At 70.9% G+C, this 54,067-nt stretch carries 61 protein-coding genes (1 of these 61 cut by a window edge); 35 read left to right on the top strand and 26 right to left on the bottom strand.

The window, feature by feature from the left end; genetic code table 11:
* Both E1288_RS28125 and E1288_RS28120 read right to left on the bottom strand, forming a co-directional pair.
* Positions 1-22, bottom strand: the 5' portion of a protein-coding gene (locus tag E1288_RS28125) for a response regulator (protein ID WP_132490194.1). It extends 611 nt beyond the left edge of the window; only the first 22 of its 633 coding nucleotides appear in the window; the start codon lies at positions 20-22; its stop codon lies beyond the left edge, outside the window.
* Positions 22-1,239, bottom strand: a complete 1,218-nt coding sequence (locus tag E1288_RS28120; protein WP_207954590.1) for a sensor histidine kinase — start codon at positions 1,237-1,239, stop codon at positions 22-24. The genes E1288_RS28125 and E1288_RS28120 overlap by 1 nt, the downstream gene beginning before the upstream one ends.
* Before the next feature lie 176 nt (positions 1,240-1,415).
* On the opposite strand from E1288_RS28120, the gene E1288_RS28115 reads away from it, so the two are divergent.
* Together E1288_RS28115 and E1288_RS28110 are read left to right on the top strand one after the other, a co-directional pair.
* Positions 1,416-2,522, top strand: coding sequence for an ABC transporter permease (locus tag E1288_RS28115; protein WP_328592493.1), 1,107 nt, complete (start codon positions 1,416-1,418; stop codon positions 2,520-2,522).
* Entirely contained in the window at positions 2,519-3,208 is a 690-nt protein-coding gene (locus E1288_RS28110; RefSeq protein ID WP_132490192.1) for an ABC transporter ATP-binding protein, read from the top strand. Before E1288_RS28115 ends, E1288_RS28110 begins: the two co-directional genes overlap by 4 nt.
* On the opposite strand, the gene trpS is transcribed toward E1288_RS28110, so the two are convergent.
* The 3 genes from trpS to E1288_RS28095 form a co-directional block, all read right to left on the bottom strand.
* Entirely contained in the window at positions 3,185-4,237 is a 1,053-nt protein-coding gene (trpS, locus tag E1288_RS28105; protein WP_132490190.1) for a tryptophan--tRNA ligase, read from the bottom strand. The two genes, E1288_RS28110 and trpS, sit on opposite strands and share 24 nt — an antisense overlap.
* 236 nt (positions 4,238-4,473) lie before the next feature.
* On the bottom strand, positions 4,474-5,214 hold the full coding sequence (locus E1288_RS28100) for a GNAT family N-acetyltransferase (RefSeq protein WP_132490188.1): 741 nt from the start codon (positions 5,212-5,214) through the stop codon (positions 4,474-4,476).
* Between the two features lie 134 nt (positions 5,215-5,348).
* Complete coding sequence (locus E1288_RS28095; protein WP_132490186.1) at positions 5,349-5,585, bottom strand: hypothetical protein; 237 nt, start codon at positions 5,583-5,585, stop codon at positions 5,349-5,351.
* A gap of 302 nt (positions 5,586-5,887) precedes the next feature.
* On the opposite strand from E1288_RS28095, the gene E1288_RS28090 reads away from it, so the two are divergent.
* From E1288_RS28090 to E1288_RS28070, 5 genes are all read left to right on the top strand, one after another.
* Positions 5,888-7,582 carry an ABC-F family ATP-binding cassette domain-containing protein gene (locus tag E1288_RS28090; RefSeq protein ID WP_132490184.1) on the top strand — a complete coding sequence of 565 codons (1,695 nt, stop codon included), beginning with the start codon at positions 5,888-5,890 and terminating at the stop codon, positions 7,580-7,582.
* Positions 7,528-8,193, top strand: a complete 666-nt coding sequence (locus tag E1288_RS28085; RefSeq protein WP_132490183.1) for a CatB-related O-acetyltransferase — start codon at positions 7,528-7,530, stop codon at positions 8,191-8,193. Before E1288_RS28090 ends, E1288_RS28085 begins: the two co-directional genes overlap by 55 nt.
* Entirely contained in the window at positions 8,186-9,082 is an 897-nt protein-coding gene (locus E1288_RS28080; RefSeq protein ID WP_132490181.1) for an alpha/beta fold hydrolase, read from the top strand. The genes E1288_RS28085 and E1288_RS28080 overlap by 8 nt, the downstream gene beginning before the upstream one ends.
* Positions 9,079-9,912, top strand: coding sequence for an SDR family NAD(P)-dependent oxidoreductase (locus tag E1288_RS28075; protein WP_132490179.1), 834 nt, complete (start codon positions 9,079-9,081; stop codon positions 9,910-9,912). The genes E1288_RS28080 and E1288_RS28075 overlap by 4 nt, the downstream gene beginning before the upstream one ends.
* A gap of 93 nt (positions 9,913-10,005) precedes the next feature.
* Entirely contained in the window at positions 10,006-11,265 is a 1,260-nt protein-coding gene (locus E1288_RS28070) for an MFS transporter (RefSeq protein WP_207954589.1), read from the top strand.
* 38 nt (positions 11,266-11,303) lie between these two features.
* Here the strand turns inward: E1288_RS28070 and E1288_RS28065 are convergent, their stop codons facing one another.
* Positions 11,304-12,668 carry an MFS transporter gene (locus tag E1288_RS28065; RefSeq protein WP_235883855.1) on the bottom strand — a complete coding sequence of 455 codons (1,365 nt, stop codon included), beginning with the start codon at positions 12,666-12,668 and terminating at the stop codon, positions 11,304-11,306.
* A gap of 64 nt (positions 12,669-12,732) precedes the next feature.
* Here E1288_RS28065 and E1288_RS28060 point away from each other — a divergent pair, with 64 nt between their 5' ends.
* Positions 12,733-13,542, top strand: a complete 810-nt coding sequence (locus E1288_RS28060) for an ArsR/SmtB family transcription factor (RefSeq protein ID WP_132490177.1) — start codon at positions 12,733-12,735, stop codon at positions 13,540-13,542.
* On the opposite strand, the gene E1288_RS28055 is transcribed toward E1288_RS28060, so the two are convergent.
* From E1288_RS28055 to E1288_RS28040, 4 genes are all read right to left on the bottom strand, one after another.
* Positions 13,478-14,116 carry a LysE family translocator gene (locus E1288_RS28055; RefSeq protein ID WP_132490175.1) on the bottom strand — a complete coding sequence of 213 codons (639 nt, stop codon included), beginning with the start codon at positions 14,114-14,116 and terminating at the stop codon, positions 13,478-13,480. The genes E1288_RS28060 and E1288_RS28055 overlap by 65 nt on opposite strands.
* A 104-nt stretch (positions 14,117-14,220) precedes the next feature.
* On the bottom strand, positions 14,221-14,979 hold the full coding sequence (locus E1288_RS28050) for a DUF899 domain-containing protein (RefSeq protein ID WP_132490173.1): 759 nt from the start codon (positions 14,977-14,979) through the stop codon (positions 14,221-14,223).
* Between the two features lie 64 nt (positions 14,980-15,043).
* Complete coding sequence (locus E1288_RS28045; RefSeq protein ID WP_132490171.1) at positions 15,044-16,264, bottom strand: RNA polymerase sigma factor; 1,221 nt, start codon at positions 16,262-16,264, stop codon at positions 15,044-15,046.
* Positions 16,246-16,617, bottom strand: a complete 372-nt coding sequence (locus E1288_RS28040) for a YciI family protein (RefSeq protein ID WP_132490169.1) — start codon at positions 16,615-16,617, stop codon at positions 16,246-16,248. Before E1288_RS28040 ends, E1288_RS28045 begins: the two co-directional genes overlap by 19 nt.
* A gap of 291 nt (positions 16,618-16,908) precedes the next feature.
* Between E1288_RS28040 and E1288_RS28035 the strand changes: the two genes are divergently transcribed.
* The 3 genes from E1288_RS28035 to E1288_RS28025 all read left to right on the top strand — a co-directional run bounded on the left by E1288_RS28035 (position 16,909) and on the right by E1288_RS28025 (position 19,952).
* Positions 16,909-17,895, top strand: coding sequence for a malate dehydrogenase (locus E1288_RS28035; protein ID WP_132490167.1), 987 nt, complete (start codon positions 16,909-16,911; stop codon positions 17,893-17,895).
* 114 nt (positions 17,896-18,009) lie between these two features.
* Complete coding sequence (locus tag E1288_RS48175; RefSeq protein ID WP_132490165.1) at positions 18,010-18,561, top strand: GNAT family N-acetyltransferase; 552 nt, start codon at positions 18,010-18,012, stop codon at positions 18,559-18,561.
* On the top strand, positions 18,558-19,952 hold the full coding sequence (locus E1288_RS28025; RefSeq protein ID WP_132490164.1) for a carboxylesterase/lipase family protein: 1,395 nt from the start codon (positions 18,558-18,560) through the stop codon (positions 19,950-19,952). The genes E1288_RS48175 and E1288_RS28025 overlap by 4 nt, the downstream gene beginning before the upstream one ends.
* A gap of 6 nt (positions 19,953-19,958) precedes the next feature.
* Here E1288_RS28025 and E1288_RS28020 read toward each other — a convergent pair whose 3' ends face one another.
* The 3 genes from E1288_RS28020 to E1288_RS28010 form a co-directional block, all read right to left on the bottom strand.
* Complete coding sequence (locus E1288_RS28020; protein ID WP_132490162.1) at positions 19,959-20,345, bottom strand: VOC family protein; 387 nt, start codon at positions 20,343-20,345, stop codon at positions 19,959-19,961.
* A gap of 20 nt (positions 20,346-20,365) precedes the next feature.
* Entirely contained in the window at positions 20,366-20,824 is a 459-nt protein-coding gene (locus E1288_RS28015; RefSeq protein ID WP_132490160.1) for a GNAT family N-acetyltransferase, read from the bottom strand.
* Between the two features lie 61 nt (positions 20,825-20,885).
* Entirely contained in the window at positions 20,886-21,968 is a 1,083-nt protein-coding gene (locus E1288_RS28010; protein WP_132490158.1) for a serine hydrolase domain-containing protein, read from the bottom strand.
* A 151-nt stretch (positions 21,969-22,119) separates the two neighbouring features.
* Between E1288_RS28010 and E1288_RS28005 the strand changes: the two genes are divergently transcribed.
* Together E1288_RS28005 and E1288_RS28000 are read left to right on the top strand one after the other, a co-directional pair.
* Positions 22,120-22,527: a RidA family protein gene (locus tag E1288_RS28005; RefSeq protein WP_132490156.1), complete on the top strand. Its 408-nt coding sequence runs from the start codon at positions 22,120-22,122 to the stop codon at positions 22,525-22,527.
* Between the two features lie 103 nt (positions 22,528-22,630).
* On the top strand, positions 22,631-23,800 hold the full coding sequence (locus E1288_RS28000; RefSeq protein ID WP_132490239.1) for a GDSL-type esterase/lipase family protein: 1,170 nt from the start codon (positions 22,631-22,633) through the stop codon (positions 23,798-23,800).
* Positions 23,801-23,869: 69 nt separating this feature from the next.
* Here the strand turns inward: E1288_RS28000 and E1288_RS27995 are convergent, their stop codons facing one another.
* Complete coding sequence (locus E1288_RS27995; RefSeq protein WP_207954588.1) at positions 23,870-24,994, bottom strand: coiled-coil domain-containing protein; 1,125 nt, start codon at positions 24,992-24,994, stop codon at positions 23,870-23,872.
* A gap of 162 nt (positions 24,995-25,156) precedes the next feature.
* On the opposite strand from E1288_RS27995, the gene E1288_RS27990 reads away from it, so the two are divergent.
* Positions 25,157-25,981, top strand: a complete 825-nt coding sequence (locus E1288_RS27990; protein WP_132490154.1) for a pentapeptide repeat-containing protein — start codon at positions 25,157-25,159, stop codon at positions 25,979-25,981.
* Positions 25,982-25,997: 16 nt separating this feature from the next.
* Here the strand turns inward: E1288_RS27990 and E1288_RS27985 are convergent, their stop codons facing one another.
* Positions 25,998-26,339 (bottom strand): anthrone oxygenase family protein, encoded by a 342-nt coding sequence (locus E1288_RS27985; RefSeq protein WP_235883854.1) that lies wholly within the window; start codon positions 26,337-26,339, stop codon positions 25,998-26,000.
* A gap of 328 nt (positions 26,340-26,667) precedes the next feature.
* Here E1288_RS27985 and E1288_RS27980 point away from each other — a divergent pair, with 328 nt between their 5' ends.
* The gene (locus E1288_RS27980) at positions 26,668-27,243 is read left to right on the top strand and encodes a TetR/AcrR family transcriptional regulator (RefSeq protein WP_132490145.1); all 576 of its coding nucleotides are present in this window, start codon (positions 26,668-26,670) and stop codon (positions 27,241-27,243) included.
* A gap of 1,482 nt (positions 27,244-28,725) precedes the next feature.
* On the top strand, positions 28,726-30,444 hold the full coding sequence (locus E1288_RS50470) for an ATP-dependent helicase (RefSeq protein ID WP_408013986.1): 1,719 nt from the start codon (positions 28,726-28,728) through the stop codon (positions 30,442-30,444).
* A gap of 19 nt (positions 30,445-30,463) precedes the next feature.
* On the opposite strand, the gene E1288_RS27970 is transcribed toward E1288_RS50470, so the two are convergent.
* A complete protein-coding gene (locus E1288_RS27970) occupies positions 30,464-31,027 on the bottom strand; it encodes an NADAR family protein (RefSeq protein ID WP_132490141.1) in 564 nt (187 codons plus the stop codon).
* A gap of 94 nt (positions 31,028-31,121) precedes the next feature.
* Between E1288_RS27970 and E1288_RS27965 the strand changes: the two genes are divergently transcribed.
* The 3 genes from E1288_RS27965 to E1288_RS27955 all read left to right on the top strand — a co-directional run bounded on the left by E1288_RS27965 (position 31,122) and on the right by E1288_RS27955 (position 33,881).
* Positions 31,122-31,871 carry an SDR family oxidoreductase gene (locus E1288_RS27965; RefSeq protein WP_132490139.1) on the top strand — a complete coding sequence of 250 codons (750 nt, stop codon included), beginning with the start codon at positions 31,122-31,124 and terminating at the stop codon, positions 31,869-31,871.
* Positions 31,872-31,910: 39 nt separating this feature from the next.
* A complete protein-coding gene (locus E1288_RS27960) occupies positions 31,911-33,044 on the top strand; it encodes a glycosyltransferase family 9 protein (protein WP_132490137.1) in 1,134 nt (377 codons plus the stop codon).
* Between the two features lie 276 nt (positions 33,045-33,320).
* On the top strand, positions 33,321-33,881 hold the full coding sequence (locus E1288_RS27955) for an AAA family ATPase (RefSeq protein WP_132490135.1): 561 nt from the start codon (positions 33,321-33,323) through the stop codon (positions 33,879-33,881).
* A gap of 70 nt (positions 33,882-33,951) precedes the next feature.
* Here E1288_RS27955 and E1288_RS27950 read toward each other — a convergent pair whose 3' ends face one another.
* Both E1288_RS27950 and E1288_RS27945 read right to left on the bottom strand, forming a co-directional pair.
* Positions 33,952-34,551: an MBL fold metallo-hydrolase gene (locus tag E1288_RS27950; RefSeq protein ID WP_165968289.1), complete on the bottom strand. Its 600-nt coding sequence runs from the start codon at positions 34,549-34,551 to the stop codon at positions 33,952-33,954.
* Between the two features lie 55 nt (positions 34,552-34,606).
* Positions 34,607-35,458 carry a LysR family transcriptional regulator gene (locus E1288_RS27945; protein ID WP_132490133.1) on the bottom strand — a complete coding sequence of 284 codons (852 nt, stop codon included), beginning with the start codon at positions 35,456-35,458 and terminating at the stop codon, positions 34,607-34,609.
* Positions 35,459-35,527: 69 nt separating this feature from the next.
* Between E1288_RS27945 and E1288_RS27940 the strand changes: the two genes are divergently transcribed.
* On the top strand, positions 35,528-36,418 hold the full coding sequence (locus E1288_RS27940; protein WP_235883853.1) for an EamA family transporter: 891 nt from the start codon (positions 35,528-35,530) through the stop codon (positions 36,416-36,418).
* On the opposite strand, the gene E1288_RS48170 is transcribed toward E1288_RS27940, so the two are convergent.
* The gene (locus tag E1288_RS48170; protein WP_207954586.1) at positions 36,334-36,705 is read right to left on the bottom strand and encodes an NAD(P)-binding domain-containing protein; all 372 of its coding nucleotides are present in this window, start codon (positions 36,703-36,705) and stop codon (positions 36,334-36,336) included. The two genes, E1288_RS27940 and E1288_RS48170, sit on opposite strands and share 85 nt — an antisense overlap.
* A gap of 111 nt (positions 36,706-36,816) precedes the next feature.
* Here E1288_RS48170 and E1288_RS27930 point away from each other — a divergent pair, with 111 nt between their 5' ends.
* The 6 genes from E1288_RS27930 (at position 36,817) to E1288_RS27910 (ending at position 39,500) form a co-directional block, all read left to right on the top strand.
* Positions 36,817-37,161 carry an AfsR/SARP family transcriptional regulator gene (locus E1288_RS27930; protein ID WP_207954585.1) on the top strand — a complete coding sequence of 115 codons (345 nt, stop codon included), beginning with the start codon at positions 36,817-36,819 and terminating at the stop codon, positions 37,159-37,161.
* Entirely contained in the window at positions 37,133-37,339 is a 207-nt protein-coding gene (locus E1288_RS48165; RefSeq protein ID WP_207954584.1) for a BTAD domain-containing putative transcriptional regulator, read from the top strand. The genes E1288_RS27930 and E1288_RS48165 overlap by 29 nt, the downstream gene beginning before the upstream one ends.
* A gap of 83 nt (positions 37,340-37,422) precedes the next feature.
* Positions 37,423-37,971, top strand: a complete 549-nt coding sequence (locus E1288_RS27925; RefSeq protein ID WP_207954583.1) for a helix-turn-helix domain-containing protein — start codon at positions 37,423-37,425, stop codon at positions 37,969-37,971.
* 20 nt (positions 37,972-37,991) lie between these two features.
* Positions 37,992-38,510: a GNAT family N-acetyltransferase gene (locus tag E1288_RS27920; protein WP_132490129.1), complete on the top strand. Its 519-nt coding sequence runs from the start codon at positions 37,992-37,994 to the stop codon at positions 38,508-38,510.
* Positions 38,511-38,559: 49 nt separating this feature from the next.
* Complete coding sequence (locus tag E1288_RS27915) at positions 38,560-39,213, top strand: TetR/AcrR family transcriptional regulator (protein WP_132490127.1); 654 nt, start codon at positions 38,560-38,562, stop codon at positions 39,211-39,213.
* Positions 39,210-39,500 carry a DUF6204 family protein gene (locus E1288_RS27910; protein WP_207954582.1) on the top strand — a complete coding sequence of 97 codons (291 nt, stop codon included), beginning with the start codon at positions 39,210-39,212 and terminating at the stop codon, positions 39,498-39,500. The genes E1288_RS27915 and E1288_RS27910 overlap by 4 nt, the downstream gene beginning before the upstream one ends.
* 118 nt (positions 39,501-39,618) lie before the next feature.
* Here E1288_RS27910 and E1288_RS27905 read toward each other — a convergent pair whose 3' ends face one another.
* Positions 39,619-40,020, bottom strand: coding sequence for a DUF4291 family protein (locus tag E1288_RS27905; RefSeq protein ID WP_235883852.1), 402 nt, complete (start codon positions 40,018-40,020; stop codon positions 39,619-39,621).
* An 85-nt stretch (positions 40,021-40,105) separates the two neighbouring features.
* Between E1288_RS27905 and E1288_RS27900 the strand changes: the two genes are divergently transcribed.
* Complete coding sequence (locus E1288_RS27900; RefSeq protein WP_132490123.1) at positions 40,106-40,870, top strand: class I SAM-dependent methyltransferase; 765 nt, start codon at positions 40,106-40,108, stop codon at positions 40,868-40,870.
* 127 nt (positions 40,871-40,997) lie between these two features.
* Complete coding sequence (locus E1288_RS27895; protein ID WP_132490121.1) at positions 40,998-41,552, top strand: dihydrofolate reductase family protein; 555 nt, start codon at positions 40,998-41,000, stop codon at positions 41,550-41,552.
* 72 nt (positions 41,553-41,624) lie between these two features.
* On the opposite strand, the gene E1288_RS27890 is transcribed toward E1288_RS27895, so the two are convergent.
* Positions 41,625-42,656, bottom strand: coding sequence for a tyrosine-type recombinase/integrase (locus E1288_RS27890; RefSeq protein ID WP_132490119.1), 1,032 nt, complete (start codon positions 42,654-42,656; stop codon positions 41,625-41,627).
* A 214-nt stretch (positions 42,657-42,870) separates the two neighbouring features.
* On the opposite strand from E1288_RS27890, the gene mug reads away from it, so the two are divergent.
* Complete coding sequence (mug, locus tag E1288_RS27885; protein WP_132490117.1) at positions 42,871-43,461, top strand: G/U mismatch-specific DNA glycosylase; 591 nt, start codon at positions 42,871-42,873, stop codon at positions 43,459-43,461.
* 346 nt (positions 43,462-43,807) lie between these two features.
* Entirely contained in the window at positions 43,808-44,158 is a 351-nt protein-coding gene (locus E1288_RS27880) for a hypothetical protein (RefSeq protein ID WP_235883851.1), read from the top strand.
* A 448-nt stretch (positions 44,159-44,606) separates the two neighbouring features.
* Here E1288_RS27880 and E1288_RS27870 read toward each other — a convergent pair whose 3' ends face one another.
* Both E1288_RS27870 and E1288_RS27865 read right to left on the bottom strand, forming a co-directional pair.
* Complete coding sequence (locus E1288_RS27870; RefSeq protein ID WP_207954581.1) at positions 44,607-45,560, bottom strand: recombinase family protein; 954 nt, start codon at positions 45,558-45,560, stop codon at positions 44,607-44,609.
* Positions 45,561-45,764: 204 nt separating this feature from the next.
* The gene (locus E1288_RS27865; protein WP_207954591.1) at positions 45,765-46,349 is read right to left on the bottom strand and encodes a dihydrofolate reductase family protein; all 585 of its coding nucleotides are present in this window, start codon (positions 46,347-46,349) and stop codon (positions 45,765-45,767) included.
* Between the two features lie 77 nt (positions 46,350-46,426).
* Between E1288_RS27865 and E1288_RS27860 the strand changes: the two genes are divergently transcribed.
* Positions 46,427-46,885 (top strand): winged helix-turn-helix transcriptional regulator, encoded by a 459-nt coding sequence (locus E1288_RS27860; protein WP_328592494.1) that lies wholly within the window; start codon positions 46,427-46,429, stop codon positions 46,883-46,885.
* A 24-nt stretch (positions 46,886-46,909) separates the two neighbouring features.
* Here E1288_RS27860 and E1288_RS27855 read toward each other — a convergent pair whose 3' ends face one another.
* Positions 46,910-48,202, bottom strand: a complete 1,293-nt coding sequence (locus E1288_RS27855) for a DUF4158 domain-containing protein (RefSeq protein WP_408013968.1) — start codon at positions 48,200-48,202, stop codon at positions 46,910-46,912.
* Here E1288_RS27855 and E1288_RS27850 point away from each other — a divergent pair.
* Positions 48,146-48,433 carry a hypothetical protein gene (locus E1288_RS27850; protein WP_132490112.1) on the top strand — a complete coding sequence of 96 codons (288 nt, stop codon included), beginning with the start codon at positions 48,146-48,148 and terminating at the stop codon, positions 48,431-48,433. The genes E1288_RS27855 and E1288_RS27850 overlap by 57 nt on opposite strands.
* Before the next feature lie 80 nt (positions 48,434-48,513).
* Here the strand turns inward: E1288_RS27850 and E1288_RS27845 are convergent, their stop codons facing one another.
* Positions 48,514-48,975, bottom strand: a complete 462-nt coding sequence (locus E1288_RS27845; protein WP_132490110.1) for a winged helix-turn-helix transcriptional regulator — start codon at positions 48,973-48,975, stop codon at positions 48,514-48,516.
* Between the two features lie 84 nt (positions 48,976-49,059).
* Between E1288_RS27845 and E1288_RS27840 the strand changes: the two genes are divergently transcribed.
* Both E1288_RS27840 and E1288_RS27835 read left to right on the top strand, forming a co-directional pair.
* Complete coding sequence (locus E1288_RS27840; protein ID WP_132490108.1) at positions 49,060-50,268, top strand: MFS transporter; 1,209 nt, start codon at positions 49,060-49,062, stop codon at positions 50,266-50,268.
* A gap of 240 nt (positions 50,269-50,508) precedes the next feature.
* Entirely contained in the window at positions 50,509-51,375 is an 867-nt protein-coding gene (locus E1288_RS27835; protein WP_132490106.1) for an MBL fold metallo-hydrolase, read from the top strand.
* 103 nt (positions 51,376-51,478) lie between these two features.
* Here the strand turns inward: E1288_RS27835 and E1288_RS27830 are convergent, their stop codons facing one another.
* Positions 51,479-52,987: a CocE/NonD family hydrolase gene (locus E1288_RS27830; RefSeq protein WP_132490104.1), complete on the bottom strand. Its 1,509-nt coding sequence runs from the start codon at positions 52,985-52,987 to the stop codon at positions 51,479-51,481.
* 128 nt (positions 52,988-53,115) lie between these two features.
* Between E1288_RS27830 and E1288_RS27825 the strand changes: the two genes are divergently transcribed.
* On the top strand, positions 53,116-53,757 hold the full coding sequence (locus E1288_RS27825; protein WP_235883849.1) for a TetR/AcrR family transcriptional regulator: 642 nt from the start codon (positions 53,116-53,118) through the stop codon (positions 53,755-53,757).
* Positions 53,758-54,067: the final 310 nt, after the last annotated feature.

Raw genomic sequence — 54,067 nt, 5'->3', positions numbered from 1 at the left:
GGATGCGCAACGCTTCGGCCATCACCGGATCTCCTCGTCGGTCAGGGGCAGCCGGATGGCCACCGCGGTGCCGTCGCCGGGCGCGGACTCCACCGCGAGCCGCCCGCCCAGCGCGCCGATGCGTTCCCGCAGCGCGATCAGCCCGTATCCGCTGCCATCCGGTGCGGGCCGGACCGCGGCCGGGTCGAAGCCGGCACCGTCGTCGTAGATGTCGAGGGTGACCTCCGTGTCGAGGAACCCGAGCGTGACCACCGCGGTGCGAGCGCGGGCGTGGCGGATGACGTTGCCGAGGCTGGCCTGCGCCGCGCGCAGCAGCGCCACCTCGTAGCCGGATGGCAGCTGAACGGGTGTGCCATCGGTCTGGAAGCGGCAGTGGATGCCCGATTCCCTCGCGGTGTCCTCGCACAGCCGCTGCAGCGCCTGCGGTAGTCCGGCGCCGGTCAGCGACGGTGGCCGCAGGTCGCGCACGAAGCGGCGGGCCTCGTCGAGGTTGTCCGCCGCCGTGCGCTGTGCCTCGGTGATGCGGGCGCGGGCCTTGTCCGCTTGCGGTGGCAGCGACGAGTCCGCCGCGCGCAGCAGCAGCACGATGCTCGACAGGCCCTGGGCGAGGGTGTCGTGGATTTCCCTGGCCAGCCGTTCGCGCTCGGCGGCCACCCCGGCCTGGTGCTGCGAGGACGCCAGCTCCGCGCGCGTGCGGGTCAGGTCGTCGATGAGGGCTTGCCTGCGCTGGCTCTCGGCGTAGATCGCCGAGTAGCCCCAGGTGATCACCACGGCCACGCCGGCCCCGACGACCGGGCCCAGCACCATGCCCACGCTCCAGGTCCCGGCGTGCCAGCCCTGGGCCGAGACGACCAGGGCGGTGACCACCACGACCGCGACCAGCGCGTGCCGCCCGCGCAGCAGGTGCAGGTGCAGGAAGAACAGCGGGAAAGCCAGCCACGAGAAGTCCGGGCTGATCACCAGCAGGCTCGCCCACACCGCGGTGACCGCCGCCAGCCATGTCATCGCCAGCCACCGCCGGTGCAGGGCGTGGCGCACTGCCGCGCCTGCGGCGTACACGGCGGTGAGCAGTACCGCGCCGGCCACCGCCAGCCAGCCGGTCGGGCCGGTGGGGTGGGTGAGGAACACCCGCGCGGTGGCGATGCCCAGCAGCAGCAGGAATCCCGCGTGGAACACCAGCCGCATCAACCGCAGGATCGCCACCGGGCCGGGACCGGCGGGCAACGACGTTTCGGACACTGTGGACACCTTAAGGCCTGCGGGTGGACGGGCGGACGCTGCTCGCCCGGGTCCTTTCTAGACATCGTCGCCGGGGCGCGGCATCGATCGTTCGGTTGAGATCGGGGTGCACCGCGCGGCAGGCGCGGAATCAATCCGCGCGGCGATGGCAGCGGGGCCGATCGCGGCGAGGCTGGATGCCGGAATCGACCACGACCGGAAAGCAGAGCACCGTGTTCCTCGCCATCCGCGACATCCGCTTCGCCAAGGGGCGGTTCGCGCTCATGGGCTCGGTGGTCGGGCTGATCACGCTGTTGATCGTGCTGCTGTCGGGACTGACCGCGGGACTGGCCCACCAGTCCACCTCGGCCATCTCGCAGCTGCCCGCCACCCACATCGCCTTCGGCACGACCAGCGCCGAAGCCCCCGAGCAGTCCTTCGCCGACTCCTCGGTCACCCAGGCCCAGCTCGACGCCTACCGCGCCGCGCCCGGCGTGCAGCGCGCCGCACCGCTGGGCATCACCCAGACCCGCCTGGAGACCGCCACCGGCGGCGCGGCGGCCACCATCTTCGGCGTGCGCTCCGCCGACGGACTCGCGCCCGAGGCGGTCACGCCCGGCACGCTGGTGATCAGCCGCGAGCTCGCCGAGGACAACGACCTGGCCGTCGGGCAGACCGTGCTGGCGGGCACGCAGCGGCTGACCATCAGCGGCATCGTCGGCAACGCCTACTACAGCCACACGCCGGTGGCGTGGACGGCGCTGGAGACCTGGTCGGCGCTGCGGCCCCCGCGCGTCGACGCGCCGTTGGCCACCGTCATCGCCGCCGAGGTGACCACCGACCCGGCGCAGGCCGACGCCGCAGCGGGCACCACCACGGCCACCGCCGGCGCCAGCCTGTCGGCCATCGGCTCCTACTCCTCGGAGAACGGGTCGCTGCTGATGATGCAGGGCTTCCTGTACGCGATCTCCGCGCTGGTCATCGGCGCGTTCATGACCGTGTGGACCATCCAGCGCAGCGGCGACATCGCGATCCTCAAGGCCCTCGGCGGCGCCACCGGATATCTGCTGCGGGATGCGCTGGCGCAGTCGGCGATCGTGCTGGTGCTCGGCGCCGGTGTTGGTGGCGCGGTCGGGGTCGGTCTGGGGGCGCTGGCGGTGCAGGTCGTGCCGTTCCAGCTCACCGCCGCCACGACGGTGCTGCCCATCGCCGCCATGATCGTCCTGGGCATGGTCGGTGCCGTCCTCGCCGTCCGGCGCATCACCTCCGTCGACCCGCTGACCGCTTTGGGAGCAGCCCGATGAGCCTCACCCTGACCGATGTCCGCCTGACCTACCCCGACGGCGACCGCGTCCTCACCGCCCTCGACGAGGTGTCGCTGCGGGTCGGGCCCGGCCGGATGCTGGCCGTCGTCGGCCCCTCCGGGTCCGGCAAGTCGAGCCTGCTGGCCGTGGCCGCGACCCTGCTGCGCCCCGATTCCGGCCGAGTGGTCGTCGACGGCGTCGACGCCGGTGGGCTTTCCGCCGCCCGGCGGGCCCGGCTACGGCTGGAGAAGATCGGCATCGTCTTCCAGCAGCCCAACCTGCTCGGTTCGCTGACCGCCGCCGAACAGCTGCTCGCCGTCGAGCACATGCGGGGCGGTTCGGTGCGGCGGCAGCGCCGTGCGGCCGCCGAAGCGCTGGCCGCGGTCGGGCTGGATGGCAAGCAGCACCGGCGGCCGCACCAGCTATCCGGTGGTGAGCGCCAGCGGGTCAACATCGCCCGCGCCCTCACCGGCAGGCCCGCGGTGCTGCTGGTGGACGAGCCGACCGCCGCGCTCGACCAGGAGCGCGGCGGACAGATCGTCGAGCTGCTCGCCGAGGTCACCCGCCAGCACCAGGTCGCCACCGTGATGGTCACCCACGACACCGAGTACCTCGACCAGGTCGACGAGGTGGCCGTGATGCGCGACGGGCTGCTGACCCGTTCAGTAGCGGGTGCCCATCGCTGAGCGCACCTCGGCGAGGGTCGCCTCGGCGATGGCGTTGGCGCGCTCGTTGCCTTCGCGCAGGATCCGGCGCAGATAGCCGCGGTCCTGCGCGAAGGCGGTGCGGCGTTCCCGCATCGGCGCCAGGTGCTCGTTGACGGCCTCGGTGACGGTGCGCTTCAGCGCCGCCGCGCCACCCGGACCGATGTCCGCGGCGACGTCGTGCGGATCGCGCCCCAGGCACAGGGCCGCGAGCAGCACCAGGCTGGAGACCTCCGGGCGCGACTGCGGGTCGTAGGTGATGTGGCGCTGCGCGTCGGTCTTCGCGCCGCGGATCAGCCGCGCGGTCTCGTCGGCGGTGGCCGACAGCGTGATCGCGTTGCCGCGGCTCTTGCTCATCTTGGTGCCGTCGGTGCCCAGCAGCAGCGGCGCCGGCGACAGCAGTGCGTCCGGCTCGGGCAGCAGCCGCCCGTAGCGGTCGTTGAAGCGGCGCGCGATCGTGCGGGTCAGCTCCAGGTGCGGCAGCTGGTCCTGGCCCACCGGCACCAGGTTGGCCTTGCAGAACAGGATGTCGGCGGCCTGGTGCGCGGGGTAGGTGAACATCAGGCCGCTGACGGCCGCCTGCCGCGAGTGGTTGATCTCGTCCTTGACCGTGGGGTTGCGGCTGAGCTCCGAGACCGACACCAGGCTCAGGAACGGCAGGAGCAGCTGGTTGAGCGCAGCGACCGCGCTGTGGGTGAAGATCGTGGCGGTCTGCGGGTCGATCCCGGCGGCCAGGTAGTCCAGCACCAGGTCGTCGACGTGCTCGCCGAGGTGTTCGGCGAGGTCGCGGTCGGTGAGCACCTGGTAGTCGGCGATGATCACCATCATCTCCACGCCCTGGCGCTGCAACCGGACGCGGTTGTGCAGGGTGCCGAAGTAGTGGCCCAGGTGCAGCAGCCCGGTCGGGCGGTCGCCGGTGAGCACCCGGAAGTCGTTGGGGCGCAAGGCGATCTGCTCCTCCAGCTCGGCGCTGCGGCGCGCGGCGGTGGAGGTCTCGATCACGGTGGTCATGGTGTTCTCCTCGGTCTGGTGGCGGGGTCCGGCCGGGGGCCCGGGACGCGTGGAGAACACGAAAAAGGGCCGTCCATCCGAACGGCCCGAGACGTGCGTGCTGAGATGGCCGCTCCTAACCGGAGCGCCACCACGCGAAGCACGAACTGCGAATCACGCCGCCATCCTAACCCGCTCCGGTCGCGCACTGCCTGCGGTATGACCGAAACCATCCCTGTGGCGGCGGCCGGATGTGGTCACGGGATTTCCATGGTCATCGTCGTGGTTGTGATGGCGAACCCGAGCCGCTCGTACACGTGCTGCGCCGGATTGCCGACCGTGACGGCCAAACCCACCTCATGCCAGCCCTGCGCGTTCAACCACGCCATGGCTCGCCGCAGCAGCAGGCCGCCCAGGCCGGCGAATTCCGCTGCCGGGCGGCGGAACACATCGCCCACCCATGGGACGCCGTCGTGATCGTTGATCACCAGGCCCGCCGCGACCCGGTCGCCGGCGTCGACCACCAGCGCGCTGCACCCCAGCACGGGCCCCAGCACCCGGCCGGCCAGCAGCGGCTGCAGCAGTTCCACCAGCACCTGCTGGTCGTCGCCGGAGCCCCGGTCGGGATGTTCCGGAGGGAACGCCTCCCGCCACGCCGGTAGCAACTCCGACGCTGGGCGGTCGCAGGCCACCACCCGCAGCGGCTCTGCCGGAGTCAGCTCCGCCCACTCCGGCGGCGGCGGATCGGCTCGCAGATCGCGTCGCATCGCATGCGCATGCCGCTTCAGTCGCGCCCCGGCGCGCAGCAGCGCCTCGCCGTGAGGCGGAGTGACCGACAGCTTCCACCCCGGCAGCTCCGCGCGGAACAGTTCCAGCGCACCGGGCCCGTCGATGGACAGCACCCGCGCGGTGCGCGGCATCGCGCTCGGGGCGTAGGACACCGTCGTGGTGCCGTCCGACAGCACCGCGGTGTCGTCGGTGTGGTTCTCCTGCAGCATTCGACAAGCACTACACCCGAATCTCGCGCCGGGGCAACCGAATTAGCGTCACCACAACGCGCGCCGAAAGCGTTGGGGGCCCGTTCCGCGGGAACAGGCCCCCAACGCCGTTGGCTATCCGCGATGCGCCGGTGTCACTGGCCCTCGTCGACGGCCACGGCGTGCGCAGAGCCGTCCTGCCCGTACCCGTTCTGGCCGTTGGCATCCTGCCCATGACCGTCCTGCCCGCTGGCGGTGGCGCAGGTCCCGCTCTCGCACGCCGGCGCGGGCAGCGTGACGGCGTCCCACGGCTGGTCCTGGGCATGGGCCAGCCCGGCGGTGGTGCCTGCGAAGGCCGCGGCGAGGACGGCGGCGCTGAGGAATCGGCGCATGATCACATATCTCCAAAATGCTCGGGCCCCCCGTGCAGGGGCCTGTACCCCCAGGCCAACATCGACGGGCACCGCGCGCAGACCGGATCACCACGACAGGCGAGCGGATCTACCCCGTCCGGCGGACGGCGGCGCGGAAATTCCCTTGACACCCGCGGCGGGCAAGCCGCTAAGATCAACACCACTATGAAGAACTGACTTCGAGCTAGGCCCGCGTCCGAGGCTTCCGCGAACCCCTCTCACCGGTTCACGTCGTGCCCGGCGGGCAATTGCCATCGAGTCCTCCGGTGTGTGACTCCCCAGTGCCCAATTCTTCTGCCGCTTCGTCCTTCGTCCTGCGCGCGCGTGATCTCGTCAAGTCCTATGCGGACCGAACCGTCCTCGCCGGGGTGTCGCTGACCGCCTCGCCCGGCCAGCGCATCGGCTTGGTCGGCGAGAACGGCGCCGGCAAGTCCACCCTGCTGCGCATCCTCGTCGGCGCGGAAGATCCCGACAGCGGCGAACTCACCCGCCCCGACGACCTCGGATTCCTGCACCAGGAACCACCTTTCACCCCCGACACGACGCTGGCGGCCGCACTGGACGAGGCGCTGGCCGACCACCGCGCCGCGCAAGCCCGCCTGACCGAACTCGCCGACGCCCTCGGCGAGGCACCCGAGGACCCCGGGATCCTCGCCGCCTACGGCGAAGTCCTCGACTGGGCCCAGCAGCACGACACCTGGAACGCCGACCACCGCGCCGAAGTCGTCCTCGACGGGCTCGGCCTGGGCGGCATCACCGGCGACCGGCGCATCGGCACGCTCTCCGGCGGCCAGCGCAGCAGGCTGGGCCTGGCCGTCCTGCTGCTGCGCAGGCCACGCGCGCTGCTGCTGGACGAACCCACCAATCACCTCGACGAATCCGCCCTGACGTTCCTGCAGCAGCACCTCACCGCGCTGCCCGGCGCCGTCGTGCTGGCCAGCCACGACCGCGTGTTCCTCGACGCGGTCTGCACCGACATCCTCGACCTCGACCCCGCCGTGGACGGTCCCACCCGCTACGGCGGCACCTTCACCGACTACCTCGCCGCCAAACGCGCCGAACGCGCCCGCTGGGAACAGCGCTACACCGCCGAGCAGAACGAACTCGCCGCCCTGCGTCACGCCGTGGACGTCACCGCCCGCCAGGTCAGCCACCACGGCATGCGGCGCGACAACGCCAAGATGGCCTACGACTACTCCGGCGGCCGGGTCCAGAAGCAGATCTCCCGCCGGGTGCGCAACGCCCAGCAGCGCCTCGACGACCTCACCGCCGCCCAAGTCCGCGAACCGCCGAGCCCGCTGCGCTTCGCCACGCCGCTCACCGGCCGCGAAACCACCACCGATGTGGTGCTGCAGATCCGGGAAGCAGGCGTGCGCGGGCGGGTGTGGATCGACGAACTCGACGTCACCGGCACCGACCGGCTGCTGATCACCGGCGGCAACGGCGCGGGCAAGTCCACCCTGCTGCAGCTGGCCGCCGGCCGGCTGGCACCCGACACCGGCAGCGTGCAGCGCCGCCACGACGTCAGCATCGGCCTGCTCGAACAGGACGTCACCTTCGCCGAACCCCGCAAGAGCCCCCGGCAGATCTACGCCACGCCCCACCGGGACGACCGGCCCGACCTGCGCGACCTGGGCCTGCTCGCCCCGGCCGACCTCGACCGCCCCGTCGGCGTTCTCTCGGTCGGCCAGCGCCGCCGCCTGGCCCTGGCCCTGCTGCTCGCCGATCCACCACAGGTGTTGTTGCTGGACGAACCCACCAACCACCTGTCGCTGACCCTCGTCGGCGAACTCGAAGACGCCCTGCACACCGCGCCCGGCGCCATCGTCGTCGCCAGCCACGACCGATGGCTGCGGCGACGCTGGAACGGGCCCACCCTGAACCTGCACGACGGCCGAAGCGCCGGAGGGGAGTCGCCACCATGCCCAACACGCCCGACCCCACCCGGGTGCATCCCAGCACCCGGCCCGAGCTGACCAACGTGGCTTTCCTGTCCACAGTGGTCAGCTCCCCGCTGATCGAGATCGGCGAGTACACCTACTACGACGACCCCGCAGGCGCGGCCGAATTCGAAACCCGCAACGTGCTCTACAACTACGGACCCGCGCGGCTTCGCATCGGCCGGTTCTGCGCGCTGGCCACCGGAGCGCGGTTCATCATGCCCGCCGCCAACCACCCCATGATCGGCTGCTCCACCTACCCGTTCACCATGTTCGGCGGCGACTGGGCCCAGGCCACCCTCGACCTCGCCACCAGCCTGCCCGCCAAGGGCGACACCATCGTCGGCAACGACGTCTGGATCGGCCGCGACGCCACCATCATGCCCGGCGTGCGCATCGGCGACGGCGCGATCATCGCCACCGGCGCGGTGGTCACCGGCGACATCCCCGCCTACGGCATCGCCGGCGGCAACCCGGCTCAGGTGATCCGCCGCCGCTTCTACGACGACGACGTCGAGCTGCTCCAGCGCATCGCCTGGTGGAACTGGCCCGTCCAGACCATCACCACCCACGTGCGGACCATCATGGGCGGCGACCCCAAAGAGCTCGCAGCCCTGGCCCGCCGGGAAGGGCTGCTCGATGACTGAACGCCACATCACCACCCCCGACGGCCTGCTGCTGTGGAGCGAATCCCGTGGCGACCCGGCGGACCCGCCGGTTCTGCTGATCATGGGCGCCAACACCAACGCGCTGGGCTGGCCCGACGAGTTCGTCGACGCCCTCGTAGCGCACCGCCTGCACGTCGTGCGCTACGACCACCGCGACACCGGCCGCTCCACGCACCTGGACATCACCGATTACGCCTTGACCGACCTCGCCCGCGATGCCGTGGCGGTCCTCGACGGCCACGGCATCGCCACCGCCCACGTCGTCGGCCTGTCCATGGGCGGCACCCTCGGCCAGCTGCTCGCGCTGGACCACCGCGACCGGCTACGCACCCTCACCCTGATGCTGACCGCCGCCCTCGACGTCGACTTCGCCGACTCGATGCGCCGCGCCGTCGAAGGCGAACCCACCGACCTGCCCACACCCACCCCGCGGGTGGTCACCGTGATGGCCCACCGCGCCGACCCCGCACCCGACCGCGCCACCGCGCTGCAACGCCGGATCGACGAGTGGCGACTGCTCGCAGGCGACGAAATCCCCTTCGACGCCGCGGAATTCCGCCGCTGGGAGAACGCCGCGATCGACCACGCCGGCAGCTACCGGCAACCGGCCGCGCACGCCTTCGCCACCCCGGTACACACCGAACGCGGCGCCGAACTGCGCCACGTCACCACGCCGACCCTGGTCATCCAGGGCCCGCAGGACCCCGTCAACCCGCCCCCGCACGGCCGGCACCTCGCCGACCTCATCCCCGGCGCCCGCTGCGCGACCATCCCCGGGCTCGGCCACGCCCTGCCCGGCGTGCTGCACCGCCAGATCACCACCACCATCACCGACCACATCGGACACTTCGAGAGGACCACCGCGTGATCGACCCCCGCCTGCGCGACCGCGTTGCCGTGATCACCGGCGCCAACAGCCCGCTGGGCATCGGCGCCGGCATCGCCCGCGCCCTGGCCCGCCAGGGCGTCAAAGTCGTGCTCGCCTCCCTGCCCGAAACACCCCCGACCCGCGACAGCACCGGCGCCGACCGCACCTACGGCACGGCGAAGGCCACCGACACCGATCACGTGCGCGATGCCCTGCGCGCCGACGGCGCCGACGCCGAATCGCTGGCCGTCGACCTCGCCGACCCCGCCGTCGTCCCGGCGATCTTCGACCACGCCGAAACCCACTTCGGGCCGGTGGAGATCCTCATCAACAACGCCGCGCACTGCGTGCCCGACACCTTCCGGACCGACCCCGCGCGCGGCGCCAGCACCGTCGCCGCGGCGAGCCTGGACGCCCACCACGCCGTCAACACACGCGCACCCGCGCTGCTGATGGCCGAATTCCACCGCCGCCACCGGCGCCGCAAAGCCGACTGGGGCCGCATCATCAACATCTCCACCGACGCCGCTCCCGGCGCGGCCGACCAGATCTCCTACTGGGCGACCAAGAACGCGCTGGAATCGCTGAGCCGCTCCGCGGCCATCGAACTCGGCGCCGCCGGCATCACCGTCAACATCATCTCGCCGGGCCCGGTGCAGACCGGCTGGATCAGCGACGACATGAACACCCGCTTCGCCGAGTTCAGCCCGCTGGGCCGCGTCGGCCGCCCCGACGACATCGCCGACCTCGCGGTCTTCCTCGCCTCCCACCAAGCCCGCTGGGTCACCGGCCAGACCATCTACGCCGGCGGCGGCAAGCGCATGATCTAGCGCCGTCCACTGTGTCCGGCCGATCGGCACGGCAGGGAAAACCGGGAACGGAACACCGGAATGCCGGGGCGAAATCGTTGTTACGGTCCCGGCATGCCACGCCTCGTCGATCTCGCCGGCTACCGCCGGTTCTGGGCGGCGTCGACCACCTCGATCTTCGGCACCCACATCACCGGCCTCGCCGTGCAGATCCTCGCCGTGGTCACCCTGCACGCCACCGCGACCGAACTCGGCCTGCTCAACGCCGCGCGCTGGATTCCCTACCTGCTGTTCGGGCTGCTCGCCGGTGTCGTCGTCGACCGCTACCGCTGCAAACCGATGCTGGTCGGGGCCGACCTGGGCCGCGCGGTGCTGCTGTGCGCGATCCCCGCGCTGCACGTCATGGGCCTGCTCGACCTGCCGACGCTGGCGCTGCTGGTGGCGGTCTTGGGCGTGGCGTCGCTGTTCTTCGACGCGGCCGACCAGGCTTTTCTGCCGCGACTGGTGCCCACAGGGCTGCTCACCTCGGCGAACGCCAGGCTGGAGCAGTCGGACGCGGTCGCGCAGACCGCCGGCCCGGTGCTGGCCACCGCGCTGATCAAGGTGCTGGGCGCGCCGCTGGCGGTGCTGGTCGACGCGGCCACCTACCTGATCTCCGGCCTGCTGCTCGCCTCGATCCAGGTCCAGGAACCCATCGCACCCCGCGCGGCCCGGCGCAGCCTGCTCGCCGAGCTGCGCGAAGGCATGTCCTGGGTGTACCGGCACCGCATGCTCGCCCCGATGGCGCTCAGCGGACACCTCTGGTTCCTGTCCCACAGCCTGCTGACCATCGTCTACGTGCTCTACGTACTGCGCGCTCCCGCGACCGGTGGTCTCGGGCTCAGCGAGATCGGACTCGGCGTCGCCTATGGCTGCGCCGGGGTGGGGGCGGTCCTCGGCGGCACGTTCGCCAACCGGTGCGCGCAACGCTTCGGTGCCGGGCGCACCATGGTCACCACCCGCATCCTCATGCCGCTGCCGTGGCTCCTGGTGCCGCTGACCTCGCCCGGCCGGGCGGCTCTCGTGGTGCTCGCCGCCGGGCAGGCGTTGTTCTGGGTGCTGATGGGCGTCGAAGGTCCCAACGAACTGGCCTATCGCCAGTCCGTCACGCCGCATCGGCTGCAGGGCCGGATGAACACCACCATCCGGTCGGTCAACCGCGGCGCGATCGTCCTCGGCGCCCCGCTCGGCGGGCTGATCGCCGACGCCGCGACCGCACGGCGTTGTGGGTCGGCGTCGCCGGGCTCGCCGTCTCGGCCGCGGCGCTCGCCGCCTCACCGTTCCGCCACGCCGTCCACCCGGAGCCGGTCTCCGGCACAGCCTGACCCCCCGTGAGTGTTCTGGCGCACCAGAACACTCACGGGGGGCGCATCTCACCGCACTGCCGAAACGCGGTCACTCACCGGCCGACGCGTGCCTGCGGCGAGGCTGCAGGCGATCGCCACCAGCCACAGCAACACGCCGACCACGGCCAGGAGGTGCAGCCCAGCAACGAAATCAGCAGGTGCTTCCGGCGAGCCCGCGACCGCGCCGAACACCGCGACACCCAGCGCGGTCCCGGTCTGCCGCATGGTGTTGTTCACCCCGCTGGCCAGCCCCGAACGCCGCGGCCCAAGCGCGCCGACCGCGGCCGCCACCACCGGCGTGGTCAGCAACCCGGCGCCGATCCCGCACGCCACCAGCACCGGAACCACCTCCGCATAGCCACCGCCCGGAGACGCCAGGGCCCAGCAACCCGATCCCGCCGCGGCGATCACCGCGCCGCACACCATCGGCACCCGGGGCCCGAAGCGCGCCACCATCCGCCCGGCCACCGGCGCCAGCAGCACCAGCGGAATCGACATCGGCAACAACAGCACACCGGTGCGCGCCGGCGAGTTCCCGCCGAGGTTCTGCAGGTACAGCGACAGCACGAACAGCGTGCCGTTCATGCCGAGATTCATCAGCAGCGCCACCGAGTTCGCCGTCAGGAACGGCCGGTTGCCCAGCCACGAACGCGGCATCCGCCGCCCGGCCGCCCCCAGCGCGATCACCGCCAGCACCAGCGCCGCCACCACCGATGCGTCCAGCCCTGCCTGGCCGGCCTCGATCACCGCGAACACCAGCGCCGTCAACCCCACGACCGCGCCCGCCAGCACCCCGACGCGCACCCGCTGCCCGCGATCGCCGGGCACATCCGGTACCAGCGCGCGAACTCCCACGACCGCGGCGATCACCACCGGCACGTTCAGCGCGAACACCGACTGCCAGCCGCCCCACTCGACGAGGCCGCCGCCCACCAGCGGACCGGCCGGCAACGCCAGCGATGACACCGCCGCCCACACCCCCAATGCCCGTGCCCGCGCCGCCGCATCCGGATACACCCCGGCGATCACAGCCATGCTGCCCGGCAGCAACAACGCCGCCCCCACGCCTTGCACCGCGCGGGAAGCGACCAGCGCCCCGAGCCCCGGAGCCAGCGCGCACCCCAGCGACGCCGCGCCGAAGACCGCCAGCCCGGCCAGCACCACCCGGCGGTGCCCGAAGCGGTCGCCCAGCGCGCCGCCGACCAACAACATCCCGGCGATGGCCAGCGCATACCCGTCGACCACCCACTGCGTCCCCGCCATCCCCGCACCCAGCGCACCGCGGATGGCGGGCAGGGCCACGTTGACCACCGTGACGTCCAGCAACACCAAGAACATGCCCGCGCACATCACCGCGAGCACCAGCACAGGAGAACCTCGTCTCTTCAACACGCACCGAGCCTGCACCCGCGACACTTCACGCCAGCCTGAAACGTCGCGGGCGCAGAATGGGCGCATGGCAGTCCAGGGAGACAGCGACATCGCACCGGTGGCCGCATTGTTCGCCGAACCCGGCCGCGCCAAGGTGCTGCAGGCGCTGGCCGACGGGCGATCGCTACCCGCCTCGGTGCTGGCCGCGGAGGCCGGGGTGTCGGCCAGCGCCGCCAGCGCGCATCTCGCCAAGCTCTGCGCCGGCGGCCTGATCGAGGCCGAACGCTCCGGGCGGCACCGCTACTTCCGGCTCGTCGATGACCGGGTCGCCGCCGTGCTGGAAGCCCTCGCCGCCATCGCACCGGCCGAGCCGGTGCGCTCGCTGCGCCAGGGCACCCGCGCCGCCGCGGTGCGCGAAGCCCGCAGCTGCTACGACCACCTCGCCGGGAGGCTCGGCGTCACGGTCACCGCGGCACTGCTGGACCGTGGCGCGCTCGCCGCCGACGACGGCATCGCCGACACCCGCCGCCGCCCGCACGAGGGCCTGTCCGTGCAGCTCAGCGACCATCCTTACCGGCTCGGTCCGCACGCCGAAGGGGTCTTCGCCGCCCTGGGCGTGGACTTGCACGCCGTGCAGGCCGGGCCGTCGCGAAGGCCGCTGCTGCGGTTCTGCGTGGACTGGAGCGAGCAGCGGCACCACCTCGCAGGTCGGCTCGGCGCGGCGCTGCTGACCGCGTTGCTCGAGTCAGGCTGGCTGGCCCGCAAACCCCAGCAGCGGGCGCTGAAACTCACCGCGCACGGCGCCGACGGGCTGCAGGCCGCGCTCGGCATCACGCCGGGCGAGCCCGGTCTGTCAGCAGCCGCACCGCCAGCCCGGCCAGCACCGCGCCCATGAAGTAGCGCTGCACCCGCAGCCACCCCGGGCGCCGGGCCAGCATGCCCGCCACCGACCCGGCCGTCACCACGATCAGCGCGTTCACCGACAGCGCCACCAGGATCTGCACCACGCTCAACGTCAGGCTCTGCAGGGCCACACCACCCCGCGTGGGGTCGATGAACTGCGGCAGCAGCGACACGTAGAGGACCGCGATCTTCGGGTTGAGCAGGTTGGTCACCAGCCCCATCGCGAACAGCTTTCCCGGCCCGTAGGCGGGGGTGGGTGCCGGCGCGAACACCGACACCCCGCCCGGGCGTACCGCCTGCCACGCCAGCCACAGCAGGTATGCCGCGCCGGCGATCTGCAACGCCGTGTACAGCGCGGGAACCAGCGCGAACACCGTGGCGATGCCCGCGGTGGCCGCCGCCGCGTACACCAGGAACCCCACCGCCACGCCCAGCAGCGACACCAGCCCCGCCCGGCGTCCCTGCGTCAGCGACCGCGACACCAGGTAGAACATGTTCGGCCCCGGCGTGAGCACCAGTCCCAGCGCCACCACCGCGATGCCCGCCACCGCCGGAAATTCGACCACCACGCCACCTTCTCGCCGCAACGAACCGTCCTCATCGGACACTAGGCGGCCGCGGCGGCGGCACCAACGGCCAATTCGGCGGCACTGGCCTCACCGGGCCGTGGTCAGTACTCGTCGTGGTACTTCACCTGCGGGCTGCCCGCCGGGGCACCCAGGCCGGTGGCGCGGCCCTCGGGTTCCTCCCAGTCTTCCTGACGCCCCAGGGCGGTCAGGTCCAGGAAACTCGTGGTGCTGCCCAGCACGTCCATGCCCCGCCCGTAGGTCGAGTAGGTGTGGAACACGCGGTCGCCGACGCGCAGGAAGCAGCTCAGCCCGGGCAGCTCGAACGGCTGCTCCCCGGAGACGTAGTAGCCGGTGCCGGCCCGCCGGTGCTCCTCGGCGGTGCGGTAGTTGTACTCCACTGGGCGCACCGACTCGTCCAGCGTCACGTGGAAGTCGTAGTTGAAGTCGCTGCCGTAGGAGGAGTACCAGGGCACCGTCCAGCCCATCCTGGCCCGGAACGCCTCGATCTTGGACAGCGGCGCGCGCGACACCAGCGCCAGCGACGTGCCGCGGGCGTGCAGGTGCGCCAGGTGCCCGATCTGGTCGATGAACGACGAGCAGCTCCGGCAGGCGCCGTCCCACCCCGGATCGAACATCGCGTGGTAGATCACCAGCTGTGGCCGCCCGTCGAACAGCTCCGGCAGGCCGACCGGCCCGGCCGGGCCCTCGAACCGGTAGTCCGCGTCGATCTCGACCATCGGCAGCCGCCGCCGGTCGGCGTTGAGCGCGTCGCGGGCGCGGGTGAACTCCTTCTCCCGCACCAGGAAATCGCGGCGGGCCGCCAGCCACTCCTCGCGCGAAACGATGTCGGGAACGCTCATCACACACTCCGTCAAGCTCGTGGTTTCGCCTGCACCACGGGTAGACCGGCGCGCGCCGCGAAACTCATCGCGCCAGCGCCCGGCGCGCGTGCTGCAAGAAGTCGCGTTCGGCCGCGTTGCCGGTCCCCGCGATCGCCGCGTCGTAGGCCCGCGCCGCCTCCTCGACGCGCCCCAGGCGGCGCAGCAGGTCCGCGCGGACGGTGTGGAACACGTGGTATCCGCCGAGGTCGAGCTCGTCCACCAGGGCCAGCCCCGCTTCCGGGCCCTCGACCTCCGCGACGGCGACCGCGCGGTGCAGCGCCACCACCTGGCTCGGTGACACCACCAGCAACTGGTCGTACAGCGCCCGGATCTGCCGCCAATCGGTGTCGGCGGCGGTCGGCGCGTCGCTGTGCACGGCGTTGATCGCCGCCTGGATCTGGTAGGGGCCGGGCCGGTTGCGGCGCAGGCAGCGGCGCACGAGGGCCTGGCCTTCGGCGATGAGGTCGCGATCCCAGCGGCCGCGGTCCTGATCGGCCAGCAGCACCAGCGCGCCATCGGCGGTCGTGCGCGCCGCCCGCCGTGATTCGACCAGCAGCATCAGCGCCAGCAGCCCCAAGACCTCCGGCTCGTCGGGCATTAGCTCGGCTAGCAGCCGCCCCAGCCGGATGGCCTCCGCGCACAGGTCCTCGCGGACCAGCCGGTGCCCCGAACTGGCGGTGTGGCCCTCGTTGAACACGAGGTAGACCACGGCCAGCACCGCGCGCAGCCGGTCCGGCAGTTCGGCTTCGCCCGGCACCCGGTACGGGATCCCGGCGTCGCGGATCTTGCCCTTGGCGCGCACCAGCCGCTGGGCCATGGCCGGCTCGGCCACCAGGAACGCCCGCGCGATCTCCGCGGTGCTCAGCCCGCCGAGCAGCCGCAGCGTCAGCGCCACCTGCGCGCCGGTGGACAGCGCCGGGTGGCAGCACGTGAAGATCAGCCGCAACCGGTCGTCGTGCACGGGCCCCTCCTGTTCCGGCTCGTCGTGGGCGTGCAGCAGCGCGGCCTGCGCGTGCCGGTCCTCGCGGGAGGCCTCCCGGCGAAGCCTGTCGACCGCCCGGTTGCGCGCCGTGGTGATGATCCAGCCCGCCGGACTCGGCGGCAGGCCCGCCGACGGCCACTTGGCCACGGCCGTGGCGAAGGCGTCCTGGACCGCTTCCTCGGCGATGTCGATGTCGCCGAAGACGCGGACCAGGACCGCCACCGCGCGGCCGTACTCCGCGCGGAAGACCCGCTCGACCTCCGCTACGCCGACGACCGGCACGTCTCGCCCTCGTCGTCCTGCAACGGCCGCACCTCGATGGGCAGGGTGATCGCCTTCGCCAGCTTGCGGCCCCACTCCAGCGCGGCGTCCAGGTCCGCCGCCCGGATGATGGTGAACCCGCCCAGGTGTTCCTTGCCCTCGGTGTACGGGCCGTCGGTGGTGAGCACGTCGGTGTCCTTCGCCCGCAGCACGGTCGCGGTGGCCGGCGGGTGCAGGCCGGCGGCGAACACCCACGCCCCGGCGGCCTGCATCTCGGCGTTCACCGCCTGCACGTCGCGCATGATCGGCTCCAGGATCTCCGGCGGCGGCGTGGGCCCGTCGGGCTGGTAGATGCTCAGCAGGTACTGCTTCATCGCGTTCTCCTTGCGCTCGTGAAGCCGGCTCCGCCCCGGCTCCTCACCCACTACACGAACGGCTCCGCGCCGGATCGACACCACGGTGCGAAGAATTTCCGCGGGCCGCCACCCAGCAGGAACCGATGATCACGCGGCCGCCGGACTGTGGCCTGCCTCTCCCCGCCGGTCGCGGCTGAATCGGTCCGGCGCGCGGTCCACTGTGATCCGTGGCGGGCACGCAACGGCACCGGCGCACTGGGGATAGCATCCGGCTAGGCAATCACCCGGCGAGCAGGAGAACGAAACCTCATGACCCAAGCTCCCGTCACCGTGACCGTTACCGGTGCGGCCGGTCAGATCGGCTACGCGTTGCTGTTCCGGATCGCATCCGGTCAGCTCATCGGGCCCGACACCCCGATCAAGCTCCGCTTGCTGGAGATCCCGCAGGCGGTCAAGGCGGCCGAGGGCACCGCGATGGAGCTCGACGACTGCGCCTTCCCGCTGCTGCAGAGCATCGACATCACCGACGATGCCCGCACCGCGTTCGACGGCACCAACGTCGCGCTGCTGGTAGGCGCCCGCCCGCGTACCAAGGGCATGGAGCGCGGCGACCTGCTGGAGGCCAACGGCGGCATCTTCAAGCCGCAGGGCGAGGCGATCAACGCCGGTGCCGCCGACGACGTGCGCGTGCTGGTGGTCGGCAACCCGGCCAACACCAACGCCCTCATCGCCCAGGCCCACGCGCCGGACGTGCCCGCCGAGCGGTTCACCGCGATGACCCGCCTGGACCACAACCGGGCGCTGTCCCAGCTGGCGCAGAAGCTGAACGTGTCGATCACCGACATCAAGAAGCTCACCATCTGGGGCAACCACTCCGCCACCCAGTACCCCGACCTCTTCCACGCCGAGGTCGGCGGCAAGATCGCCGCCGAGCAGGTCGAGCAGGCCTGGCTGGCCGACGAGTTCATCCCGACCGTCGCCAAGCGCGGCGCGGCCATCATCGAGGCCCGCGGCGCGTCCTCGGCCGCCTCGGCCGCCAACGCCGCCATCGACCACGTGCACACCTGGGTCAACGGCACGCCCGAGGGTGACTGGACCTCGGCGGCCGTGGTCTCCGACGGCTCCTACGGCGTGCCGGAGGGCCTGATCTCGTCGTTCCCGGTCACCGCCCGCGACGGCAAGTTCGAGATCGTGCAGGGCCTGGAGATCGACCAGTTCTCCCGCGAGCGCATCGACGCCTCGGTCAACGAGCTCGTCGAGGAGCGCGACGCGGTCCGCAAGCTCGGCCTGATCTGAGCCGCTCGCGCATAGCCGAAGTGGGCCGTCCCGGTTGCGGGGCGGCCCACTTCGCGTTGCGGATCCGGTGATATTCGGTTGCCGGGATCGGCCCCGGGGCAGGACCATCGGCGCATGGCCCATCCCCCGGAACTGATCACCCTCGGTTCGGCGGTGCTGCGCCGCTGGCGCGGTGGCGATCTCGCCGAGATGCACCGAGTGGTCACCGAGGCCCTGCCGCACCTCCGACCGTGGATGCCGTGGGCAGCCGGGGACTACTCGCTGGACACCGCCGTCGAGTTCCTCGACCGCTGCGACCGCAACTGGCACACCGGCAGCGCCTACACCTACGCCATCATCGTCGACGGCGCGATCGCCGGCTGCGTCGGCATGGAATGCCGCATCGGCTCCGGCGGCCTGGAGATCGGGTACTGGCTGCACCCCGACTACACCGGGCTCGGCCTGGCCACCACCAGCACCGCCGCGCTGGTCGACGAGGCGTTCGCGCTGCCGGGCATCGACCGGGTGGAGATCTGGCACGACGCGGCGAACACCGCCAGCGGGCGAATCCCGCAACGCCTCGGCTTCACCTGCGTCGACCGCCGCAGCCCCAGCCGCGACCCCCGAACGGGCAGCGAAGAGGGCATCGACGTCATCTGGCGACTGACCCACCCGGCCCCGCGGTGACGCCCGAGGTCGCCACCGCCGCCGGCCGGATCCGCGGCCGCCGCGGCGCGATCCGCTCGTTCCTCGGAATCCCTTACGCCGCAGCACCGTTCGGGCCGAACCGGTTCCAGCCGCCCAGGCCGGCAGAGGCCTGGCACGGGGTGCGCGACTGCGTGGCGTTCGGCCCCATCGCGCCCCAGGACGCGGAACTGCCCGGTGCGCCGACGTGGTCCGGCGCCGACGACGTGCTCACCCTCAACGTCTGGGCGCCGCCGGCCGCGCACCGGCTCCCGGTGCTGGTGTGGGTCCACGGCGGCGCCTACACCTTCGGCTCCACCGCCCAGCCCGACTACGACGGCACCGCCCTAGCCGCCACCGGGCTCGTCGTGGTCACCGCCAACTACCGGCTGGGTTTCGAAGGGTTCGGGCACCTGCCCGGCCATCCCGACAACCGCGGCCTGCTGGACCAGATCGCCGCGCTGCGCTGGGTGCGGGAGAACATCGCGGCATTCGGCGGCGACCCGGGCAACGTGACGGTCGCCGGGCAGTCCGCCGGCGCCGGATCGGCGACGTGCCTGCTGCTCATGCCGCAGGCACGCGGGCTGTTCCGCCGCGCCATCCTGCACAGCGTCCCCGACTCCTACTTCGCCACCGACGCCGCCGCGGCCATCACCGCCGAGATCACCACGCAATTGGGCACCGATCCGGCGACGGCCTCGCCCCGCGAACTCGTCGCCGCCGCGACCGAAGTCGCCGGCGGCCCGCAGCCCGGCTCCCGGCGACAGTACGACCCGGTCCTGTTCGGCCCCGTCGTCGACGGCCGCACACTGCCCGCAGCACCACTGTCCACAGTGCACGACACGACCGTCGACATGCTGGTGTGCCACACGGCCGAGGAGTACTGGCTGTTCGACGCGCTGGACACCATCAAGCGTGTCGACACCGATGCCCAGCTGCTCGCCTTCGCCCACGCCATGGCCATCCCGGACACCGTCGCCGAGCACTACCGCACCCTCGCGTCATCGCCGCGCGAGGCCTATCTCTCCCTGTTCGGCGACGCGATCTTCGCGGCCCACAGCACGCGGCTGGCCGAGCACCACGCACGCCACGGCGGGCGGGCGCACCTGGCCCGTTTCGCCCGCAGCCGCGCCGGAGTCCACGCCTGGCACGGCGCCGACGTGCCGCTGAACTTCGGCAACCTCGCCGCGGCGGACTTCCTCCTCGGCGGCCCGCCCGACGACCACGACCAGGCCCTGTCCCGGCGCATGATGCGCGCCTGGCGCGACTTCGCCCGCACCGGCGACCCCGGCTGGCCGCCGGTCACGCCCAGCGAAACCCCAGTGCACACCTGGGCGATACCCGGCGACCGGCTCGACCGGGCCGGCGGCGAACCCTGGCGCGCCATGCGGTGACCGGCGTCAGCCCGGCCGGTTGCCCATCGCCGAGGGCTGCAACAGCGAGATCGGGTTGCCGTCGAGATCGGTGAAGGTCGTCATCCGGCCCCACGGCACGTCCTGCGGATTCCCGGCCTCCACCCCCGCAGCGCGCAGCTCCGCGATATCGGCGTCCAGGTCGTCGGTGTGGAACTGCAGGTGCACGGGCCCGCCGAATTCGCGCCCGTCGACGCTGAAGTCGACCAGCACCACACCGGTCTGCGCGCCGGGCGGGGCGACCATGACGAACTGGCCGTGCGGGCCGGCGATGTCCACGACCAGCTCGAAGCCGAGGACGTCGACGTAGAACTCGCGGGCCTTGACGTGGTCGGCCACCGGCACCGACACGAACTGCAGACGTGAGATTCGCATGTCGACACGGTAGGTGCCGCCTACAGTTCGAGCACCAGATGCGGACGGGACCACGTGATCGCACCCTCCGCAGGAACCGTTCCCACACGCTGAGCCCCGACCGACAGGTAGAAACCCTCCGACGGCGGGTGCGACACCACGTGCACCCGCCGCAAACCCCGGGCGCGGGCGTGCGCGCGGGCGTCGTCGATGAGCATCCGGCCCACGCCTCGGCCCTGCGCGGCGTCGTCGACGAACATGAAGTCGAGCTCGCCCTCGCCGGCGCCGCCACGCCCCGGGACGATCACCGTGTAGAAGCCCAGCGGCCGGCCCGCCTCGTCGCGGGCGACCCGCACCAGGTGCGCCGCCAGGTACTCGGCGTCGATGCCCAGATCGGCCACCATCACCCGGTAGTGCCCGTCGTAGGCGCTGCTGGTCCGCACGATCCGCGTCAGCCGTTCGGTATCGGCGACCGTCGCGTCCTCGATCTTGATTGCCATGGCAACCAGTCAATACCAACCCCACGACACCCGGCGCGCCCCGCGGCACCGGAAGCGCGGTTCACCACACCGACTCGATGGCTTCTTCCAGCGCCATCATCCGGTGCGGGCCGGCGAGGTGCCGGGTCACGAACGCGCAGGAATACCCGTGCTTGCGCGACACCCACGCCGTGGAGCCGCCCAGCCCGCCCATGGCCAGGTCTCCGTCGTAGTGCTGCAGACCCAGCGTCCACGTCACGTCGAAGCCGCGGAACCGGTCCCACCCGCTGACCTGCGGTCGGATGAACTCCCCGTGCAGTTCCCCGCTCAGCAGCCGCGCCACCGGCCCGTCGGCGTCGGCCAGCCCGGCGAAGAACCCGCACAGCGCCCGGGCGGTGGTGTGCATGCCGATCGCCGGGAACTCGGCGCGGCGCCAGCGCTCGGAGTTGTGCAGCGCCACGTCGAACGCGCCGGGCGGTACCGCCAGCGCGCGGTGCGCCAGATCGCCCGGCTCGCCGAACTTCCAGGACTCCGGGTCGGCGACCTCCAGCTCCGCGACCCGGCTCAGGTCCGCTTCAGGAACCCCGAAGTGCGCATCCAGCCCCAGCGGTCCCGCGATGTCCTCCCGGAACACCGTCCCCAGCGAGCGCCCGGTGGCCGACCGCACGACACCGTCGAGCAGATGTCCGTAGGTCAGGCCGTGCTCGGCCACCGCCGTGCCCGGCGGCCATTCCGGCGCGGCCGCGGCCAGCTGCGCGCGCAGCCCGGCGTCGTCGAACAGGTCCCCGGCCGCGGCGGGGAACACCGGTTGCCCGGCCTGGTGGCTGAGCAGCTGGCGCAGCGTGGTCGCCGACTTGCCGGCCGCCGCGTAGTCCGGCCACAGCGCGCCCACCGGGGTGTCCAGCGCGATCCCGGCTTCGGCGAGCACCTTCAGCAGGGTCAGGGCGGCGAACGGCTTGCTGACCGAGTAGACGTGCACGAGCGTGTCCTCGCGCCATGGGCTGGTGCGCGCGACATCGGCCCACCCGCCGGAGAGTCGCACGACCTCCTCGCCGCCGTAGCGCACCACCAGCCCGGCACCGGTCTCACGGCCGTCGGCCAGCAGCTGCGCGAAGGTCTCGGCCACCTTGGCGAACCGGCCGTCCACCACGCCCCGCGGTTCCATCGTCCTCCCAGCCCTTCGATGTCCACTGTGGATCAGGTTCCGGCGGCCCCGGCTCGGCGACCGTCCACTGACAACCAGACTATTCGGACGATCAACTCCTTTTCGCGGCGAGCGAAAGCCCCATCGCGGCGCCCGCCGGTAGGGTGACGTTATGTCCGATACGTTCCGCCTGGTCCGCAGTGGAGAACTGTCCGATGTGGCCGAATACGCCTACGGAGCGGTCGTGCGCCCCGACGCACAGCTCGTCTTCGCCGCTGGAGCCTGCCCGCTCGACGAGGCTGGTGCGACCGTGGCCGCCGGCGACTACGCCGCACAGGCGCACCAGATGATGCGCAACCTCGAAACCGCCCTGGCCGACGCCGGGGCCCGACTGTCCGATGTGGTCAAGACGACCGTCTACGTGGCCGCCACGCGGCAGGCCGACCTGGTCACGACGTGGGAAGTGGTGCGCGACTACTTCGGCGACCACGACCCGCCGAGCACCCTGCTGGGCGTCACGGTGCTCGGCTACGACGACCAGCTGGTCGAGATCGACGCGCTGGCCGCCGTGAACCCCTGACCCGAGCCCGCGACGCGAAATCCAGGTGCGGACCGGGAAACCAATTGACAGGCTGGTGGTCATGAACCGCCAGCACGACGCCGCCGCAACCGGGCCGCAGGCCATGGCCACCACCCCCATCACCGCGGATCTCCTGCGCGGCGCGCTCGACCTGGAACGCACCGAGCACGGGTTGCTGCCGCACCGGCTGCCGGCCTGGGCACGTGCGCAGTACACCGATGGGCAGCTGGCCATGGCCGAGTCCCAGCCCTCCGGCGTGCGGCTGGTCGTCAGTACCCGGGCCACGGTCGTCGAGCTGGACGTCCTCCCCACCAAGACCGTCTACCAGGGCCTCCCGCCTCGCCCCGGCAGCGTCTACGACCTGCTCGTCGACGGCCGTCTGACCGACCAGGCGAGCGCGCCGGGCGGCAACGTCGTGACCGTGGACATCGCCACCGGATCCACCGAGACCCGGCCCGGCCCGGTCGGCACCGTCCGGTTCGCCGGGCTGCCCGACCGCGTCAAGGAGGTCGAGATCTGGCTGCCGCACAACGAGCTCACGCAACTGGTCGCCCTGCGCACCGACGCTCCGGTCGAGCCGGTGCAGACCGGACGGCGCAGGGTGTGGCTGCACCACGGCAGCTCGATCAGCCACGGCTCCAACGCGGCCGGCCCCAGCACGATCTGGCCCGCGCTGGCCGCCGCCCTCGGCGACGTGGAACTGATCAACCTGGGCTTCAGCGGCAGCGCGCTGCTCGACCCGTTCACCGCCCGCACCCTGCGCGACACCCCCGCGGACCTGATCAGCGTCAAGATCGGCATCAACGTCGTCAACGCCGACCTGATGCGCCTGCGCGCCTTCACCCCGGCGGTGCACGGCTTCCTCGACACCATCCGCGAAGGACATCCCACGACGCCGCTGCTGGTCGTCTCGCCGATCCTGTGCCCCATCCACGAGGACACCCCCGGCCCCGGCGCGTTCGACGTCGACGCGCTCCGAGCCGGAAAGGTGCAGTTCCGGGCCACCGGCGATCCCGCGGAGCGCGCGGCCGGGAAGCTGACGCTGGGCGTCATCCGGGAGGAGCTCGCCCGCCTCGTGAAGCAGCGCGCGGCCGACGACCCGAACCTGCACCACCTCGACGGCCTCGAGCTCTACGGCGAGGCGGACTTCGCCGAGCTGCCGCTGCCCGACCGGCTCCACCCGGACGCCGCCACCCACCGCCGCATCGGCGAACGCTTCGCCGAACGGGCCTTCGGCTCCGACGGACCGTTCACCGCCGAACGAGCCCGCTGACTACGCGTCACCTACCTGCTGCGGAACCTGGAGGCAGGCGCCGCGGTGGCCTGAAGGCGTTCCGCCCGGCTACGCCGGCTCCACGGGCGGCTGCGTCGCCGCTGCCCGCAGGGCACGCAGCTCCTCCGTCGCCGCGTCGAGCTGCCGTTCGGCGCGCTCCGCGCGTGCCAGCGACTGCTCCCGAGCGTCCTGCACCGCCGCCACCCGCTGCGCGGCGGCGGTGCGCTCGGTCTCCATCCGCTCCGCGGCCTCTGCCCGCAGCTGCTGGAGTTCCGCCGCCTGCTGCTCGCGCAGCACAGCGAGCTCGTCGCGCTGGCGCTGCACTTCCGCGCGCGCTTCCTCCGCTACGCGCTTGAGCTCGTCCAGCTGTCCCTGCGCGGTCTCCGCCGCCTGCTCGGCGCGCGCCGCCCGCTCCACCGCCGCCGCCTGCTGCTGCGCCGCGGCATCCATCTGCCGACGCGCTTCCTCTTGCGCCGCTTGGATTTCCGCGGCCGCGCTCGCCTTCGCCTGCTCGATGGAGTTGCGCGCGTCGGCGATTTGCCGCTCGGCGTCGCGCCGGGCCGCCGCAGTGGCGACCTCGGCTTCGTTGCGCGCCGCCTCGACGTCCTGCCGCGCCCGCTGCTCGGCTTGGGTCGCCCGTTCCACGGCATCATCCCGTTCCTTGCGGGCGCTTTCGGTCTCCTGCCCGGCGGTTTCCGCGGCCGCGGTGGCGTCCTCTGCCGCCGCCTCGGCGGCGCTGCGCGCCTGTTCGGCGTCGCGACGCTGCTGCTGCGCGGTGGCCAGGGCTTTCTCGGCCTGCGCGATGCGGTGCGCGGCTTCGGCTTGGGCCGCCTGGATCTGCGCCTCCGCCGCGCTGGGATCAGCGATCGTACCGAGTTCGGCGATGCCGGCACGCAGATTCCGGGTCAATTGCTCCGACAGGAGCCGGTACTGCCGCAGCAGCTCCTCGGCCCGCAGTCGCGCGCTGTCGTACTCGACGGCCGCGACCGGCGAGACCTCGGCCTGCTCCTGCACGGCTTGCAGGCGCTGCCGTTCCTTCCAGGCCCGCCAGCGAGTGTGCTCGGGGAGATCGCAGTACTCCGAGGGGCGCCCCGGGCCGCCGGTGCGCACGACCTCCCGCGAACATCCGGGGAACCGGCACACCCCTTCGGCCTGCTCCTCGGACGTCGCGTCGCGCACCTGCTGCTCACCCATGCCGCGGACGTTATCAACCGCGACCGGCGGCACGTCGGACCTGCTGGCGGGGCACGCCGCCGCCCCAGGGCCCCGCTCCGGCATCGCGACCTGCGTCCGGGCCGCCGCTCTGGTCGGGGAGAATGGGGGAAGAGAACACCTCGCGGCAGGAGATCACGCACGTTGTCCGACCAGCACCAAGCCCCACCCGCCGATGGCAGTCTGCACGCCGACTGCGCGAACTGCTTCGGACTGTGCTGCGTGGCACTGCCCTTCGCCGCCTCGGCCGACTTCGCCGTGAACAAGGACGCCGGGACGCCGTGCACGAACCTGCTGGACGACTTCCGCTGCGGCATCCACTCGCAGCTGCGCGAGCGGGGTTTTCCCGGCTGCACCGTCTTCGACTGCTTCGGCGCCGGGCAGAAGGTCTCGCAGGTCACCTTCGGCGGTACGGACTGGCGGCAGGCCCCGCGCACCGCCGGGAAGATGTTCGCGGTGTTCCCGGTGATGCGCCAGCTCCACGAGCTGCTCTGGTACCTCACCGAAGCCCTGACCCTGCCGGCGGCCGGGCCCGTGCACGACGATCTCCGCAAGGCGCTGGAGGACACCGAAGCGCTGACCCGCGGCAGCGCCGATGAGCTCACCGATGTCGATGTCGCGGCGCTGCGCCACGACATCAACGCCCTGCTGCTGCGCACCAGCGAGCTCGTGCGGGCCAAGGTTTCGGGCCGCAAGAAGAACCACCGGGGCGCCGATCTCATCGGAGCCAAGCTGCGCGGCGCCGACCTGCAGGGCGCCAACCTCCGCGGCGCCTACCTCATCGCGGCCGACCTGCGCGGGGCCGACCTTCGCTCGGCCGACGTGATCGGCGCGGACTTCCGCGACACGAACCTGCGCGGGGCCGACCTCACCGGCGCGATCTTCCTCACCCAGGCCCAGCTCAACGCCGCCAAGGGCGATGCCGCCACGAAGCTGCCCCCGGCGCTTTCCCGCCCCGCGCACTGGTGATCCGTCGCTCAGCCGCTCAGCCGCCGTGGACGGCCAGGGACCACAGCAGGCACACGAATGCCGCGGTGTGCACGAGGGCGCGGACGATGTTCCAGGTGGCCCAGGTTTTCTCGAACGCGCTGCGCGCCGCGGCGAAGTCGGTGGTGGCCGCGGCGAGCCGGTCGTTGAGGGGAACGTTGACGGCTGCGGTGATGGCGAACGCGACCAGGTAGAGCACCAGCCCGGCGATCAGCCACGGCAGCGCCGGGCGTCCGTGTCCCTGCCAGGCCAGGAACACCGCCAGGACGATGAGCGGGATCGCGCCTATGAAGGGCACCAGGAAGGCCGGGTTGAGGATGGCTTTGTTGATGTTCTGCATGGCCTCGACCAGGGTGCGGTCGGAGAGCGGCCGAGGCCGGGCATGACCGCGTAGGCGAAGCCGGCGAACAGCCCGGCCATCAGCGCGCAGGCGATCGTGGCGGACAGCATCGTGGCGGTCTGGAGGAATTCCAACGTTGATCTCCCGTTCGGTCGTGGCTCGCTGGGCGGCAGGGGTGCGGGGCCGGGTTCGGGCAGCGGCCGAGGGCGGGGCACGGAGCGCGGCATCTCGGGCCCTCACCTTTAATGTCCATTGATGTACTGTGTCCGCAGTGGTTAAAACGTAGTACTGCATTCGCAGTGGGGTCAACGAGTTTCGGGAGATCGACATGCGACAGAACCCCGCCCGCCGCACCGCCCTGCTGGATGCCGCGATCGAGGTCCTCGCGCGGGACGGGTCGCGCGGGTTGACGCTGCGTTCCGTGGACAAGGAAGCGGGCGTTCCCACCGGCACGACGACGAACTACTTCGCCAACCGCGCCGAGCTGCTCCGCCAGATCATGGCCCGCACCCACGAGCGCCTCACCCCGGACCCGGTCGAGATGGCCGAGACGATGAAGGCCGCGCCCAGCCGCGAGCTCACCGCCACGCTGCTTCGCCAGCTCGTCGAGCGGATGCGCGGCGACCGCAGCAGCCACCTCGCCATGCTGGAACTGCGCCTGGAGGCCACCCGCCGACCGGAGCTGCAGGAAGACCTGACTGCCACCTTCGCCGACATGCTCAAGAGCAACATCGACTGGCACCTCGAGGCTGGCCTACCCGGCGACCGCGCCACCGTGCTGCAGCTCTACCTCGCGATGCTCGGCGTCATCGTGGACGACCTCACGGTCCCCGGGCTGCTGCAGCCGTACGGCATCGACAAGATCGTCGACGACCTGGTGGACCGGAGCCTGCCGGAGAGCTGACCGGCACGGTCGCCCGCTCATCGGCGGGCGGCCGCTTCGCCCGGCCCCCGGCCAGGCCGCCGGTGATCTTTTGGCAAGATCGCCGGGGTGCGCTTCTACGCCGATCTGCACATCCACTCGAAGTATTCCCGCGCCTGCAGCAAGGACTGCGACATCGAGCACCTGACCTGGTGGGCGCGCCGCAAGGGCATCACGCTGGTCGGGACCGGGGACTTCACCCACCCGGCCTGGTTCGCGCACCTGCGCGAGGTCCTCGAACCCGCCGAGCCCGGCCTGTTCCGGCTGCGCGACGACCTCGACGCCGCGATGACCCGCGGCATGCCCGCCAACTGCGGCGGTCAGGTGCGGTTCATGCTGTCGGTCGAGATCTCGACGATCTACAAGCGCGGTGAACGCACCCGGAAGGTCCACCACCTCTGCTACCTGCCGGACTTCGCCGCCGCCGAGCGGTTCAACCAGCGGCTGGGCCGCATCGGCAACCTCGGCTCGGACGGCCGCCCGATCCTCGGCCTGGATTCCCGGGACCTCCTGGAGATCACCCTCGAATCCGGCGACGGCGCCTACCTCGTGCCCGCGCACATCTGGACGCCGTGGTTCGCGGTGCTGGGCTCCAAGGCCGGGTTCGACGCGATCGAGGACTGCTACCGCGACCTCGCCGGGCACGTCTTCGCGCTGGAGACCGGGCTGTCCAGCGACCCGGAGATGAACTGGCGGGTCTCCGCGCTGGACAAGTACACGCTGGTCAGCCACTCCGACGCGCATTCGCCGCCGATGCTGGGCCGCGAGGCCAGCGTCTTCGACACCGACCTGGACTACTTCGCAGTCAAGCGCGCGCTGGAGACCGGCGAGGGCTTCGCCGGCACGGTGGAGTTCTTCCCCGAGGAGGGCAAGTACCACCTCGACGGGCACCGCAAGTGCCAGGTGCGCTTCGAGCCGGGCGATACCCGCGCCCACAGCGGACTGTGTCCGGGCTGCCACAAGCCGCTGACCGTTGGCGTGCTGCACCGCATCGACGCGCTCGCGGACCGGCCCGAAGGCATCCGCCCGCCCGGCGCGGCCGGGTTCCGCAACCTCATCCCGTTGCCGGAGATCGTCGGCGAGGTCCTCGGCGTGGGCCCCAAGAGCAAGAAGGTCTTCGGCGAGGTCAGCGACCTCACCGCCGCCCACGGCCCGGAACTGCGGATCCTCCAGGACGTGCCGGTCGACGAGCTGCGCCGCACCAACGCCGCGGTGGCCGAGGCGATCGACCGGCTGCGGCACGGCCAGGTGCTGCGCGATCCCGGCTACGACGGCGAATACGGCACCATCCGCGTTTTCGAACCCGCCGAACTCGCCCGCCTGCGCACCGGCAATGCGCCCGCGCTGTTCGACGACGCGCTGTTCGCCCCGCAGCCGCAACCCGAACCCGCTGCCGCACCGGTCTCCCGGCCACTGGCCGAACCCGAGCCGCAGCCGGCTCCCACCCGGGCCACCGGGACCGGCGTGCTCGCCGGGCTGGATCCCGACCAGCGGGCCGCGGCCGAGGTCCCGGGCGGTCCGCTGCTGATCGTCGCCGGGCCGGGCACCGGCAAGACCCGCACCGTCACCCACCGGCTGGCGCACCTCGTCCTGGAACGCGACGTCCCGGCGGAGGAATGCCTGGCGATCACCTTCACCCGCCGCGCCGCCGAGGAGATGACCGAACGCCTGCACGCGCTCATCGGCGCACCCGCGCAGCTGATGACCGTGGCGACCTTCCACGCCTTCGGCCTGCAGATCCTGCGCGAACACCACCGGGAACTCGGGCTCGGCGCCGATTTCGGGCTCGCCGACGCCGCCCGCCAGCAGGAGATCCTCACCGCCGTCACCGGCGACGAACGCAGCGCGCGGCGCGTGAAGGCGCAGCTGTCACCGGCGCGCCGCGGTGGCGAGGCGGACCCGGAAGCCCACGCCGTGCTGGCGGACTACCTGGCGGGACTGCGCGAGCAGAAACTCGTCGACTTCGACGACCTCGTCGTGCTCGCGGTGCAGCTGCTCACCGACCACCCCGGCATCGCCGAGCAGTACCGCCGCCGCTACCGGTGGATCACCGTCGACGAGTACCAGGACGTCGACGAACTCCAGTACCGGCTGCTGCGGCTGATCGCGCCGGCCGAGGCCAACCTGACCGCCATCGGCGATCCCGACCAGGCGATCTACTCCTTCCGCGGCGCCGACGTCGGCTTCTTCCTGCGCTTCGAGCAGGACTACCCCAGCGCACCGGTCCTGGCGCTGACCCGCAACTACCGCAGCGGCGCCCACATCCTCGACGGCGCGATCCGCGCCATCGCACCGTCCACACTGGTCACCGACCGGCGGCTGGCCCCGGCTTCGGCCCGCGAAGCGCACCGCATCGTCGTCCACCGGGCCGGCGACGAACGCGCGGAGGCGGCGTTCGTCGCGCGCACGATCGACCAGTTGCTCGGTGGCGCGTCGTTCCACTCCCTCGACAGCGGCAGGGTCCTCGGCGACGGCCCCGGCGGCATCGGGTTCAACGACATCGCGGTGCTGTACCGGACGGACTCCCAGTCGCACGCCATCCTCGACGAGCTCACCCGCTGCGGCCTGCCGGTGCAGAAGCGGTCGCACGACCGGCTTTCCGCCCGCCCGGGCGTCGATCTCCTGGTGCGCGAGCTGCTGCACGTCGCCGACCGCACCGGCCCGGTGAACGACCAGCTGCGCATGGCCGCGAAAACGGTCGCCGACACCGTGCCCGAGGACACCCGGCCCGACATCCACACCGCAGTGGAACTGCTCGGGCCGCTGGCGCAGCGCTGCGGCGAGGACGTGCCTCGGTTCTGCCGCGAGGTGCTGCTCGGCGCCGAGGTCGACACGCTCGACCCGCGAGCCGAGGCGATCTCCCTGCTGACCCTGCACGCCGCCAAGGGGCTGGAATTCCCGGTGGTCTTCCTGGCCGGCTGCGAGGACGGCCTGCTGCCGCTGCGCTGGCCGGGCACCGAACCCACCGAGGAGGAAGTGGCCGAGGAACGCCGCCTGTTCTTCGTCGGCATGACCCGCGCCCAGGACCACCTCTACCTCACCGGCGCGGCACGGCGAACGGTCCGCGGCAGCACCCAGGGCCGCCAGCCGTCACCGTTCCTGTCCACCCTCGGCGACACCACCACCCAGGCCGCGACCGCCGCACCGCGCCGCCCGCGTCCCGCGCAGCTGACGCTGCTGTGACGCCGTTGCCCCGCCTCGGTCAGGACTGCCGACCGAGGCGGGCGCGGGCTTCGCCCAGCGCGAAGCCCAGCAGGTTCAGTCCTCGCCACTGCTCAGGGTTCTCGCAGCGCGGATCGTCGGCGGCGAGGCCGATGCCCCAGATCGAGTCGACCGGGCTGGCCTCCACCAGGACCCGGCCGCCGGTGCCCAGCAGGAATTCCCGCAGGTCCGGGTTCTGGCGGAACTTCTCGACGCAGGCCGTCAGCACGATCTCGTAGCGGCACTCCTCCCAACGGCGCTGGTCGAATCCGCGCACGCCACGCCCCAGCTGCTTGGCCTGCCGGGGATGGGACGCCCGCAGGATCTCCTCCGCGCTGCCGGAGTCGCCGAACAGCACCGCCTTGCGCCACATCATGTAGTGCTCGGCAGTGGCGAACCTCCGGCCGTCCACCGTGAACGGCGCGGGCCACCACTGGCTCAGGCAACCGCGCCCGACGCGGCCATCGCGCTCTGGCCGGTGGCCCCAGAAGTACAGGAACTTCACGCGCTGACCTCGCCGCACCCGGCTGATCACCTCGCCGACGTCCGCCGGGCCGATGTCCATGTGGGACAGTCTTCCCGCTCAGGTCCGCTGCGGACCAACGAATTCGCGCACGGCAGTCGATGAGCCCGGCACCGGCGGATGTCATGATCAGCGCATGAGTCGCCCCATCACCATCATCACCGGCGCCAGTCGCGGCATCGGCGCGGCCACGGCGTCATGGCTGGCCCGGGCCGGCCACGACCTCGTGCTCGGATACCGCGACAACGACAGCGGCGCCGAGCGCGTCGCGGCCGAGGCCCGCGGGCACGGCGCCCGGTGCGTGCTGGTGCGCGTGGACGTCAGCCGCGAGGCCGATGTGGACCGGTTGTTCGCCGAGGCCGCGGACCAGCTGGGCCCGGTCACGGGGCTGGTCAACAACGCCGGGCTCACCGCGCACATCGGCGATCTGGCCGACACGCCGGTCGAGGTGATCCGGCGCGTCATCGACGTCAACTTCCTCGGCGCGGTGCTGTGTGCGCGGCGCGCCGCGCAGGTCATGTCCACCCGCCGCGGCGGTGGTGGCGGGGCCATCGTCAACATCTCCTCCAGCTCCGCAACGCTCGGTTCGCCGCACGAGTACGTCCACTACGCCGGGGCCAAAGCCGCCGTGGACGCGCTGACGGTGGGTTTGGCGAAGGAACTCGCCGACGAGGGCGTGCGCGTCAACGCCGTCGCTCCCGGCCTGGTGCGTACCGATATCCACGCCAGCGCCGGAGCGCCGGAACGCATCGACACGGCGGTGGCACGCGTTCCGTTCGGCCGGGCCGGGGAGCCCGATGAGATCGCCCCGGCGATCGGCTGGCTGCTCGGCCCGGAGTCGGCTTACACCAGCGGGGCGGTGCTGCGCGTCGCGGGCGGCCTGTAGCGGCGAAAAACCGTTGCCCGCGATCGTAGGGTTGATCTCGTGCAACGCGAATCGGTGCTCGTCAACTTCGTCTACTGCCATCCCGTCGGGCACGCCGTGGAGGCGCTGCAGTACTGCCTGGGATATCGCCGCGCGAACCCGGATCGGCGGATCGCGGTGGTGCTCAACTCCGCCACCGCCGTCGACCTGGCCGCCTGGTGCGACGCGATCGACGAGGTGTACACAGTGGACATCGACGTGTTCGAGCCGCCGACGGCCGACGTCCTCGCACACATCCCCGCCGAGTGGGACTGGGTCGTCGACGATCCGCGCGGCCACCAGAAGTGGCAGCACGACTTCTTCCCCGGCCTGCAGCGCTACTACGAGCTGTCGGCCGAGCACTTCCGCACCACCGGCGGGCACACGCAGGTCGGCGCGCCCGAACCTGCCTACCAGGCACGCAACCCGCTAAGGCTGAACCTGCCTGCCGCGGCGCGCGACTGGGCCGCCGAGCTGTTGCCGCAGCACGACGCACCGACCATCGCGGTGCTGCCCGGCGGCAGCGCCGAACGGTGGCGCTACCCGTCGCTGGCGTCGTGGCAGCGGATCCTCGGCGCCATCACCGACCGCTGGCCGCAGGCGCGGATCTGCTTCACCGGCAAACTCGCCGACGACGGCCGCACCAGCACCGGGTTCGCGCGCGCGGAGTTCGACGCGCTGGCCGCGACCGTCCCGAACACGGCGTGGGCGCTGGACGTGCCGCTGGACCGGCAGCTGGCCGCGATGCAGCGCTGCGACATGCTGCTCTCGCCGCACACCGGGTTCGCGTTCGCCGCGCTGGCCGTGGGCACCCCGTGGCTGGCGCTGGCCGGGAACGACTGGGCGGAGTACTACTTCAACCCGGGCGTGCCGTTCTACTCGGTGCTGCCGGACCTGGAACGCTTCCCCTGCTACGTCATGCTGGGCAACACGCCCGAGCCCGTCGACGACGATGGCCCGCGTTCGCCCAGCATGTCCGCGGCCCGCATCGACGCCGACCTCTCCGAGCTCGTCGACGGCGTGGCCCGCCTCTACGACGGCGCCGCGGACTTCGATACCGCGATGCGCGATCACGCCACCCGCCTGCACGAGCTCTTCGGCGGCCGCACGGAACTGATGTACTCGGTGGACGACCTGCTGACCGCCTACCTGTGACGAGCGCCAAGGCCGGTCCGAGAGCCGCGCAGTACCCCCTGCAGCCGAATGCGCGACCTCGGACACGGCCCCGGAGGCACCTCCGGCCGGAAAGCGCCTCCGATGGTTGGACCGCGCCGGGCCGCGAAACTCATCGCGACCGCTAAGATCTGGTGCCAGGCCTGCTCCAGTGGCCGTTCACGCCGCGCTCGCCCCGGCGTTCCCGCCGCATCCGGCGACGACAATCACCGCACTTCCGTTCGCAACCGTTGCACGGGTTCGATGGTGGAGGTCGGCATGTTGTCGCCAGCAGATTTCGTCGTGATCACCGGTGGCCCCGGGGCGGGCAAGACGACGCTCGTCGAGCGCCTGGCCGCCGCCGGATGCGCCTGCTCGCCGGAGGCGGGCCGCGGCGTCATCGCAGATCAGCTGGCCACCGGAGGCCGCGGCCTGCCCTGGGCGGACCGGGCGTTGTTCGCCGAGCTGATGCTGCAGCGAGACCTGCGTTCCCACCGGCAGGCCCGTCTCCGGCGCGGACCGGTGATCTTCGACCGAGGGCTGCCCGACATCGTCGGCTACCTGCGGCTGAGCGGCCTGCCGGTGCCCCCGCACGTGGATGCCGCCGCGCGGCGGTTCCGGTACCGCAACCGTGTGCTGATCGCCCCGTTCTGGCCGGAGATCTACCGCCAGGACGGCGAACGCAAGCAAACCCCGGATGAGGCCGAACGCACCTACGAGCACATGGTCGCCGCCTACACCGACTACGGCTACGAACTCGTTCACCTACCGCGAACAACGGTCGACCAGCGCATGCGATTCGTCCTCGACGAACTCGCCGGCGACGAGCGCCGCCGGTAGGCAGCCTGCGGGGCGGGCCCCCTCAACCGGAAACGCCCACCACGCGGCACGACCCCGCTGATCGCCTGTGCTACCGCAGCCGGTAGGTCTGGCCTTCTGCGCCCCATTCGCCGAACGGCGGTGACTGGCCGCGGTCGATCGCGCGGATCGATGGGCGGCCGATGTGGGCGAAGACGAGCCTGGCGACACCCACGCGGGCGGCGCGTTCGGCGGTGTCCAGAGCGGCGGCGTGCCCTCCGACGCCGCCGGCGAAGCGGAGCGGCCGGTCCCAGCCTGCGGCGTCGGCGAACATCAGCTCCGCGTCGGCGGCCCAGCCGGGGAAGACCCAGAACTCCGGCGCCCACACCGCGCGGTGCCCGTGGTCGTCGATGAGGTAGCCGAAGGTGGGATGCGACGTGTGCTCGACCGGCAGAGGTAGCAGCCGGACCCCGCCTGACCGGTATTCAACGGCCCCGGCCGGTACGCCGAGAGCGGCGCTGCGGCGCCGGATCGAAGGCATGAGCTCGGCGTGCTCGTCGCAGACCAGCCAGGCGTCGACGCGGTCCCCTTCACGCGCGGTCCCGCCGCCGTCGATGACCACCCGGTGCCCGGCCCAGCGCACCGCTAGCCCAGCGGGGCGATAGCGGGGCGAGTTCATGGCGCCCACACCCAGCAGCGTCAGCTCCACCATCGACCGATCGTCCCGCCACGACCGCCTAGCAGCACATCGCGCTTCTCGCTTCTTCCTACGACCGGTAGAGGTCGGTGAGCAGGGCGACGGCGGCTTGCGCGGCCGGGTGCGGATCGTCGCGCCACCAGATCAGACGGACCGCGATGGGCGCGGCGTCGCGCAGTGGGCGGAAGACCACACCGGGGCGCGGGTATTGGTCGACGGTGCTCTCCGCGGTGATGCCGACGCTGCGACCGGTGGCGATGGTGGTGAGCCAGTCGTCGAGTTCGTGGGTGTACTCGACGGCAGGCCGGTTCTCCGGCGGCCACAGTTCGGTGGTCGTGGTGCCGGTTCGGCGGTCGATGAGGAGCGTGCGTTCGCTGATCTCGGCCAGCCGGATGGAACGGCGGCGGGCCCACGGATCGTCGGACGCCACCGCGCAGAACCGGCGTTCCAGGCCGACGATGACGCCATCGAAGCGCCGCTGGTCGGGTTCGGTGCGCACCACGGCGACGTCGCAGGCGCCTTCGGCGAGGCCGCCGGTGGCGGAGTTGGTGCGCACCAGGCTCAGTTCGACGTCCGGGCGCAGCGCGGGCCACCTGCGCTGGAAGTCCACCGTGTGGCGGCCCATGGCCGACCAGGCGTAGCCGATGCGCAGCCGGGTGTGCCCGGAGGTGGCGTCGCGCACCAGATCGTCGGCCTCGGCCAGCAGCCGCCGGGCGCGGGCTATGACCTGCGTGCCGACGGCGGTGGGCACGACCTCGCGGCTGGTGCGGCGCAGCAGGCGGACGCCGAGGGCGGATTCCAGCGAGGCCAGCGTGCGGGAGACGGCCGCCTGCGAGACGCCTAGTTCGATGGCGGCGTCGGTGAAGGTGCCCTCGTCGGCGATCGCGACCAGGCAGCGCAGCTGCCGCAGCTCCACATCCATAACCCAAGCGTATAGCTGGCGCGTCGGATGCATTTTGCGGAAGCACCGCGGAGGCGCAGGCTCTGTGCCATGCAAACGACAGCGCATGTGCGGCGGCCCGTGGCGATCCCGGCGCCCACCGCGGAGAACGGCGGCCGCTACGCGGGAATCGCGATGATGGTCGGCAGCGGGCTGTCCAATCAGGTCGGTGCGGCGATCGGGTCGCTGGCGTTCCCGGTGATCGGACCGGCCGGTGTCGTGGTGGTCCGGCAGTGGATCGCCGCCGTCGCGCTGCTGGCGGTGGGGCGCCCTCGGCTGCGGGCGTTCACCTGGCGCCAGTGGCAGCCGGTGCTGCTGCTGGCGGCGGTGTTCGCGACGATGAACCTGTCGCTGTACAGCGCGATCGACCGCATCGGCCTCGGTCTTGCGGTGACGCTGGAGTTCCTCGGGCCGCTGGCGGTCGCGCTGGCCGCGTCGCGACGCGTGGTGGATCTGGGGTGCGCGGTGGTCGCCGCCGCGGGCGTGGTGGCGCTGACCCGCCCGCAGCCGACCACGGACTACGTCGGCATCGGCCTGGCACTGCTGGCCGCAGTGTGCTGGGCGTCCTACATCCTGCTCAACCGCTCGGTGGGCCGCCGGTTGCCCGGTGCCGAGGGCACCGCCGCCTCGGCCGGGCTGTCGGGTCTGCTGTTCGTGCCGATCGGCATCGCGGTGCTCATCCAGCATCCGCCGACCCCGGCGGCGCTGGGCTGCGCGGCCGCGGCGGGCATCCTCTCCTCCGCCGTGCCGTTCCTGATCGACATGCTGGCGCTGCGGCGGGTTCCCGCGCAGTTCTTCGGCATCTTCATGAGCATCAACCCGGTTCTGGCGGCCGGCGTGGGACTGGTGTTCCTCGGTCAGAACCTGCAGGTGCTGGAGTGGCTGAGCATCGCGGCGATCGTCGCCGCGAACGTCGTCAGCGTCGTCACCGCGCGCCAGTAGCGGCGCGCTCGTCTGCGAAAGTCCGCCGCATTGCGGTTCCACACGGTCGTTTCGTAGCCGGCCGTGGTGAACGCGGTGGCGATCGGCGCGCCCACGCGTCCGAGGCCGAGGACCGCCACGCGCGGTTTGGTCTGCTCAGGCATTCCGCTCGCCCTTCGTAATCGTTTCGATGACGCTCGCGCCGTGACCGCCGACCGCGGCCCGCTCAGAGCCTTGAACAGATCAGGCACGTCGGTGCCGATGCCCTGCGTCCTGCCGGACTGTTCGTGGTCGTGGTTCTCCGACATCTGGTTCTCCTGTCGTTCGGTGTGTTCTCGCCTTGCCGACCAGGGCTGTCGGGATCCTGTCGAGTCGCTGTCGGTCCCGGATGGCCGCTGTCGGCCGGTTACTGTGCCGCCATGTACTTCTCCGTGCTCGGCCCGCTGGCTGCCTGGCCGTCGGCCGGGCAGCCGGTCGACGGCCCCGAGGCGAAGGTGCGCGTCCTGCTGGCCGCCTTGCTCGTCGATGCGGGGCGCACGATCACGGCGGACCGTCTGGTGGACGACCTGTGGGGCGATCGGCTGCCCGGAAACCCGGCCGGTGCCCTGCAGACGAAGATCTCGCGATTGCCTCGCGCCCTGGCGAAGGCCGAGCCGGGGGCAGAGTTGCTGGTGGAGTCGCGGCCCTCGGGGTATCTGCAGCGCATCGGCCCTGGGGACCCGGCGGTTCACCGACATGACCGACGCCGCGCACGGCACCGATGACCCGCGCACCAGGGCGAATCTGCTGGCGGAAGCCCTGGCCCTGTGGCAGGGAGACGCCTTCGCCGGCCTGGGCGACCTGGATCGCATAACCGCCAGGGTTCTCGCGGTGCTCGGCAGCGAGAAGTTCGCTGCCGAGTTCGCTTCTGACGCCGACGATGCCGACGCAGGGTTGCCATGACGCGCTCTCGGTGACATCCGCACCCGGCTTCCGATCCATCTCATATTTGAGTTAATCTCCCGAATATGAGAAATGGCTCTGAGATGGATACCCGGCTTGCGGGTCGGCTCGCGGAGCTGCGAGTGGAGCGCGGCTGGCCACTGGAGGAGTTGGCGCAGCGCACCGAGATCAGCCGCTCGACGCTGTCGAGGCTGGAGCGGGCCGAGATCAGCCCGACCGCGGCGCTGCTGAACAAGTTGTGCGCGGCCTACGGGCGGACCATGTCGCAGCTGCTGGCCGAGGTGGAGTCGGAGCCGCCGCAGTTGGTGCGCGTCGACCGGCAGGAGGTGTGGCGGGACGAGGCATCGGGCTTCACCCGGCGCTCGGTGTCCCCGCCGCATCCGGGACTGCGCGGCGAGGTCGTCGAAGGCGTGCTGGAACCGGGCGCGGACATCTCCTACGACGGCCCGGCCGTGCCGGGCCTGGAGCAGCACATCTGGGTGCTGGCGGGAGCCCTGGAGGTCACCGCGGGCGACCACGTGCACGAGGTGCGGGCCGGCGACTGCCTGCGGTTCCGGCTGTGGGGCCGGTCGCGCTTCCGCTGCCCAGGCCCCGAACCGGTCCGCTACGCCCTGCTGATCGTCCTGCCCTGATCACCCGGAGGAAAACCGCCTTGTCGACCATCACCCGGCTGTCCGCCGCCGATTTCCGCGACAACGTGAAGGAACTGGCCGACCTCCTCGTCGATGTCGTCGACGGCGGCTTCTCGCTCGGGTTCCTCGAACCCTTCGACCAGGACGCGGCTGTGGCCTGGTGGGAGACCCGGGAACCCGCGATCGCCGACGGCAGCCTGATCGTCTGGGCCGCCCACGGTCCCGACGGCATCGCCGGCACCGTCAGTCTCGCGCTGGAATCCAAGCCCAACGGCCGGCACCGCGCCGAGATCGTCAAGCTCATGGTGCACCGCGACGCCCGCGGCCAGGGGCTTGGCCGCGAACTGCTTGCCACCGCCGAACGGGCCGCCGCCAGCGCGGGCGCCATCCTGCTGCTCCTGGACACCGCCACCGGCAGTCCTGCCGAGGGGCTCTACCTCGCCGCCGGTTGGACGCGGTTCGGCATCGTGCCCGGCTACGCGGCCGACCCGGCCGGTCGCCTCGAAGACGGCAGCTTCTTCTACAAGCAACTCGCCTGAAGAAATAATGGAGTCGACTCCAATATTGGAGTCGAGTTAAGCTTGTGGCATGACCGAGGGGCTGCGGGAGCGCAAGAAGCGCCAGACACGGCAGCGGATCACCGAGGTGGCCATGGGCCTGTTCGTCGAGCGCGGCTTCGAGCACGTCACGATCACGGAGGTCGCCGCGGCCGCCGAGGTGTCGGCGAACACCGTCTACAACTACTTCCCGGCCAAGGAAGACCTCGTCCTGCCGCCGGACGAAGCGTCCCCGCAACGACTCGCCGACATGGTGCGGCAACGCCGCGTCGGCGAGTCCGCGGCGGACGCGATCCTGCGCGAGTTGCGCGAGGAGGTGCACCGCCGCGACCGCAAGGTCGGGTTGACCGGGGGTTTCGGCCGCGTCTTCGACATGATGCGGGCCGCGCCCACGCTCCTCGCCCGGCTCGAGTCCCTCGGCCAGCAGATGACCGACGCGCTCGCCGCCGTCCTCGCCGAGGAGACCGGCGCCGCACCGGACGACCAGCTGCCCCGGGTGATCGCCCACCAACTGGGCTGCTTCCACTCCCTGGTGTTCGCCGAGATCGGCAAGCGCCTCACGGCCGGCGAGAGCCCCGACGCGATCGCCGAGGCCACGCTGGATCTGCTGACCACCATCGAGGACGTGCTCGGCGACCGCGTTCTCGCCTACGCCATGCGAAAGGACCAACCGTGTTCCGAGTGACGATCCGAGGCAAGTTCGACGGGCTCAGCGAGGCCGGGCGCGCCGCTGTCCTGGCGACCACCGACACCGCTTTCACCGAGGCGGGCACGTTCACCCACGACGGCACCGTTTCGGCGTTCACCTTCCGCTGCCAGGTTCCGGCGGAACGCGACGACGACGGCGAGCGGGAGGCGACCCAGCGCGCGCTGGCGGCGCTGGACGCCCACGGCCACCCGTACCAGGTCCTGCGGACGGCGGTGACCGACATGCGCCAGATCAAGATCCGCCGGAAGGGCCGCAAGCCCTGACCCGGCGCTGCCGGATCACTCGTCGATGTCGAGGGCTCCGGCGATGGCCCGGGGCACCGGGTAGACCCGCTCCGGAGGAAGCAGCCGCTTCGCCTTCACGGACTGCCCGACCCATTCCTCAGCGAACCTGCCGCTCAGATCCCGGCCGATGCCGACCTGGATGCTGTAGTGGTTGAGCGCCGCGCATTGAGCGTTCGGGGTCCCACTGGACGTGGACCGCGGCACACGCGACCGCCTCCGGATCAGCGGTCGGCGGCACGGCCCGGGACAGGGCTTCTTCCCACCCCTGCCGGGTGATCCGCACCGCGAGGATGCGTTGCTGCCCGGCCTTCTGCGCCCAGCCGCTGCGGCGCATGAGCCACAGGAACGATGGCTTGATCCATGTCATCCGGTTGAACGAGAACGGTGGGACGAACCGGTTGGCGCGCAGGGCCGGGTCGGCGACGGCCGGCGAGTACGCTTGGTAGACGACGATCGTGCGAGCGTCATAATCGCAGCGAATCTGGCGCTGGCGCAACATGCGTCGCACTCTGTCAACCGGATGTTCCTTCCAGTCACCGAATATTCGGTGGATGCGCGCGTGGCCGGCTGGGAAGATCGGCCGCATGTCGGCGAGTTCGTTCGAGGAGTTGGTGGCCGAGGCGTCGGCCGCACCGGTCGATGGGTGGGACTTCTCCTGGTTGGACGGTCGCGCGACCGAGCAGCGCCCGTCATGGGGTTACCAGCGGCTGCTGGGCGACCGGCTGGGTGCCGCGTCGGCCGCGCTGGACGTGCAGACCGGCGGCGGCGAGGTGCTGGCCGGCGCCGGGAACTTCCCCGCCGCGATGGCCGCGACGGAGTCCTGGCCGCCGAACATCGCCAAGGCCACCGAGCTGCTGCACCCGTTGGGCGCGGTGGTCGTGGCAGCCCGGGACGAGCCGCCACTGCCGTTCGCCGACGCGGCGTTCGACCTTGTCACCAGCCGTCATCCGGCGACCGTGTGGTGGGCGGAGATCGCCCGGGTCCTGCGGCCCGGGGGAACCTACTTCGCCCAGCACGTCGGCCCGGAGACCGTGTTCGAGCTCGTGGAGTTCTTCCTCGGGCCGCTGTCCGAAGACATCCGCCGCAAGCGCCATCCCGACGTCGAGAGGGCCGAAGCCGAGGCAGCCGGACTGGACGTCGTCGACAGGCGCCTGGAGCGGTTGCGGATGGAGTTCTTCGACGTCGGCGCCGTCATCTACTTCCTGCGCAAGGTGATCTGGACGGTGCCGGACTTCACCGTCGACCGCTACCGGGACCGGCTGCGCGAGTTGCACGAGCGGATCCAGCGCGAAGGCCCGTTCATCGCCCACTCGACCCGGGTTCTCATCGAGGCTCGCAAACCGGCCTGATTTTCGTCACCGTGACTCAAGATTCCCGCCTCGCTCCACTGGGGAATCGTGGCCCTTCGGGCGAACCCAAGCGATTCGGCGATGACTTCCACCGGCAGCGGAAGTCCACCTCCACGAGGAGGTTCACATGCGCAAGCTCGTAGTCACTGAGAACAGTACCGTCGACGGCGTGATCGACATGGCGGGCGGCTGGTTCGATCCCCTGGACAACGAGGTCGACCGGTCCGACATCACCGCGGCGCTCACCGAACAACGCGAAGCGGCCGACGCCCTGCTGGTCGGCCGCAACACCTTCGTGGCTTTCCGGGAGTTCTGGCCGAAGCAGACCGACGACACCACCGGCGTCTCCGACTACCTGAACGCGGTGGACAAGTACGTCGTGTCGAGCACGTTGACCGAACCCGGCTGGCAGAACTCCACGGTGCTGCGCGGACCGCTCGTCGACGAGGTCGCGGCGCTGAAAGCGGCACCGGGCGGGGACATCGTCGCAACCGGCAGCATCCAGCTCGTCCACGCGTTGATCGCGGCGAACCTGGTCGACGAGTACCGGTTGTTCGTCTTCCCGGTGGCCGTCGGTCACGGAGCCCACCTGTTCGACTCGGCCCGTGTGGATCTCGAGCTGCTGGAGACGCGCCCATTCACCTCTGGCGTCGTACTCCTGCGCTACGCGCCGAAACGCTAGCCGGATCGGCAAGACCGACCAGAACGATCCCGTTGATCATTTCCGTCACCGTGACGGAAATGATCAACGGGATCACTCGGGCGAATTCGGGGTCGTTTCGCGGGTTTCACTGGTCGCTCCCGCGACGAGGTGGGCCGGGTCGCGGGTCAGCGACACCGCGACGTGGTCGTAGAGCTGGGTGACCGCCGCCGAGGAGTGCCCGAGCGCGTCGCGCCGGTCTTCCAGCGCCGCTCCCCTTTCCCGGGCGATGGTGTTGAAGGTGTGCCGCATCGAGTGCGGCGTGATCCGTTGCGGCATCGGCACGCCGGCTTCGGCGGCCATCGTCTGCACCAGCCGGAAGACCTGGTGGCGGTTGATGCGCTCGCAGTGCCGGGTCACCACCAGGGCGCCGGTGTCGGCGTCCGGCCGCTGCGCCAGATAGGCGTCCAGGACCGGGACCAGCGGCGCCGGGATGGGCCGGGTGCGGACCTTGCCGCCCTTCATGCGCACGGTCAGCACCCGGAGGCCGTCGCGCTGCCCGAGGTCGGCCAGATCGGCGTGGCACAGCTCCGAGACGCGAATGCCCAGATCGATCAGCAGCATCATCACGAGTGCGACCGCCTCGGGCGCGAGGCTGCGATGCCGGTAGTCCCGGCTGGCGGTCAGCATCTGCGCGGCCTGGCGCTCGGAGACGCTGGCGGTCGGCGAGTGCTGCCTGTCGTAACGGGGCCGCGCGGCGTCGCGAGCCGGGTTGGCGTCGATCGCCCCGGCGCGCACGAGGAAGGTGTACCAACTGGAGACGGCGGCGATTTTCCGCGCCCGGGTGCTGGCCGCGAACGCGCGCCCGGTGCGCGGGTTGGTCGCCGCGGCGAGCTCGGCGCCGTACATCTGCACCTCCGGGAGGCGCACGTCGAGCGGATCGAGTTCCCGGCGCGTGCACCACTCCACGTACTCACGGAGATCTCGCGCATAGGCGGCGCGGGTGGCTCCGGAGTCCGCGAACGAGCCCAGCCACGCCGCGATCAACGCGCCCACGGTGTGGCCTGTGCGCGTGGGCGTGGCCAGGAGTTCCGTTTGCGCCTCTCGGCCGACGACTGACGCCCGCGCTTCCCCGGTGATGCTCACCGAACCAGTTTACCGCACATAAGCGCGATTATGCGCGGTGCATTGGGAGGCGTTTCTCGAATCAAAATTCTGTTTCGTTTGGTTAGTAACGTTATTTTCAATAGTGTTACGTAATCTGCGCGGAGGCGCTGCCGGAGCCGCGGCCGGACCGGGTTCGGGACGCCGTGGCCGCCGGTTAAGGTCCGGTGTTGGTTGCGGGAACCGGAGGTGGGAGTTGGCGGGGAACCGGCCGAGCGCGGAGGAGTTGGCCGCGGCGGAGGGGGCGAGGATTCCGGACGTCCTCTCCCCCGGTTTGCGGGTGCTGTTCTGCGGGATCAATCCGGGTCTGTGGTCGGGAGCCACCGGCCACCACTTCGCGCGGCCGGGCAACCGGTTCTGGCCCGCGTTGCACGCCTCGGGCTTCACGCCGCGCCTGCTGCAGCCGCACGAGCAGGGTGAGCTGCCCGCGTTGGGGCTGGGCATCACCAACTTCGTCGCGCGGGCCAGTGCTCGCGCGGCCGAGCTCAACGACGACGAGTTGAGAGCCGGCGGGCAGGTGCTGGTGGAGAAAGTGCGCCGGTTCCAGCCCGCGTGGGTGGCGGTGGTGGGGATCACCGCGTATCGGACGGCGTTCGGCGAACGGCGGGCGACGGTCGGGCCACAGGACCGGCGGATCGAGGGCGCGCGGGTGTGGGTGCTGCCGAATCCCAGCGGCCTCAACGCGCACTGGACCGCGGGCACGCTGGCCGCGGAGTTCCGCCAGTTGCGGCAGGTCTCGCTGCCCGGCGAGCCGCCGCAACCGGATTCCGGCGCACCGCAGGGCTGACCGGCACCCGAAAACCGCCCCGGATGGCGCCTAACGAGGGCAGGACCGATGGGTTTCGCCGTCGCTTGGCGGATCTTGATTACGCCGGATGGCCGCTTCGGGACTCGCTGTGATCACGCAGCGAGACATACGGAACACGGGGGTGTGCTTTATCTGTCCGTTACCGGTAGGGTCTGACCCGCCGGTGAGGGAAGCCCCTGATCCGGTGACATTGGCCCCTTGCTCCCCCGCAGAGTCGATACGGATGACTATTCAAGACGACCTTGCTCGACCGTGGTTCCAGCCCGTGCTCCAGTCGGAAGCGCAGCAGCCGCGACTGGACTCGGGACCTCCGACTACCCGCATCGTGGGCCAGCTGCCCCTGGACGAGGTGGTCGTTCCGGCCCGCCCGGCGGCTTCGCCGCCGCCGATGGCCGACGCCCCATCCAGGGTGGAGGTCACCCAGCCCTACATTCCCGCGATCCGCGACGAGCAGCCGGAGTTCGCCAAGCTGCTCAACCCCGACCCGCCGGCGCCGGCCGCGGGGATGACGGGTCCGCAACCGCAGGCGTCGGTGACGGCCCCGACCGAGCGGGTCAAGCCGGTGACATCGGCTCCGCCCGCCCCGGTGAAGAAGCGCAGCCTGGTTCGCCGGGTAGTGCGCCGTATCATCGGCCCTGATCTGCTGCGCAAGGATCCGCCGAAGAAGAAGCGGTAAGAGCAGCGCGAGGCGGTGGCCTTGGCACTGGCGCAGACCTGCATCCTGCGCCGGTGCCAGGGCCACTGTTGTTTTCCCGCCGAAACGCCGACAACCCGGCACGGCCCGGAACTCCCGAAGCTGACCCGAGCCGCAAAGTCAGGGCCTGCTGCTGTTCAGGCGTGGCGCGGCCCTACGGTTACGGCTTGTGCGCCGTGAGTGCTCGTCGGACGAGCTGGCCGGGTCGTGGACACTGGTTGGCGAGGACTGGAAGCTGGTGGGCAACAAGTCGGGGTAACGGCTGGGTTTCGCCGTGCTGCTGAAAACGTGTCCTAGGGCGGTATCCCCGCCTTTTCCTGATGTACGTCCAGGCGCTGACAAGCGGCGCACAACGCGCTGTCATGCGCCTTGGGACCTGCACGAACTGCGCCACTCCGCGCCGACCCACCTCGGCGAGGCCGGCGCCTCCCTATTGCTGTTGATGGCAAAGTCCCGGCACAAGAAGCCGGAGAACGTCGGCCGCTACTTCGAACCATCGGCCGAGGTCATGGGGGTTGAGGAACATCGGAACGAAAACTAGCGCTAAGCCTTGAAATTGCTGGTCAGCGAGCTGTGAGCGCGTCACCTCGAAGATTATTTGTGATCCGCAGCACAAGGGCGGTCGCCGAATATCCGGGCGGATTCGGTTGATCAGCGATGATCTGGCCCGCGGCTGGCTATTCGGTTTCCAAGGACTGGAGTACTTGGTTTTGGAGGCGCTGGCGTAGGTCGGCTTCTTCGGGCGTCTGCGGATCATCGGGGCGCCGGATGCGGACGCGTTTGGGGCTGATCGGCAGGTCGTCGTCGGCTGCGGCTTCCTCGGCTTCGGCGAGTGCCCGGTACAGCGAGGCGACCGAGGGGATTGGTCCGCTTTCTTGCCGGTTTTGATGGTGAGTTTCTTCGCGATCTCGCCGACGGGGACGCCCTTGGCCTTCAGGGCGAGTGCGAAGGTGAGCGAGTCGTCGTCGATGACCTTCGGTCGGCCGCCGTGGTTGCCTTTCGCGGCGGCGGCCTGCTGGCCTTCGAGGGTCTTCTTTCGGATGTAGTTGCGGTCGAGCTCAGTGCCGACCGCGAGCACCGCGAAGAGTATCGAGCCAGCGCCGCGTGGGTCGTAGCTGCCGGTCAGCGGCCCGGTGAGCATCTCCAGCCCGATCCCGCCGGCCTGCAGCGTCGCCGACAGGGTCATCAGCTCGGCGGCGTTGCGGGCGAGGCGTTTCATCTCGTGCACGGTGAGCACGACCTGCTGGCGCTGGGCGGCTTGCTTGATCTCGTGGGCGAGGGCGAGGGCTTTTTCGAACTCGGGCCGGGTCTTGATCCGGGTGCTGATCTTCTCCGAGAACACCCGCGTGCACTGGGCCCGGGCGAGCGCGTCGAGCTGGCTCACTGCGCGACGAGCTCGCCGTCGCGGTGCCCGCTGACCGCGGCCCCGGCAAACCCTGGAAACCCGGACATCTGGCCCCGTGGCCGAACCGGACGAGGTCAGCACCGACGGACATCCGGATCGGTTACGCCCGTTGCAGCTCTGCCACACAGGAGCTGCAACGGCGAATGACCGTCCTGCTGCGCAGCGCGGCGGCGGGCCGCGGAGTCAGCTGACGCGGCGATAGCGGATGTGAGTGGTCAGCGGTGAGTGAAGCACCTCGGCGGGCTCGAAGCCGAAGGATTCAACCCCGTCGAAGATGCGCTCGCCCGATCCGAGCAGGACGGGTGCAATGTCGAGGGTGAGCTCGTCGATCACCCCGGCGGCCAGTGCCTGCCGGACGGTCGAGGCACCGCCAGCGATGTCCACCCCGTTGTCCCCGGCGGCCTCACACGCTGCGGAGTAGGCCGCGTCGAAGCCCTCGGTGACGAAGTGGAACGTCGTCCCGCCGTCCATCTGGATCGGATCACGGCGGTGATGGGTCAGCACGAAAACCGGCGCGTGATACGGCGGTTCGGAGCCCCACCAGCCCGACCAGTCCTCATCCCAGTCCCCGCGGATCGGCCCGAACATGTTCCGCCCCATCACATACGCACCCCGAGGGCGCATGAGCCATTCGTTCGCGATCTTGTCAGCGTCGTTGGCCCGCGGGTCGCCGATGTGCCAGCCGTGCAGCTCCTGCCCCCGTTTCCCGAGAGGGTCCTCCCGGCTCTGCTCCGGCCCGGCGACAAAGCCGTCCAGTGAGATCGACATGTGGCAAGTGGTGTCCGGCACCGCGAACCTCCTGAGTGATTGCGACTTGCAAGCGGTCCTGCGGAAGATAGCAGGTGATGAACCGCAAGTGCTATATACGGCATGGTGAGGAGGAGATCAGACCAACCGCGCTCGGCTGCGCGATCAACGCCGCGGTGGAGGTGATCGGCGACCGCTGGTCGCTGCTGGTCCTGCGCGATGTCATGTTCGGCAACCGGCGGCACTTCCGCGTCCTGCAGGAACGCTCCGAAGAGGCAATCGCCTCGAACATCCTCGCCGACCGCCTCCGGCGGCTGGTCCCGGCGGCCTGCTCACCCGGGCGCAGGCCGGCCGCGGCCGATGCGCCGAATACGGTCTCACCGAGGCCGCGATCCAGCTCGTCCCCGTCATGGCCGCACTCGGCCAATGGGGCGCACGCCACCGCGCCACAACGCCATCGCTACGAGTACGGGCCGAGCTGCTGTGGAATTGCTCCAGCACGCGGAAGGTGTACGCGCGCCAGTCCACGCAGCCCGGCTCCACCTCCGGCGCGTTGAGCACGAGTCGCCGCCATGAGCCGATCAGCAGCTGATCGTCGATCTCGCTGCGGGCGACCTTGTTGCGGCCGCCGTCCCACAGCTTGGGTAGGTCCCCCAGCGCGGCGAGCACCCTGGTGCCGTCGGGGCGGCGTCGAAGCGGATCACCTCGCACAACCGCGGCAGGAACGGCCGCACTGTGGCGAACCGCTTGACCAGCTCGGACCGCCACGCCTCATCGGCATCCGAGTCCGGCGGTCCGGCCAGCTCCACCACCGCGACCAGGGCCGCCGCCAGCTCCGAGCGGGGCACCACGGCCTCGATCTCGGCCCACACCTGCCCCAGGCTCACCGGCTCGACCACATCACCGGCATCGGCGGCCTGCTCGGCCAAGTCGTCGTGAGCGCCGGTGACCTCCCACAGCACCCCGAACGCCGCCGCCAGCTTCGCCGATGCCTTCCCGAGTTTGGGCAGGGTGCGCAGCTTCTCCTTGGCCGACTCCCGCTCGGCGCGGGCAAGCAGCTTCGAGGAGATCAGCACATCCAGCAGGTCCAGGGCGTCGTCGACCGCTCGGGTTTGCAGGTAGACCACGGTGGCCAGCAGTGTCGGCAGCCGCCGCGAGTCCCCGTGACGACGCAGCAAGCTGGCCTTGCCCTGCACGCCGTAGCGAGACAACTCGGCCAACCGCCGCGGCGGCACCACCACCTCGGTGTCGACCTCGGCGAACCCCAGCCCCAGGATCTCCGCGGCCCGCTGGAGCGCGTCGACCATCGCCGGACCGGACACACGTGTTGGCGGGCGCCGTAGCTTGTCCAGCTGCGAATTCCGGTGCTCCTCCGGAACTTCCAACAACCCGTCCAGGGCTCCGCGCTGCTCGTCATCGAGCAGCTGGTGCAGCGTCGCCCACAACCGTTGCGTCGCCACCTCCCGCCGCGAAGCGACCAGCCGCACCAGCGTTGTCATGCCCGGCAGTAGCTCCCGCCGTTCCCGCAGCCACGCCACCGCCGCATCGAACAGCGCCTTCGGGCCGTCGCCGGTAGTCCAGGACCGGGCCTCGATCCACTCGCCGAGCTCGTCCTCCACAGCGGAGAACTCCCGCCAGCCGCCGACCTGGCGTAGCTCCCAGACGTGCTCGAACCGCGTCTTTTCCCGTTCGCCGTAGGACTTCACGCACGACGCGTCTGCGATGCCGAGCTGCTCGGCGAGGTAGGCGACCAGCTCGACCGGCACGTCCAACGGGTCGTCGAGGAACGCACCGACGTTGCGAACGGTCGCGCACCCATGCGTTGGTTCAGAGAAGCCTGCAACATCGCCGGGACCAATCTCATCGAGGGCCACGAGCTGGTCTTCGCGCAACTTCAGGCCGATCACCCCGGCGAGAAGATCGACTACATCCACTGCGAACGGCGCGAGAACTTCTTCGACGTCTTCAGCCGCATCACCTTCACCGATTTCGGCCACCGCGAGCACGGCTTGCTGACCAACGACGTGATCGACCATCTCGGCGCCGACGGCATGTACCGCCGGTTTGAAGGCGAGGTCGAGCACCCGCAGAAGGAATCACGCTAAGACCCGGACGGTCCCTGGCGAGTGCCCGGATGCTGAAAACTCGCTGAGCAGTGACCGAAGCAAGCCCATCGGCGCCGGGATCAGTGATCCTTTCGCACAGAGGTCGTGTCGGCGTCGGCGGGGTTGCCGCTGGAGCCGACCGGCCGGAGCTCCGGAAGCGGGAGACCGAGTTCGTCGACGAGGACGGAGTGGTTCTCGTCGGGGGCGAAGGCGTGGCGTTCTCCCCACTGGCGCAGAGCCACGATGACGGTGAACAGGTCGCGCCCGGCAGGGGTGAGCGTGTAGAGCTGCCGCCTGCCCGATGGTGCGGTCTTCCGGTCGAGGATGCCTCGCTCGACCAGCCGGCGGAGCCGGTCGGTGAGGATGTTGCGGGCGATCCCGGTGCGCTGCTGGAAGTCGGTGAACGCTCGCGCGCCGTCCATGGCGTCGCGGACGATGAGCAGGCTCCAACGATCACCGATCAGGTCAAGCGTTCGCGCCACTGGGCAGGGCGGGTCCGTCCAGGCCACATCCTCGGCACTGCTCGCGGTCTGAATCACCATGCCCTCCCCGAAGAGTTGCTGTTTGAAACCATTCTGCCGTATCTTCGAATCAGTTGCAATTTGCTACTAATCGAAGGAGGACGGATGGGCCTGACCATTGGCCTTGGCCGAAGGACGTTGTTCGCCGCGGTCTGCGCGGTCGCCGTCGCGAGCATCTACGTCGCCCAGCCGGTTCTCGCCCAGATCGGAACCGACCTGGGCGTACCGGATGCCCACCTGGGATGGATCGTCGCCGCCGGGCAGCTCGGCTATCTGGCAGGGCTGGCCGCTCTCGTCCCGTTGGGCGACATGATCGATCGGCGCAAGCTCATAATGGGGCACCTTCTGCTGACCGCGGCAGGTGCGGCGCTGGCCGCGACAGCCACTCGGGCCTGGGTGCTGCTTGCCGGGCTGCTGGCCGCCGGCCTGTTCGCGGTCGTCGTCCAGACGACGGTCGCCTACGCCGCAGCACTGTCCATGCCCGAGGAACGCGGCCGCAACCTCGGCGCGGTGACCTCCGGTGTCGTCATCGGCATTCTCGGGGCACGTGTCGCGGCCGGCGCCCTAGCCGCGGTATGGGGCTGGCGCAGCGTGTACGTCGCGCTCGCCGTGCTCCTGGTGACGCTGGCGTGCCTTGTCCTGAAGACCCTGCCGCCGGACACGCGCGCCGACCGCACCACGTATCGACAGGTGCTGGCGTCGCTGGGCGGACTGTTCCGCGAGCGCCTGTTCATCTCGCGCGGGCTGATCGCGTTCTTCCTGTTCGCGTCCTTCGGCACGCTGTGGAGCGGCCTGGCGCTACCGCTCGCAGCCGCCCCGTGGCATCTGAGCACGGCGCCGATCGGCCTGTTCGGCCTTGCCGGCCTGGTCGGCGCGCTTGGCGCCGCCCGGGCGGGACGCTGGGCCGACGCCGGATTCACGAGCGCCGTCACCGGCGGAGCACTCGTCCTCCTCGCCGCCTCATGGCTGGCCATCGGACAAGCGGCGTGGTCACTGTGGCTCGTCGTCATCGGCGTGGTCGTGCTCGATTTCGCCGTCCAAGCCGTGCACGTGAGCAACCAGCACCTGCTCACCATGACCCACCCGGACCGCACCAGCAGCGTCGTCGGCGGCTACATGATCTTCTACTCCCTCGGGTCCGCGCTCGGCGCCACCACGACGACCACCGTGTTCGCCGACGCCGGATGGGCCGGCTCCAGCATCCTCGGCGCAGCCTTCGCTGCCTGCGCGCTCGTGGTCTGGGCATTTAGCCGTCGTGTGGCGACCGACCCGCGCCTGCCTCTGAACGACCCGCAGAAAGCGAGCCGGGCATGACGCTTTGGCCGGACCCGGCGACTACGAACACTCCGCAATTTGCATAACGGACGTTGCGTGAAATCTTGGGGCTCGGTACGGTGCCTCCATCGGCCGGCGCGCACGCCGGGATTCCTGACCAGCACGAACGGCGCTGCGGTGCTTGGCGGCCGGATTCCGGGGGCGTCGATCCCGGGTTGAACCACATCAGCCGAGAGCACGCGGGAGGAACTCGAGTTGGTCGCCACGGGGTACACGGAAATGAAGTACGGGGAGGTCACCGTGCTCATCGGAGCGGAGCGGGGCGCCTACCCGTTCGGCAACTCGCTGGTGGTGCGCGGCAGCGACGCCGCGTTGGTCGTCGATCCCTCGTTGTCGTTGGTCGAAGCGGCGCCACCCGCGGACGTGGTCCTCGTGAGTCACGCGCATGAGGACCACGTCGCCGGTCTCGGGAGCTACGACGTGCCGGTCCACATCCACGAGGCGGACATCGACGGCCTGCGATCTCGCGAGGTGATGGTCGCCGGGTTCGGTCTTCCTCCCGAGGCCATCGACGATGCCGACCGGAAGCTGCGGGATCTTTTCCACGTGAACGGTCGTCCGGATGCGCTGGAGTTCACAGACGGAGCCGTGTTCGACCTCGGTGGGCGCACCGTGACCGTGGTGCACCTTCCCGGTCATACGGCGGGTCACTGCGGTTTCCTGGTCGAGCCGGACGGATTCCTGTTCGTGGCGGATGTCGACCTGACGTCGTTCGGTCCCTACTACGGCGACGTCGGCAGCAGTCTCGTGGACTTCGAGGAGTCCATGCGCCGGTGCCGGGAGATCGACGCCCGCTGGTACGGCACGTCGCATCAGAAGGGTGTGATCGAGGGTGCCGATGAGTTTTGCAGGCGACTCGATGCCTTTGCCGGTGTGGTGGAGAAGCGGGACGCGGTGCTGCTGGGGCTGCTCGGTGAACCGCGGACTGTCGCGGAGATCGTCGAGCACCGGCTGGTCTACCGGCCGCATGTGGAAGGCGCGCACGTGAATCCGGTCGAGCGGAGGACGGCGATGCGGCACCTGGACCGTTTGATCGGCAAGGGGCTGGCCGAGGAAGTCGAGCAAGGCCGGTTCCTCGCGACGTAGCGCTCGACTGCATGGGGCACCCACGGACGTTGACCAACGTTCTGCGACTACGACATGCTCCGAGGTCGTGGCCGTTCGACGTTGGCACACCGCGGTTCCAGTCTCAGTTGGGGATGACCGGAACGTACAGGTGTGAGGCGTAGTCACCGCCGAGGTGGATGGTGGCACCGTGTCCGCTCTTGCGGTCGTCCAGGTCGTTGTGGGCGAGCAGCCCCATGTTGTCGTCGTCGGCCTGGACGCGCAGTTGGAGGCGTTGCCCGGGTCCGAGCGTGATGGAGGTAGGCCAGATCTCCACTGCGAGCAGGGTCGGCACGCCAGGTTCGAGGGGCTGGATCTCGTCGTGGCTGTGCCACGGGCGGTGCGGAAGGGTGCGTTCGGGGTCGAGTTTGCGGTGGGAGGCGCGCAGCCAGCCGATGCCCATCGGCACCGGCGTGGCTGCCCCGCCGGGACCGATCGCGGGGATGCGCTGACCGTCGGCGTCGTACTGTTCGAGTTGGACGAAGACGTCCAGGTCGTCAGCGATGTACGAGACCCACAGCCGAAGGGCGAGCGGGCCGGTGAGTTCCAGCCGTTCGGTGGCGGTGAAGTCGAAGGTGGCCGGGTACGGCGCCCGGTCCTCGGCCGGCTGGTGCCAGCCGAGTTCCTTCTGCCCCAGGTAGAGTTGGCGCCATTGGGTTCGGGGAAGCGGCCAGTTCTTTTCGTCGCGCCATTCGACGTCGTGGCCGCGGCGGATCGCGAGCCGGACGGGTGGGATGCCGTCCATCGCGGTCTGGTCACCACCGAGGAAGCGTTGCAGGAACCGCAGCTGGAGGTCCTTGGCCCAGTCCGCGTAGTAGGGGTCGATGTGGGAGCCGACGTGGACCACGAGCCATTTGTGCTCGGAGGCGGCGTCGAGCCACCCTTCGATGTTGCCGCGTAGGTGCAGGTGGATTGAGCCCCAGTTCCCCGCCGACAGCACGGGTACCCGCACTTTGGCGAGGTCGACGGTTCGCTCGCGGTACCAGTCGTCGAGCAGCTCGTGCGATCTCAGGTCGTCGGGCATGCTGGCGTGGCCGGCGCCGTTGAGCTGCGGGATGATCTGCCGCTGCCACCAACTTTCGGTGGCGTTGGTGTAGATGCCGCCCTGACGGCCCCATTCCCGGTAGAAGTCGGTGCAACCCTCCCACGCGACGACCGCGGCCAAGTGCGGCGGCTGGAGCGCGGCGACGTGCCAGCCCATCATCGCGTACCAGGAGATGCCGCTGCTGGCGACCTTGCCGGTCGACCACGGCTGCACGCCGCACCATTCGATGACGTCGTAGAAGTCTTCGGCGTCCTTGCGGCTGAAGACGTCGAGGCGACCGGCGGACTTGCCGGTGCCGCGCGCGTCGGCTCGGACGACGGCATACCCGCGTTCGGTCCACCACTCCGGGTTCGGTGTCTCCCACACCATGTGGTCGCCCTGGTCGACCAGCTCGTACATGGGGTAGCGCTCCGGCCAGTGCACGTCCTTGCCATAGGGGCCCATCGAAGCGATCACGGGCACCGGTTGCTCGCCGTCGGGCCGGAACACGTCGATGACGATCGGTGTGCCGTCTCTGGTCGGGACGGTCACGTCGCGGTCGATTCGCATGGGTATCCCCCTCTTGTTGTGCGCCTCCGCCGGGCGACGGTGCCACCCGTGAAACGCGAACGCAAATTATCATTCGCATCACGGCCACCCCGACCACCCATCCCTCAGCGGGCAGTACCGTCAGACCGGTGAGCCAGCAGCACGCCGCCCCCTCCTTCCGCCCTCCGCAGCAAGCCCGCAGTCGAATGTCCCTGCAGAAGGTGCTGGCCGCCGCCGAGCACGTGCTGGCCACCGGCGGCATCGAGGAGTTCACGGTCGCAGCGGTCGCCGAGCAGGCCGGCGTGTCCGTTGGCGCGATCTACCGGCGGTTCACCGGCAAGGAGCAACTGCTCCACGCGGTCAAGGACCAGCTGCTCGGCCAGCTGGAAACCGGTGTCGCGGAGGCACTCCGTTCAGCGGAGTCCGGACTGGACGGCGTGGTCGCCGCGTTCACCCACGCGCTGGCGGGCACGTTCTCCCACCACGACCGGATCTTCCCCGGCCTGCTCAGCGGCCAACGCGCGGAAGGGGTCGAGCGCGGCCTGCAGGCGCTCGCGGCCATCCAGGACGCCCTCGCCGAGGCTGCCGAGCCGTATGGGGAGGACATCCGCAGGGCGGACCGCAGCCTGGCCCTGCGGGTGGCCGCCCGCACCATCACCAGTTCGTGCGTGCACCGGGCCGCCACCTGCCAGTCCTGGCCGGATGGGTTGACCTGGACCAGCTGGGCCGACGAGACCACCGAGATGGCCGTGGCCTACCTGACCTCCCCACAACGCACTGCACACCAGTGATCGTGTCCACATCGCCTACAAGACCCGAACGCCGATTAACCCCACATCACCCATGAGGCGACGCAGTCCTCACGTTCTGATCACGCCCCCGTTCGCGGGAGTCGCGTTATCGCGCCACCGCCGCGTGGGCGAGGAGTTCGCGGATCATGAGGCGGGTGTGCCCGGGGCGGGGGTGATCAAGGCGAGGGCGGCGTCGGTGAGGGCCTGGAGTCGTTTCGGGGTGAACCTCTGGGGTTCGAAGGGGTACATCATCATCCAGCCGTCGCCCATGGCGGCGAGTTGGTCGGCGAGCAGGTCGGCGGGGATGTCG

This window comes from Saccharopolyspora elongata (genome assembly GCF_004348985.1).
Classification (GTDB): domain Bacteria; phylum Actinomycetota; class Actinomycetes; order Mycobacteriales; family Pseudonocardiaceae; genus Saccharopolyspora; species Saccharopolyspora elongata.
This window is presented reverse-complemented; position numbering and strand designations above follow the sequence as displayed.

What these genes read in the sequence shown, in the direction of transcription:
- E1288_RS28115 (WP_328592493.1), top strand. Translation starts at nt 1,416, where the DNA reads ATGCCGGAATCGACCACGACCGGAAAGCAGAGCACCGTGTTCCTCGCC.
- E1288_RS28110 (WP_132490192.1), top strand. Translation starts at nt 2,519, where the DNA reads ATGAGCCTCACCCTGACCGATGTCCGCCTGACCTACCCCGACGGCGAC.
- trpS (WP_132490190.1), bottom strand. Translation starts at nt 4,237, where the DNA reads ATGACCACCGTGATCGAGACCTCCACCGCCGCGCGCCGCAGCGCCGAG.
- E1288_RS28100 (WP_132490188.1), bottom strand. Translation starts at nt 5,214, where the DNA reads ATGCTGCAGGAGAACCACACCGACGACACCGCGGTGCTGTCGGACGGC.
- E1288_RS28095 (WP_132490186.1), bottom strand. Translation starts at nt 5,585, where the DNA reads ATGCGCCGATTCCTCAGCGCCGCCGTCCTCGCCGCGGCCTTCGCAGGC.
- E1288_RS28085 (WP_132490183.1), top strand. Translation starts at nt 7,528, where the DNA reads ATGCCCAACACGCCCGACCCCACCCGGGTGCATCCCAGCACCCGGCCC.
- E1288_RS28080 (WP_132490181.1), top strand. Translation starts at nt 8,186, where the DNA reads ATGACTGAACGCCACATCACCACCCCCGACGGCCTGCTGCTGTGGAGC.
- E1288_RS28070 (WP_207954589.1), top strand. Translation starts at nt 10,006, where the DNA reads ATGCCACGCCTCGTCGATCTCGCCGGCTACCGCCGGTTCTGGGCGGCG.
- E1288_RS28060 (WP_132490177.1), top strand. Translation starts at nt 12,733, where the DNA reads ATGGCAGTCCAGGGAGACAGCGACATCGCACCGGTGGCCGCATTGTTC.
- E1288_RS28050 (WP_132490173.1), bottom strand. Translation starts at nt 14,979, where the DNA reads ATGAGCGTTCCCGACATCGTTTCGCGCGAGGAGTGGCTGGCGGCCCGC.
- E1288_RS28040 (WP_132490169.1), bottom strand. Translation starts at nt 16,617, where the DNA reads ATGAAGCAGTACCTGCTGAGCATCTACCAGCCCGACGGGCCCACGCCG.
- E1288_RS28035 (WP_132490167.1), top strand. Translation starts at nt 16,909, where the DNA reads ATGACCCAAGCTCCCGTCACCGTGACCGTTACCGGTGCGGCCGGTCAG.
- E1288_RS48175 (WP_132490165.1), top strand. Translation starts at nt 18,010, where the DNA reads ATGGCCCATCCCCCGGAACTGATCACCCTCGGTTCGGCGGTGCTGCGC.
- E1288_RS28020 (WP_132490162.1), bottom strand. Translation starts at nt 20,345, where the DNA reads ATGCGAATCTCACGTCTGCAGTTCGTGTCGGTGCCGGTGGCCGACCAC.
- E1288_RS28015 (WP_132490160.1), bottom strand. Translation starts at nt 20,824, where the DNA reads ATGGCAATCAAGATCGAGGACGCGACGGTCGCCGATACCGAACGGCTG.
- E1288_RS28010 (WP_132490158.1), bottom strand. Translation starts at nt 21,968, where the DNA reads ATGGAACCGCGGGGCGTGGTGGACGGCCGGTTCGCCAAGGTGGCCGAG.
- E1288_RS28005 (WP_132490156.1), top strand. Translation starts at nt 22,120, where the DNA reads ATGTCCGATACGTTCCGCCTGGTCCGCAGTGGAGAACTGTCCGATGTG.
- E1288_RS28000 (WP_132490239.1), top strand. Translation starts at nt 22,631, where the DNA reads ATGGCCACCACCCCCATCACCGCGGATCTCCTGCGCGGCGCGCTCGAC.
- E1288_RS27995 (WP_207954588.1), bottom strand. Translation starts at nt 24,994, where the DNA reads ATGGGTGAGCAGCAGGTGCGCGACGCGACGTCCGAGGAGCAGGCCGAA.
- E1288_RS27985 (WP_235883854.1), bottom strand. Translation starts at nt 26,339, where the DNA reads ATGCAGAACATCAACAAAGCCATCCTCAACCCGGCCTTCCTGGTGCCC.
- E1288_RS27980 (WP_132490145.1), top strand. Translation starts at nt 26,668, where the DNA reads ATGCGACAGAACCCCGCCCGCCGCACCGCCCTGCTGGATGCCGCGATC.
- E1288_RS27970 (WP_132490141.1), bottom strand. Translation starts at nt 31,027, where the DNA reads ATGGACATCGGCCCGGCGGACGTCGGCGAGGTGATCAGCCGGGTGCGG.
- E1288_RS27965 (WP_132490139.1), top strand. Translation starts at nt 31,122, where the DNA reads ATGAGTCGCCCCATCACCATCATCACCGGCGCCAGTCGCGGCATCGGC.
- E1288_RS27955 (WP_132490135.1), top strand. Translation starts at nt 33,321, where the DNA reads ATGTTGTCGCCAGCAGATTTCGTCGTGATCACCGGTGGCCCCGGGGCG.
- E1288_RS27950 (WP_165968289.1), bottom strand. Translation starts at nt 34,551, where the DNA reads ATGGTGGAGCTGACGCTGCTGGGTGTGGGCGCCATGAACTCGCCCCGC.
- E1288_RS27945 (WP_132490133.1), bottom strand. Translation starts at nt 35,458, where the DNA reads ATGGATGTGGAGCTGCGGCAGCTGCGCTGCCTGGTCGCGATCGCCGAC.
- E1288_RS27940 (WP_235883853.1), top strand. Translation starts at nt 35,528, where the DNA reads ATGCAAACGACAGCGCATGTGCGGCGGCCCGTGGCGATCCCGGCGCCC.
- E1288_RS48170 (WP_207954586.1), bottom strand. Translation starts at nt 36,705, where the DNA reads ATGTCGGAGAACCACGACCACGAACAGTCCGGCAGGACGCAGGGCATC.
- E1288_RS27930 (WP_207954585.1), top strand. Translation starts at nt 36,817, where the DNA reads ATGTACTTCTCCGTGCTCGGCCCGCTGGCTGCCTGGCCGTCGGCCGGG.
- E1288_RS48165 (WP_207954584.1), top strand. Translation starts at nt 37,133, where the DNA reads ATGACCGACGCCGCGCACGGCACCGATGACCCGCGCACCAGGGCGAAT.
- E1288_RS27925 (WP_207954583.1), top strand. Translation starts at nt 37,423, where the DNA reads ATGGATACCCGGCTTGCGGGTCGGCTCGCGGAGCTGCGAGTGGAGCGC.
- E1288_RS27915 (WP_132490127.1), top strand. Translation starts at nt 38,560, where the DNA reads ATGACCGAGGGGCTGCGGGAGCGCAAGAAGCGCCAGACACGGCAGCGG.
- E1288_RS27905 (WP_235883852.1), bottom strand. Translation starts at nt 40,020, where the DNA reads ATGTTGCGCCAGCGCCAGATTCGCTGCGATTATGACGCTCGCACGATC.
- E1288_RS27900 (WP_132490123.1), top strand. Translation starts at nt 40,106, where the DNA reads ATGTCGGCGAGTTCGTTCGAGGAGTTGGTGGCCGAGGCGTCGGCCGCA.
- E1288_RS27895 (WP_132490121.1), top strand. Translation starts at nt 40,998, where the DNA reads ATGCGCAAGCTCGTAGTCACTGAGAACAGTACCGTCGACGGCGTGATC.
- E1288_RS27865 (WP_207954591.1), bottom strand. Translation starts at nt 46,349, where the DNA reads ATGTCGATCTCACTGGACGGCTTTGTCGCCGGGCCGGAGCAGAGCCGG.
- E1288_RS27860 (WP_328592494.1), top strand. Translation starts at nt 46,427, where the DNA reads ATGAACCGCAAGTGCTATATACGGCATGGTGAGGAGGAGATCAGACCA.
- E1288_RS27850 (WP_132490112.1), top strand. Translation starts at nt 48,146, where the DNA reads ATGCGTTGGTTCAGAGAAGCCTGCAACATCGCCGGGACCAATCTCATC.
- E1288_RS27845 (WP_132490110.1), bottom strand. Translation starts at nt 48,975, where the DNA reads ATGGTGATTCAGACCGCGAGCAGTGCCGAGGATGTGGCCTGGACGGAC.
- E1288_RS27840 (WP_132490108.1), top strand. Translation starts at nt 49,060, where the DNA reads ATGGGCCTGACCATTGGCCTTGGCCGAAGGACGTTGTTCGCCGCGGTC.
- E1288_RS27835 (WP_132490106.1), top strand. Translation starts at nt 50,509, where the DNA reads ATGAAGTACGGGGAGGTCACCGTGCTCATCGGAGCGGAGCGGGGCGCC.
- E1288_RS27830 (WP_132490104.1), bottom strand. Translation starts at nt 52,987, where the DNA reads ATGCGAATCGACCGCGACGTGACCGTCCCGACCAGAGACGGCACACCG.